At 40.0% G+C, this 57,671-nt stretch carries 48 protein-coding genes and 1 riboswitch (1 of these 49 only partly in view); of the genes, 29 read left to right on the top strand and 19 right to left on the bottom strand.

The features are described 5' to 3' along the window. The 14 genes from QCD85_RS13970 to QCD85_RS14035 form a co-directional block, all read left to right on the top strand. On the top strand, window positions 1-1,450 hold the 3' portion of the coding sequence (locus QCD85_RS13970) for a transcription initiation factor TFIID (protein WP_301262987.1). Its footprint begins 977 nt before the window's first position; 1,450 of the gene's 2,427 nt are visible here — the last part of the coding sequence; its start codon lies beyond the left edge, outside the window; its stop codon occupies window positions 1,448-1,450. A gap of 683 nt (window positions 1,451-2,133) precedes the next feature. Next, window positions 2,134-3,411, top strand: coding sequence for a vWA domain-containing protein (locus tag QCD85_RS13975; RefSeq protein ID WP_301262988.1), 1,278 nt, complete (start codon window positions 2,134-2,136; stop codon window positions 3,409-3,411). A gap of 78 nt (window positions 3,412-3,489) precedes the next feature. Continuing rightward, window positions 3,490-4,146, top strand: coding sequence for a beta-mannanase (locus QCD85_RS13980; protein ID WP_301262989.1), 657 nt, complete (start codon window positions 3,490-3,492; stop codon window positions 4,144-4,146). A 16-nt stretch (window positions 4,147-4,162) separates the two neighbouring features. Beyond that, window positions 4,163-5,425, top strand: coding sequence for a TRAFAC clade GTPase domain-containing protein (locus QCD85_RS13985; RefSeq protein ID WP_273614576.1), 1,263 nt, complete (start codon window positions 4,163-4,165; stop codon window positions 5,423-5,425). Beyond that, window positions 5,422-8,649: a GAP1-N2 domain-containing protein gene (locus QCD85_RS13990; protein ID WP_301262990.1), complete on the top strand. Its 3,228-nt coding sequence runs from the start codon at window positions 5,422-5,424 to the stop codon at window positions 8,647-8,649. The genes QCD85_RS13985 and QCD85_RS13990 overlap by 4 nt, the downstream gene beginning before the upstream one ends. A gap of 106 nt (window positions 8,650-8,755) precedes the next feature. Beyond that, complete coding sequence (locus tag QCD85_RS13995) at window positions 8,756-9,796, top strand: YheC/YheD family protein (RefSeq protein ID WP_274171178.1); 1,041 nt, start codon at window positions 8,756-8,758, stop codon at window positions 9,794-9,796. Between the two features lie 58 nt (window positions 9,797-9,854). Further along, window positions 9,855-10,895: a YheC/YheD family protein gene (locus tag QCD85_RS14000; RefSeq protein WP_301262991.1), complete on the top strand. Its 1,041-nt coding sequence runs from the start codon at window positions 9,855-9,857 to the stop codon at window positions 10,893-10,895. A gap of 38 nt (window positions 10,896-10,933) precedes the next feature. After that, window positions 10,934-12,640: an FAD-dependent monooxygenase gene (locus QCD85_RS14005; protein WP_301262992.1), complete on the top strand. Its 1,707-nt coding sequence runs from the start codon at window positions 10,934-10,936 to the stop codon at window positions 12,638-12,640. A 141-nt stretch (window positions 12,641-12,781) separates the two neighbouring features. Beyond that, the gene (locus tag QCD85_RS14010; RefSeq protein WP_301262993.1) at window positions 12,782-16,369 is read left to right on the top strand and encodes a TerB N-terminal domain-containing protein; all 3,588 of its coding nucleotides are present in this window, start codon (window positions 12,782-12,784) and stop codon (window positions 16,367-16,369) included. A 7-nt stretch (window positions 16,370-16,376) separates the two neighbouring features. After that, the gene (locus QCD85_RS14015) at window positions 16,377-17,792 is read left to right on the top strand and encodes an ATP-binding protein (RefSeq protein ID WP_301262994.1); all 1,416 of its coding nucleotides are present in this window, start codon (window positions 16,377-16,379) and stop codon (window positions 17,790-17,792) included. Then, window positions 17,789-19,996 (top strand): DEAD/DEAH box helicase, encoded by a 2,208-nt coding sequence (locus QCD85_RS14020; protein ID WP_274171173.1) that lies wholly within the window; start codon window positions 17,789-17,791, stop codon window positions 19,994-19,996. Before QCD85_RS14015 ends, QCD85_RS14020 begins: the two co-directional genes overlap by 4 nt. Window positions 19,997-20,201: 205 nt before the next feature. Continuing rightward, on the top strand, window positions 20,202-21,311 hold the full coding sequence (locus tag QCD85_RS14025; protein WP_273614584.1) for an FAD-dependent monooxygenase: 1,110 nt from the start codon (window positions 20,202-20,204) through the stop codon (window positions 21,309-21,311). 73 nt (window positions 21,312-21,384) lie between these two features. Then, window positions 21,385-22,131, top strand: coding sequence for a GTP cyclohydrolase II (locus QCD85_RS14030; RefSeq protein ID WP_273614585.1), 747 nt, complete (start codon window positions 21,385-21,387; stop codon window positions 22,129-22,131). A gap of 211 nt (window positions 22,132-22,342) precedes the next feature. Next, entirely contained in the window at window positions 22,343-22,531 is a 189-nt protein-coding gene (locus QCD85_RS14035; RefSeq protein WP_273614586.1) for an aspartyl-phosphate phosphatase Spo0E family protein, read from the top strand. A gap of 146 nt (window positions 22,532-22,677) precedes the next feature. Here the strand turns inward: QCD85_RS14035 and QCD85_RS14040 are convergent, their stop codons facing one another. From QCD85_RS14040 to QCD85_RS14050, 3 genes are all read right to left on the bottom strand, one after another. Next, entirely contained in the window at window positions 22,678-23,508 is an 831-nt protein-coding gene (locus QCD85_RS14040; RefSeq protein WP_301262995.1) for an aldo/keto reductase, read from the bottom strand. 77 nt (window positions 23,509-23,585) lie between these two features. Next, entirely contained in the window at window positions 23,586-24,821 is a 1,236-nt protein-coding gene (locus QCD85_RS14045) for a CynX/NimT family MFS transporter (protein WP_274171171.1), read from the bottom strand. A 66-nt stretch (window positions 24,822-24,887) separates the two neighbouring features. After that, the gene (locus QCD85_RS14050; RefSeq protein ID WP_273616216.1) at window positions 24,888-25,571 is read right to left on the bottom strand and encodes a FadR/GntR family transcriptional regulator; all 684 of its coding nucleotides are present in this window, start codon (window positions 25,569-25,571) and stop codon (window positions 24,888-24,890) included. Window positions 25,572-25,834: 263 nt separating this feature from the next. On the opposite strand from QCD85_RS14050, the gene QCD85_RS14055 reads away from it, so the two are divergent. The 3 genes from QCD85_RS14055 (at window position 25,835) to QCD85_RS14065 (ending at window position 29,869) form a co-directional block, all read left to right on the top strand. Continuing rightward, window positions 25,835-26,905 (top strand): GGDEF domain-containing protein, encoded by a 1,071-nt coding sequence (locus tag QCD85_RS14055; RefSeq protein ID WP_301262996.1) that lies wholly within the window; start codon window positions 25,835-25,837, stop codon window positions 26,903-26,905. 160 nt (window positions 26,906-27,065) lie between these two features. Beyond that, entirely contained in the window at window positions 27,066-28,070 is a 1,005-nt protein-coding gene (locus QCD85_RS14060) for a GGDEF domain-containing protein (protein ID WP_301262997.1), read from the top strand. Between the two features lie 236 nt (window positions 28,071-28,306). After that, window positions 28,307-29,869 carry a DUF6359 domain-containing protein gene (locus QCD85_RS14065; RefSeq protein ID WP_301262998.1) on the top strand — a complete coding sequence of 521 codons (1,563 nt, stop codon included), beginning with the start codon at window positions 28,307-28,309 and terminating at the stop codon, window positions 29,867-29,869. A gap of 111 nt (window positions 29,870-29,980) precedes the next feature. On the opposite strand, the gene QCD85_RS14070 is transcribed toward QCD85_RS14065, so the two are convergent. The 4 genes from QCD85_RS14070 to QCD85_RS14085 are packed head-to-tail and all read right to left on the bottom strand — an operon-like array spanning window position 29,981 to window position 32,487. Next, a complete protein-coding gene (locus tag QCD85_RS14070; protein WP_273614592.1) occupies window positions 29,981-30,385 on the bottom strand; it encodes a DUF350 domain-containing protein in 405 nt (134 codons plus the stop codon). A gap of 41 nt (window positions 30,386-30,426) precedes the next feature. Then, window positions 30,427-31,770, bottom strand: a complete 1,344-nt coding sequence (locus tag QCD85_RS14075) for a glutathionylspermidine synthase family protein (protein WP_301262999.1) — start codon at window positions 31,768-31,770, stop codon at window positions 30,427-30,429. A 4-nt stretch (window positions 31,771-31,774) separates the two neighbouring features. After that, entirely contained in the window at window positions 31,775-32,008 is a 234-nt protein-coding gene (locus tag QCD85_RS14080) for a hypothetical protein (protein WP_301263000.1), read from the bottom strand. Then, a complete protein-coding gene (locus QCD85_RS14085; RefSeq protein ID WP_301263001.1) occupies window positions 32,005-32,487 on the bottom strand; it encodes a hypothetical protein in 483 nt (160 codons plus the stop codon). Before QCD85_RS14085 ends, QCD85_RS14080 begins: the two co-directional genes overlap by 4 nt. A gap of 340 nt (window positions 32,488-32,827) precedes the next feature. Between QCD85_RS14085 and QCD85_RS14090 the strand changes: the two genes are divergently transcribed. Both QCD85_RS14090 and QCD85_RS14095 read left to right on the top strand, forming a co-directional pair. Next, window positions 32,828-34,072: a hypothetical protein gene (locus QCD85_RS14090; RefSeq protein ID WP_301263002.1), complete on the top strand. Its 1,245-nt coding sequence runs from the start codon at window positions 32,828-32,830 to the stop codon at window positions 34,070-34,072. Continuing rightward, window positions 34,072-34,581 carry a GrpB family protein gene (locus QCD85_RS14095; RefSeq protein ID WP_301263003.1) on the top strand — a complete coding sequence of 170 codons (510 nt, stop codon included), beginning with the start codon at window positions 34,072-34,074 and terminating at the stop codon, window positions 34,579-34,581. The genes QCD85_RS14090 and QCD85_RS14095 overlap by 1 nt, the downstream gene beginning before the upstream one ends. Before the next feature lie 61 nt (window positions 34,582-34,642). Here QCD85_RS14095 and QCD85_RS14100 read toward each other — a convergent pair whose 3' ends face one another. After that, entirely contained in the window at window positions 34,643-35,215 is a 573-nt protein-coding gene (locus QCD85_RS14100; protein ID WP_273614598.1) for a thymidine kinase, read from the bottom strand. Between the two features lie 139 nt (window positions 35,216-35,354). Further along, window positions 35,355-35,708 carry an Hpt domain-containing protein gene (locus tag QCD85_RS14105; RefSeq protein WP_273614599.1) on the bottom strand — a complete coding sequence of 118 codons (354 nt, stop codon included), beginning with the start codon at window positions 35,706-35,708 and terminating at the stop codon, window positions 35,355-35,357. A 46-nt stretch (window positions 35,709-35,754) separates the two neighbouring features. Here QCD85_RS14105 and QCD85_RS14110 point away from each other — a divergent pair, with 46 nt between their 5' ends. The 5 genes from QCD85_RS14110 (at window position 35,755) to nfsA (ending at window position 40,523) form a co-directional block, all read left to right on the top strand. Next, window positions 35,755-36,138 (top strand): response regulator, encoded by a 384-nt coding sequence (locus tag QCD85_RS14110; RefSeq protein WP_204826426.1) that lies wholly within the window; start codon window positions 35,755-35,757, stop codon window positions 36,136-36,138. Between the two features lie 288 nt (window positions 36,139-36,426). Then, a complete protein-coding gene (locus QCD85_RS14115) occupies window positions 36,427-36,783 on the top strand; it encodes a metal-sensitive transcriptional regulator (RefSeq protein WP_274171162.1) in 357 nt (118 codons plus the stop codon). Between the two features lie 32 nt (window positions 36,784-36,815). Next, window positions 36,816-37,028 carry a copper ion binding protein gene (locus QCD85_RS14120; RefSeq protein ID WP_204826427.1) on the top strand — a complete coding sequence of 71 codons (213 nt, stop codon included), beginning with the start codon at window positions 36,816-36,818 and terminating at the stop codon, window positions 37,026-37,028. Window positions 37,029-37,212: 184 nt separating this feature from the next. Next, entirely contained in the window at window positions 37,213-39,690 is a 2,478-nt protein-coding gene (locus QCD85_RS14125; protein WP_301263004.1) for a heavy metal translocating P-type ATPase, read from the top strand. An 89-nt stretch (window positions 39,691-39,779) separates the two neighbouring features. Further along, window positions 39,780-40,523, top strand: a complete 744-nt coding sequence (nfsA, locus tag QCD85_RS14130) for an oxygen-insensitive NADPH nitroreductase (RefSeq protein ID WP_301263005.1) — start codon at window positions 39,780-39,782, stop codon at window positions 40,521-40,523. Window positions 40,524-40,618: 95 nt separating this feature from the next. Here the strand turns inward: nfsA and QCD85_RS14135 are convergent, their stop codons facing one another. Together QCD85_RS14135 and QCD85_RS14140 are read right to left on the bottom strand one after the other, a co-directional pair. Further along, window positions 40,619-40,765 (bottom strand): hypothetical protein, encoded by a 147-nt coding sequence (locus QCD85_RS14135; protein ID WP_274171161.1) that lies wholly within the window; start codon window positions 40,763-40,765, stop codon window positions 40,619-40,621. A 60-nt stretch (window positions 40,766-40,825) separates the two neighbouring features. Beyond that, on the bottom strand, window positions 40,826-42,280 hold the full coding sequence (locus QCD85_RS14140; protein ID WP_274171160.1) for an MDR family MFS transporter: 1,455 nt from the start codon (window positions 42,278-42,280) through the stop codon (window positions 40,826-40,828). Window positions 42,281-42,546: 266 nt separating this feature from the next. On the opposite strand from QCD85_RS14140, the gene QCD85_RS14145 reads away from it, so the two are divergent. Next, window positions 42,547-44,856 carry a response regulator gene (locus tag QCD85_RS14145; protein ID WP_301263006.1) on the top strand — a complete coding sequence of 770 codons (2,310 nt, stop codon included), beginning with the start codon at window positions 42,547-42,549 and terminating at the stop codon, window positions 44,854-44,856. A 48-nt stretch (window positions 44,857-44,904) separates the two neighbouring features. Here QCD85_RS14145 and QCD85_RS14150 read toward each other — a convergent pair whose 3' ends face one another. The 5 genes from QCD85_RS14150 to QCD85_RS14170 are packed head-to-tail and all read right to left on the bottom strand — an operon-like array spanning window position 44,905 to window position 48,686. Then, window positions 44,905-45,723 carry a TatD family hydrolase gene (locus QCD85_RS14150; RefSeq protein WP_301263007.1) on the bottom strand — a complete coding sequence of 273 codons (819 nt, stop codon included), beginning with the start codon at window positions 45,721-45,723 and terminating at the stop codon, window positions 44,905-44,907. Continuing rightward, complete coding sequence (locus QCD85_RS14155) at window positions 45,720-46,541, bottom strand: ABC transporter ATP-binding protein (protein ID WP_301263008.1); 822 nt, start codon at window positions 46,539-46,541, stop codon at window positions 45,720-45,722. Before QCD85_RS14155 ends, QCD85_RS14150 begins: the two co-directional genes overlap by 4 nt. Beyond that, window positions 46,528-47,325 carry an ABC transporter permease gene (locus QCD85_RS14160; protein WP_301263022.1) on the bottom strand — a complete coding sequence of 266 codons (798 nt, stop codon included), beginning with the start codon at window positions 47,323-47,325 and terminating at the stop codon, window positions 46,528-46,530. The genes QCD85_RS14155 and QCD85_RS14160 overlap by 14 nt, the downstream gene beginning before the upstream one ends. 8 nt (window positions 47,326-47,333) lie before the next feature. After that, window positions 47,334-47,624: an MTH1187 family thiamine-binding protein gene (locus QCD85_RS14165; RefSeq protein ID WP_273614607.1), complete on the bottom strand. Its 291-nt coding sequence runs from the start codon at window positions 47,622-47,624 to the stop codon at window positions 47,334-47,336. A 24-nt stretch (window positions 47,625-47,648) separates the two neighbouring features. Then, entirely contained in the window at window positions 47,649-48,686 is a 1,038-nt protein-coding gene (locus tag QCD85_RS14170) for an ABC transporter substrate-binding protein (protein ID WP_441005623.1), read from the bottom strand. Window positions 48,687-48,803: 117 nt separating this feature from the next. Beyond that, a riboswitch (TPP riboswitch) is annotated at window positions 48,804-48,915 on the bottom strand. 240 nt (window positions 48,916-49,155) lie between these two features. Between QCD85_RS14170 and QCD85_RS14175 the strand changes: the two genes are divergently transcribed. The 4 genes from QCD85_RS14175 (at window position 49,156) to QCD85_RS14190 (ending at window position 53,928) form a co-directional block, all read left to right on the top strand. Next, a complete protein-coding gene (locus QCD85_RS14175; RefSeq protein WP_204826436.1) occupies window positions 49,156-49,572 on the top strand; it encodes a pyridoxamine 5'-phosphate oxidase family protein in 417 nt (138 codons plus the stop codon). A gap of 294 nt (window positions 49,573-49,866) precedes the next feature. Further along, on the top strand, window positions 49,867-50,043 hold the full coding sequence (locus QCD85_RS14180) for an aspartyl-phosphate phosphatase Spo0E family protein (protein ID WP_204826437.1): 177 nt from the start codon (window positions 49,867-49,869) through the stop codon (window positions 50,041-50,043). A gap of 331 nt (window positions 50,044-50,374) precedes the next feature. Beyond that, window positions 50,375-52,660 (top strand): bifunctional 2',3'-cyclic-nucleotide 2'-phosphodiesterase/3'-nucleotidase, encoded by a 2,286-nt coding sequence (locus tag QCD85_RS14185; protein WP_441005624.1) that lies wholly within the window; start codon window positions 50,375-50,377, stop codon window positions 52,658-52,660. A 239-nt stretch (window positions 52,661-52,899) separates the two neighbouring features. Then, on the top strand, window positions 52,900-53,928 hold the full coding sequence (locus QCD85_RS14190) for an EAL domain-containing protein (protein WP_273614609.1): 1,029 nt from the start codon (window positions 52,900-52,902) through the stop codon (window positions 53,926-53,928). A 112-nt stretch (window positions 53,929-54,040) separates the two neighbouring features. Here the strand turns inward: QCD85_RS14190 and QCD85_RS14195 are convergent, their stop codons facing one another. The 3 genes from QCD85_RS14195 to QCD85_RS14205 form a co-directional block, all read right to left on the bottom strand. Continuing rightward, the gene (locus QCD85_RS14195) at window positions 54,041-55,327 is read right to left on the bottom strand and encodes an MFS transporter (RefSeq protein ID WP_273614610.1); all 1,287 of its coding nucleotides are present in this window, start codon (window positions 55,325-55,327) and stop codon (window positions 54,041-54,043) included. Window positions 55,328-55,355: 28 nt separating this feature from the next. Further along, window positions 55,356-56,666 carry a CapA family protein gene (locus tag QCD85_RS14200; RefSeq protein ID WP_273614611.1) on the bottom strand — a complete coding sequence of 437 codons (1,311 nt, stop codon included), beginning with the start codon at window positions 56,664-56,666 and terminating at the stop codon, window positions 55,356-55,358. Window positions 56,667-56,842: 176 nt separating this feature from the next. After that, window positions 56,843-57,604, bottom strand: coding sequence for a class I SAM-dependent methyltransferase (locus QCD85_RS14205; protein WP_301263010.1), 762 nt, complete (start codon window positions 57,602-57,604; stop codon window positions 56,843-56,845). Between the last annotated feature and the right edge of the window lie 67 nt (window positions 57,605-57,671).

Here is a 57,671-nt window from a genome sequence, read left to right on the forward strand (position 1 = left end):
TAATGTTCGTAATGGGGAAGGCAATCAAGGCTTAGTCTCTGCTGGATTTGCTAGAGTCAGACGACCAGATCGAGCGATTGCATTAACTGTTTTGGAGCAATTTTTCTATGGAATAATGAAACGAATGAAACATACAACGATTCTAGGCAGTCGTGAAAAGTTCGAGTTGTTAGGTCTGGATGAACAACGTATCGACGAACGAGTTGATATTTTAGTGCCTAATAGTAGTCGTTTGGAAGATATGAATGGTCTTATGACCCGTACAACAAGCTTTAGTCATCTGAAATCACTAAGTCTACGTGAAGCAGAACATGCATTGTTCGAATATGGTGGAGAACGCTTTTTCCATGATAATTATGAACAAGAAATGATCAAGCGGATCGAGCAATGGGATGCAGGGCGTGAACTTCAAGCTAATATTGCAGAGATGCTTCGTCAACATCCTCATCTTCATTTTTACCAGCTTGCAGAGTGGACAGATGAATCTGGCGAACAGAGTATGTGGAATGATTATCATGCACGTACTCGTGATCTAATGAATACGCTTGAAAGTGCACAGGCTGAATTAGATGAATGGTATGAAAGCCGTGCAGACGATTTATCTTTTCAACGATTACCTTTTATGGAAAAGCATAATATTCGCGGTTTGACGCGCGCGTTGATTGATACGATTTATCCACGCAAATTGCATATTTTAAGATTGCAAACTAGATTGCGTCTATATCGTCGGTTTGAAGAGCATCTTACTGCTATTCATCGTGATAGTATGCAACAGGTAAAAAGTATGGATACGATCGGTTCTAATCTACAAGCGGCGGCCACAGACAGTATCCGTACAGCAGATGATTATATCGGGCAAAATATCCATGATTACTATAGTCGTCTTACGGCTGAAGTGATGGAGGAGATTGAGGAAAAACGTGGTGATGGTGCTTTTTTTGAAGAGCGCAGTGTAGGCGATGTGACATTGCTGCTGCAACAAGGAGCTTCGACGCTGGTGGAACGTCTAATGGAGGTGTGTCGTAAAGAACTATTAGCATCGCGTTCATTTACACAGACATTCGAACAGGAACTGCTGAATCGCGCTAATGTTACGATTGAGTATGAGAACAAGCAAGCTTTATCGCAAGAAGATTTGTTCAAAGAACTGTATCGTACACTGGAAGATCGAGCGGTTATCCATATTCGTCTGCTAGATTATACGCATAAACATCGTTATGAAGAAAAATATATGTTTGGTAATGCTAATGGTGAATTTGTCCGTTATGCCGCAGGTGTAGATAATACGACTCGCATTTACAAAACAGGATTCGTCCATGAAGATCGCACCAGTGGTGTAGAAAAGCTGAATCTGATGGGTGGATTTACGATTGAAGATTTAATTTATTATCGTAATGGTAAAACGTACTATGATACGTATATTGCAAACGGGTATGATTTTCACGTCTAGCTTTTACTCTTGAGTTTGACCGCTTCGGGAAAAGAATCACTCTTGTCGTCGCTGTTCCAAATCTATACCTTGAATAACCGCTTTGCGGTCGGTATCGATTTGAAAATGCGATCGCTTCGCTCTTTCAGAGTGATTCCTTTCCCTCCGCTCAGAGCGGGGAGTAAATGCTAAAAGTTCAAAATAGGAGCGTTTGCCTGGCAGGGTGAGGCAAGGGGTAAAGGATAAGAGCAAGTTACTTTTAAAAACTTTAAGTGGCTCCTCCATTTCTTGTATACACTTATTTGAAAAATTATTCGTTGTAAAAAGTCATTCAATAGATTAAAAGAAAAATCTCTTCAAAGCTTTTCAAAATTCTTTAAAAACTATGTAGCCACTTACCGCGTAACGAAGGTGCAAAGATTGATCCGAAAGCAGCGTAGCGTTCGCATTACAAGTTTTCTTTAGAAAACTACTTCGTAAGCATATGCTAGATTCGGATATCGACCGTCTAGCGGTCATTCAAGATATCCGATCTTAACAGCGAGCGAAAGGATAATCTTTTCCTCGAAGTGGTCAAACTTACACTCATTCCCTACATATCTTTTTCATCTACTTCATTAAAATTTAGATGTAAGGATACACTTCAATCGCTCAAATGTATAAACGAAATGTCACATATTCATATGAAAGGGGAGATGCCACGTATGCAACGCAAAGTGAATTGGCTTATGGTATTGTTCAGCCTTATTGGAGGCGCGATCGGATTTATCGTAGGAGAATGGTTGATTCATTCTTATTTTGATCGGATGCCACGAGTGCTTCTTATTGGATTGTATTTTGGAATTATCAGTCTATTTATTGGTGGATTTTGTTTGTTAGCTGAAACGATTTCACCGAAATTAAATGGAGCATCTTGGCGTCAACGTTATGCAGGGCTTTCGTGGAAATTATTTGTACCGGCTACTTTGGTGCTTATGTTTTTAGGAGGACTTGGTGGAGAAGCGATTTACCAGATCGGATTCAATGGAGTCAAATCGATTCGCGACGTTGTCGTGGTGATCGATAACTCCGGTAGTATGCTAGAAACCGATGCACAGAACCAGCGTTTTCAAGCAGTGAAAAATATGGTCAATTCGATGGATGATGACAAGCGCGTTGGGATTATCGGATTCAGCGACCAAGCAAATGTAGTATTGCCTTTGACCGAAATCAATGATGCTTCCAAACAGCAGATTACAGCTACGATGGATGCGATGACGACTACTACAGGTGGTACTAACTTTACAGGTGCTTTGGATACTGCAATGCAACAGATCACTGCTCAAAATGATGATACTCGTGGTACAGTCGTCATTATGTTGTCTGATGGATATAGTGAACTGGATATGTCTGCACTTGCTCCTTATCAAGCCAAATCGATCTCGATCAATACGGTTGGTTTGAATTTGACAGATGCAGGCGGCACAAATCTACTTACAGATATCGCGAGTCAAACAGGCGGTAACTATTACAATGTAGCTGATGCTTCGCAATTGCCACAGACGTTCCAACAGATTTACGATACATTAGACAAACGTACACTGGTTACAGAACGCAGTGAACCTTTTTATAGCAATCTGTATTATGTGATTCTGCATGTGATACTGGTGATGTTATTAGGCGCATTGATGGGTGTGGGTATGGGATTAATGTTCGACAATCGCTTTTTGGCACGTAGCTTCGGAATCGGGGGCGGTGTAGCTGGATTACTGGCTGGTTGGTTATTGGAGTGGGGGATCGGTAAAACCGATTGGACAGACGGAGTGATACGCTTTTTAGCAGTTATGATTCTGGCATTTATTATTGCACTGTTCACATTGGTGGTTCCGATTGGTGAAAATAGTAAACGTATGATCAAACGCAGTTCTACACCACCGCCACCTACACCTTCAGAAGGCCCACGTCGACGTCGTGGAACAAGTAGTGGTACATTTCAACGTTAATTACGTTTTGTTTCATTACAGATACATTTAATTACAGTCAAACATAGATAGAAGTAGACTCAGAAGGGGGATCTTTATATGCTGTACACCGAACTGAAAACCAATCAAGGAATCCATGGTTTAACCGGACAAGCGCAAGATGGATTGTGTACATTGCGTTGGTTATGGCCACGCGATACAGAAGCGGTCTATATTGAAAAAGTAACGCAGATGTCCGCAGTTGGCGAAGAAGGTAGTTCATCAGATCAGCCAGATTCTTCTCCTGCGAGTCTGCGTCTATATACCAAAGAAGAATATAAAGCGAACAATGGATATATTGAAAGAGTCGATCATTTTGGTAGGATGACATATACCGTATATATGACGTATGAAGAACAAGGAGAAACTGTACTTGTGCGTCAACCGGATGGTCAAAATACGATTGAACTTAGTGCAGGCAAAGCCAAAATTTATTACTCGATTAAGCAACAAGGAGTATGGTTTGGCAAACGTAAAACGGTGCGAATCGAAGTTCATGCAGAAGTGCCTATTCCTAAAGAAGTATTATGTTATGTGAAAAAAGAAGGCGGGTATGCTGTCAATAAAGATGATGGGATTTTATATCCATTTGCAGCTCCTTTTCAAGCAGGACGTAATGAATTGCCCGCGATTGAGGTAGGCAAAAATGAATATGTAAGACTCTTTTTTACCGATGGACGTACATACGGACAGATGTACGAATTGATTTTGGAGTAGGGGGAAGATCGTTGAGATGAATATCTTCGATTGGTTTAAAAAGAAACCGGAAGCCGCGCCTAGACCGTTATTTTACGATATCGTTTGCCCGTATTGTTTTAATAAATTTTCACCGGAAGAAGTAGAATTTCGTGCTTCACATCACCGTGAAGATGATGAAGATTATGGACTCGGTGAAGATGCAAAGTTAAACAAATACCGTTCTCGCTTTGGGCTGGATACGGTTCATGATATGGAAGCGGTATTGCTACCAACAGATGTTCCTGAAGAACAGCGTATTTATTCGGATCATGTATTGGTGGGACTCAATGACCGCTATGGTGAAGTCACACGTCGTCGTCTGTGTCCGCATTGTCATAATGAATTACCGGTTACTTCAGGCAAAGTACCTAGCAATATTATTTCGATTGTGGGTGCTTCGCAGGTAGGTAAGTCTGTCTATATGACAGCACTAATCCATACGTTGCAAAATACTACAGCAGAAAATTTTGATGCCGCCTGTATGCCACTGACCACAGAGATTAGTCGCAAGTTCCGTATCAATTACGAAGAGCCTTTATTTGAACGTGGTGATCTACTGGGTTCTACGCAAAAAGAACGGATGCAAGAACCGTTTATTTTCCAATTTGTTTTTAAAGATGAAGAGAAGCCACCGTTAACACTGGTGTTTTTTGATGTAGCTGGTGAAGGTATGGTTGATCAGGATTATTTGGGACTGCATGGTCAGCATATTAAAAACTCTGCGGGGATTTTGTTTATGGTCGATCCGCTTCAGATTCGCTCGATTCGAGATCGTATTCGGATTAAGCTTGGTGATGATAAAGGAGAATGGGTGTCTCGTTATGATGAGCCGCGTGATGTGGTGCTGACTTTGTTTAGCGATTTTATAGCTCATCAAGAAGATAGCAAAACCAATATTCCAACAGCTGTTGTGCTTACCAAAAGCGATATGCTGGAATCATTGCGTGGAGATGAAGGCGAATATATCAAATCCAACAGTAATGTGTTCCATAATGTAATTCATCGTGATTATTTTGATTTGAATGAATTTGAAAATATAGATGGTGAAATTCGCCGCTTTATTGAGCGTGTCGATCGTCCATTTAAAGGAACGATGGATGTATATTTCAAAGACACTGCTTATTTTGCTGTCTCGGCATTAGGAAGTAATCCTATCGACCAGAAGCTACAAAGTGTCGTTAGTCCGATTCGTGTCGATGAGCCATTTATCTGGTTATTGTACAAACTGAATTATATCGAGGGGAGAGGAAACGCTTGAGTTTATTCTCGAATGCCCTGATCGATCAACAGATGTATACCCGGGAGAAAAGTGGTATTTTTCGCTCTACCGAGGGGTACGATACGATTGCCAAATCGTCTGGACTTGATAACTCGTTTATCAAAAAGTATATTCATCCATTATGCGTATATGATGCGCCAGCAGAGTTGTTAGCCAAAGGTGAAAAAGAAGATGCTTTATTTCCGTCTGCCTTACAATTGGTACGACTGGAAAATGGTGATATTGTACTGGGAAATAGCCATTACGTAAATGCTGATTTTACAGGGCTAAGAAGTACATTCTTTTCTCACAATTATGTGATTCCTGCGGTGCGTGCTGAAGAATGGGTACATCACTATGATCGCTGGTTACAAGCGGATTTTGAGGAAAAGTATGATGTAGAGCAAGGGCAAGACTTACCACAATTGCAAGATATTCCGTCTACACCATCTGCTTCAAATAGTATGGCTGTATTAGAGGAATTAGGAATAGATGGAGCTACTTTTCGGCAATTGATCGGTGCAGTGATGTCTGCGATTCATAAGCGTCGTAAAGTATATATTTCGCTGAATGTACCGATTACTGAATTGTCTGTATATGCGAAGCGATTAACAGCGGTTATTACAGAAGCTCTTCCTTATGCTTTCCGTCGTCGTCTAGGATTTACCACTTACGCGAAAGAACCCGAAAGTCGTAAAGGGATTCAATTGATGTTCGTTGAAAGTGGTTCGATTCGTGCGGGTGATCGCAATATTGAGCGTGATTATCATTTTGATTGGAGTACAGGTCGTATCCATCCAACTCAACCGGAAAAAGCAGGTCAAGTATACACCGAATGGGTCTGGGAGCATATTACACAACCGGATCAATTGCGTGCATTACAAGAATTTGCTGATAGCGGGCAAGCAGGAATCGATGCTTCGACAGAAGAGTTACCTGACCCTGCACATTATGATGAGTGGACAACGTTGTTTCGTGTAGAAGCGGGAGACGAACAATTGTATAGCGAGCATCCTGCGGCTATTTTGCAGTCTTTGCTTACACATTTACGACCAGCAGGCGCGCTGGATTCTGCAATGCGTGTAAATGATTTATTTTTATCACGTTTTGATCGTGAATTTGATGAAGTACGGACAGGTGTTGTGCCGGATATTGCGATTGCAGAATGTTTTGCAGAGTATTACGGTATCGATGAAGTACATACCGGACGCAAAATTGTAGAGTATTTTATCTGGGCGATTCGTAATGCTGTTGCGGCAGGACAGACAGCAGCAAGTCAGGCATTCTATGTAATGATGGAGAAACATCCTGCTTTAAATGATGCATTTATCAAAATGGCAGGTAGTCAGCCTAGTCTTGCAGTTATGTTATTAAATCCGTTAATAGAACGTAAATTCCATCAAGCACAGACTGTTGAAGAAGTGATTCAATTGGCTGTAGAATGGGGCACGACCTATCCAGATTTACTAGAGATGGACGATTATTGTAATCGTGCAGGTCAATCTTTTATGGAAGCATTACGGCATAGCTCTGACTTGATGATCGCTACAGGCAAAGTATTTACTTTATTAGATGAAGTAGATACAGGTTCATTACATGGAAAAGTGATTCCACCCGAAGCTTGGAGACAATCCGGTCTAGGAGACGATATGCGAGCTTCTGCAGAACGATTGTTATTGAATGATCTGGAATGGTCAACACTGACTCGTGAAAAGTTGTTGCAAGCAGATTTCCTATCTCTTCCGTTACCAAGTGATGAATATCCTGAACGTGCTGATCGCCGTCTCAATGCCAAAAAATTAGCACTACAATTATTATATATTTGGTTTACTGAAAAAGAATTATCCGCAGATTTAATGAATTTATTGCATCAATTGCAACCGAATGAGAAAGATCAAGTACAGCAACTAGGACGCTTATGGCTAGCCGATGATATTCGAAAAGGAAAATTCGGACGGTTGGCAGCAGCTTTTAGCTATAGTGCTGAACCGAATGATCTGGATTATTCAGCAATGGTAGAAGCGGTTCGCCAACATGCGAGTACTCCTGAACAAATTTATACTTTTTTCCATTGGTCAGAAGGACGTGCAGAATTTATGCTACCTGACCCTACTTCATCAACTAGCGATCATTTGTTAGATAAAGATCGAACCCGTACAGTCGATAATCCCAAAAAAACATCGGGTCGTAAGTCGCAAAGTCCACGATTTGTACCTGCTTATGAGACTGCTATTCTGGCGTATTTTCGCAGACATGATCCAGAAGCATTTCGTAGAGGAGAACTTGCTTCGCAAGCGAAAGCTGATTTTCCCAAAGAAGGACCAGCATTGCGAGCAGTATACCTTAAAGCAAGAGATGAATTAGCTACACCATTATCAAAATGGTTTAAACGTAATCGTAAACGTATGCCCTTATTAGCGCTACTAGCGGTTGTCTTACTGGTAGCGATCGGTGGATTATCTGTATATGCATTAAAAGTATTTGGCGTGATTACTGTCGAGCAAGCGGCACCTGCGGTTGATCCGATACCAGAAGTGACCGAACCGCCGACAGAAACCGTTCAATTGCCCAAAGTAGTAGTCACATTATTGACTCCAGATGCAGATACCAGTGCAACGCCAACAACAGGGACAGATAGCAGTAGTATCAGTACCAATACCAGTAATAGTAATGCGACAGGTCTTGCTTTTCACTTTGCAGATCTAGCTACTTGTGAAGCATTCAAACCTACCAAAGCAACATTGCTGATGGGGAACGGGCAAAAAGTAGATTATACTCAATTGAATGCCAAGTCGCTTTGCAAGACGTCCACGAGTAGTGGGAATACTTCGTCTGATTCTTCAGCAGAAGATTCTACAACCAACCGTACCGATGATACATCCAGTACTACAGGTATGAGCGATAATCCTACGATAGCTACTGTATCAGCAACTTCTGAATCGACTACAGATTCAGATACAACCGATACGATAGATAGTAAAGGCTCAACCAATGCTACAACCGACACAGGAACAACCGATTCTTCTACATCAAGTACATTACCAACAGAAGAAACAGAACCTGTATCTGAAGCTCAATTGACTGAAAGTAATCCATATACAGTCACGATTGATTTGCCAGCCAAAACAGATAGTCATAATATCAACAAAATCAAAATTGATAGCACTGAATATGCTATAACATCTATTAGTGCAGATTCAGCAACAACTGATTCCTCTAGCTAAACGTTTGAATGTGCAAAAGCTCGCTTTTCTGTTTTTAAGAAAGCGAGCTTTTGCTATATGTTGTACTATGAAATCACAACAAGAGTAGAAAGCAAAGGAGATCATTATGGAAAAACGACTGTCGATTGGCATGATGATTGGCTGGAAAATACGATTAGATTTACCTCTGGCTTGTGCATTAATAGCACATAGTCAAGAAGTTGATTTTTTCTACTTTTATCCTGCGGGTGTAGATGAACAGACGCGTACGATTGAAGGGCAAGCATGGGACGGCACACAATGGATCACCGGAACATTTGCATATCCTGATGTGATCTATGATCGGATGCGTCGCAAAGGGTCAGATCAATTCGGTAATATCTATGAAAAATTAGCAGGTATTCCTATCACTCATACGCTGAGAGGACGTTCTATTGTCAAAACGAAAGTCTATAATGTGCTTCGTGGGGATGCGAATTTGAAAAAGTCACTGATCCCTTTTATGACGATGAGAGATCCTGAAAAAGTCATCGAATTTGTTCATAAACATCAACGTGTGATTTTCAAAGCAGATGGTGGGGCATCTGCTCAAAATATGTTTACAGTAGAAGTGAAAGATGATGGATATGAAGTGTTCGATCAGACTTATTTGCATACGATGAATCAGGAACAAATGCTTGAGGTGGTTACGGTATTGATTGAACGTAGATATTGTGCACAGAAATTAATTCAAAGTACAACAGTGCAAGAGTTTCCATTTTTTATTCGTGTTCATGTATCGAAAGACGGTCAAGGGCAATGGATGGTTGCGTTCTGTTCAGTCTCTTTGTCGCTTAATCCGATGATCAAAGTAACGAATAGCGAAAGTACATTTCGTGTGACCACCACATGGACTCGCTTTCTCAATCATCAATTCGGAGAACAACCGGGTGGTTCAATGGATCGCAAAATTCAAGCATATGCGATTGAAATCTCGCAATATCTTGAACAGCAATGGGGTACAGGATTTCACGAAATAGGATTAGACCTCGGAATTGATAAGCAAAATAAAATTCGTTTGTTTGAAGCAGGTCTGGGGATACCGGATACTTCTTTCCATAATATAGAGCTGGCTCAGCCTGCGATCGCTTACTGTCAATACTTAGTACGTCAGTCGCAATCTTCTTAAAAAGCGATTGTAGCTTGTCTATCTATAAATACATTGGATAAAAGCAAAGGAGAATACGATGGAGAAGCGATTGTCAATTGGGATGCTTATCGGTTGGAAAATAGAGCCTGAATTGTGTCTAGCTAGTGCGATGGCAGCAAGCAGTCATGAAGCGGACTTTTTCTATTTCTACCCTGGCGATGTGAAGGAAGCAACACGTAAGATTCGTGGCAAAGAATGGAATGGTACAAAATGGGTCTACAACACTTTTGATTATCCTGATGTGATCTACGATCGGATGCGCCGTAGAGGATCAGATCAATTTGGAAATATTTATGAAAAGTTAGTGGGTATTCCAATAACACATACCCTTATAGGCAAGTCGATGTACAAAACAAAAGTGTACAATCTACTGTTAGGTCATCCTGAGCTTAAAAAAATCGTAATCCCTTTTATGACTATGCGAGAACCTCAGAAAGTGATTGAATTTATTCAGCAACATCAGCAAGTGGTACTCAAAGCCGATCGAGGCGCTAAAGGCGAGAATACATTTACAGCAGAAGTAAAAGGAGACATGCTGGAAGTATTCGATCAGACGTATATTCATCAGATGAACGCTGAGCAAACGATGGCTTTGGTAGAATTATTGACCGAACGGCGCTATTGTGTACAAAAATTAGTGCAGAGTACTACCGTTATACAAGGATTTCCTTTTTATATTCGAGTGCATATTGCCAAAAATGGCAAAAACGAATGGATTGTCGCTTTTTGTTCAGCAGGGATTTCTTTAAAATCCAATATTAAAATAGCCAACAGCAAAAAAACACTGACTGTATCTACCACATGGAATCGATTTTTGGAGCATCAATTTGGTGAAGAAGTGAACGGGCCGATGGATCAAAAAATACAAAAAACTGCCTTACAATTAGCACATTATTTGGAATCACAAATTGGATCAGGATTTCATGAAATCGGGTTGGATATTGGTGTAGATGAACATCGCAATATTTGCTTATTTGAAGCTGGAATCGGACTACCATCGACACTGTTTAACTACGTAGAATTGGCGCGCCCGGCTATCGAGTACAGTCTATATCTAGCACGTCAATCATTGAAATAGCATATATCATCATTTTGGAGATGAAAGGAAAGGTAGATATGGTTATCAACGCTGATATTCATCGGAATACTTCTGATTTTGATGTGTTGATTGTAGGCGCAGGCCCCACAGGACTTACGCTAGCAATTGAACTAGCAAGACGCGGTATATCGTATCGAATTATTGACAAGGCGCCGCATCCTTCCAAATATTCCAAAGCATTAGGTGTGATGGCACGTACATTAGAATTATTACATCAAGCAGAGGTAGCAGATACATTAATAGCTCAAGGGCATCAAGTCACAGGGATGCAAGCATCTAGCTATAACAAAGTATTAGCACAGGTAAACTTTACTTCATTAATTCAGAGCCCTTATCCCTACGTACTGATGGTTCCGCAAAATATCACCGAACAAGTATTGATTGATCGCTTAACATCACTCGGAGGTACTGTAGAGCGACAGGTTCAATTAACTGCTCTGCAACAGCTAGATCAGCCTCAGCAATATGTACAGGCAATTATTCAGCATACAGACAAATCTGCTCAGTCTGAAGAAAAGATATTGGCACGCTGGGTAGTCGGTTGCGATGGAGCTCATAGTACTGTGCGTCATCTCAGTGATATTGCTTTTGAAGGCGAAGTACTAGCTCAATCGTTTGCTCTAGCTGATGTACAGATCGATTGGAAGCAAGATCATAATAAGCTGTATGTCTATCTAAATAAAGGCTATCTGACAGCTCTTTTCCCGATGCTGAATCATCGACACCGGGTTATTATTGGTATGCCACCGGATCATGCTGTAACCTCTTCTGCTTCCGATCAATCTATTGAATTAGCAGATATTCAAGCGGTATTGGATATTTGTCTGCCGATCAAAGTCACTATTTCAGATCCGATCTGGTTAGCGAAATTTGCTGTACATCAACGGAAAGTGAAATTTTACCGTACAGGTCGCATTTTTCTAGCAGGAGATGCTGCTCATATTCATTCACCTATCGGCGGACAAGGAATGAATACAGGGATTCAAGATGCATTTAATCTAGGTTGGAAATTAGCACTAGTCTGTCAGGGGTATGCTTCCGATACTATACTGGATAGCTATCATGCTGAACGTGAACCGATTGGACGACAATTGCTACGTGGAACCTCTCTTTTTACCCGGTTAGCGACAACCCGATATTCTGTACCGATTGCGATTCGCAATACAGTCGCTCCATTACTATCTTCTCGTAAAGTAATCCAAAAGCGATTGTTCAGTCTAATCTCCGAAACAGGATTATCTTATCCCCACAGCCCTATTGTGCAACAAGGCAAAGGCTGGCAACGACCAATGTTGCATGCAGGAGAGCGAGCACCTGATGGAGGATACGGACAATCCTCTCGCCATACACTACTTTTATTTACAGGAGAACATCCTGTAGTCGCAAGCCCGAAGCCACCCACACTTGAAGATGAGATCGAAGAGCCAGATCACCGTTCATTGCTGACTCAAGTAGCTGTAAAATGGAAAGATATTATCAATATCCATATTTTATTACCGGATCAACCATTAATGACTCCTTTACCACTACCAACACATATTCATATCGATCCAGACAATAATCTGCATCAACAATATGGAATGGGCAAAGGTGGCTATGTGCTGATTCGTCCAGATGGATATATCAGTTATATTGGCAGTTTAACTGATGAAATGGACTTGATAGGCTGGGTACATCGTTCTTTTCAGATACCGGCTAGACCTTCCTCACCTATTCAATTGTAGAAAATCTGTAGAAAATAAAAAGAAATAAACGAAAATATGTTCGTAACCTATACCATTCTTCGGTCTGCTTCATGTATAATGGGATATTATGTTTACCAAACGGATGATCAATATTATTAAAGGAAAGGCAAGGAGTCTATTATGCATTCACCATCGCCACTATCCTATACAGACAGAACCTATACGGCATTATTAAGCTTCGAAGAAGATCGAGGCTTTTTCCTGCATATTTCGCGCGCCGATGGAGTCGTTGAAGAGGAACAAGCTGAGGAAGTACAGCAGATGGTTATGGGTAAAACGCTTCGTAATGCTGAACATAGATGGCAACACTCCTCTTACGGTCATAGCGAATGTCTGCTCAAACCGGAAGAAGCACACAAATTATATACACGATTGACCAGATTAGTACCGGGCACATTAGAGTTATTTGATGGTACACCGATTGAAGCAAGTTACGATGGTAGCGCTGAAGCTGTTCTTTCTGGCGGGAGTGAACCTGCTACGACTATCGCTATCTCTACATCTTCAGAATCAAGCTATACTGTAGATGATCTGGATCATTATCTTGAAGATGTTCCTGATGAAGAAATCGTCTATGGTATCGATCCTGCCTATGCACAAGATCAGTCTTTTCAAGTTGCTGAAGAATATATTCCTTATGCTGCTCCAGAAGAATTTACAGATAGTATTCATATGGATGCCAAATGGGTGCTTGAAGGCAGACGAGACGAGAAAAATGGTGTCGGACAAGTTACAGCTGTACCGATGATCGAGATCAGTGGGATTCGCTATCCTGCTGTAGAATTATCACGTCGTCTGGGTGCATCTGGAACGTATGTTGGATTACATGAGCATGGCCAGATCGAAGCAGATGTATTACGCGAATTAGGGTTAGGGCCTATGGGTAGAATGGCTGACGGTACATCACTTGATAAAAATAGTAAATTAACATCGCAAGAAATTATTCAGCGTGGTTCTGAACGACTCAGCGGCCCGTGGGAACAATTGCTGATTCCAGATTTGGCTTTGCCGGGTACAGAACGTGATCTGGCGCAACATTTTGATTTTCTAACACATTGGGGAATTTCTGGCGGGATTTTAGGCGGAGTGATGAAGCATAGTGAATCGCTACAGCATTTTCTGGAAGCTTATATTCGCAAATTTCCAGCATGTAAGATTGCGATTATTGGTAAAAAGCCTTTACTGACAGCATTGCAAAAGCTATGGCAACCGACACTCGAATCATACTGGCAAGAAGCATCTGAATTATCGAGCAAAACAAGCTCAACCAAAAACAAATCGACATTACCATTGATGGCTGTACCTGCTAGTCTATTGACTGGAAGAACAGCGCTGTTGCCAGGTGGAGTCGATATTGCGATTTATTTAGAACCTGATGAATTAACAGATAGTGTAACGAGCAAAGTATACAAAGCTATGAATAAGTTAACTACTCGCTTACGGTTGGCGATCTATGCAGAAGGTCAACATTTGGATGAACCTCATATGCGAACAGCTCAGACCAGTCTGCTCAAATTATTTCATTCGGTTGTACGTGAATATGCGATTGTTGATCCCGACCATCCATTAACCGAATTACCACCTGCTTTTCCGATGGTGGTCAAGCGTGCACTTCAATCGGGATTACCACAAGTAAGTGAGCGCAAAGGTGGATTTGCTGAATTTGAATGGGGAACAGAAGAACGGGGATTGCGGATTCCTGAACGTCCTGCTGACCTTTCTATTCCTACAATGGACACCACTGTAGACGAAGATTGGAAAAAAGATCATATTATCTATGACCATCAAGGCTGGTTACAGTCTTTTCAATATAAAAAAGAAGATAGTCCTTCTGTTACTTTGCCACCTGAATCTACAGCAGATCCACAATCTGCAAGCGAGAGAGAACAGGACGACATCAGTGGCTATGAAATGGATCTTAATCAACCACCTACTTACAAAGTAGTTCATTCTACTGGAAAAAGTACTTCTATTCCGGTCAATACTGCTTCGATGTCTGCATGGAAGATTCCGCCTATAGATGTTACAGAACATGAAAGCATTTATTCGCAGGATCAAACGAAAGGTGATATCGCAGAAGTCGATTCGTTGGTAGATCATCGTGTTGCTCATGATAATCATGCACAAGAGATCGTGCTAGATAGCGAACTTGCACCACGCTATGTATCGTATGAGGATTCATCGAAGTATGGTTCATCAGAGACCGATGAAGAATTGCGCTCTCAATCGTCAATTCAGACCGCAGAGCATGTTTTTGCGAAGCGTGCACATGAAATGATAGAACACCGGGAAGAAGAAGCTGAATTTGTTCCATTTATGAGTTATTGGCCAACTTATGAGAGTATGACATGGCGACAGAAAAAGTGGTATTTCTACTGGCGTCAAGAAGTACGTGAAGGTCGCTATCCAGCAACAGATTTATCTTATATTTTCTTAATGTGTTACGAAATTATCAATGGCGCAGGATGGACAGAACCGTTAGAAGGGCATCAATATCTAATGAATCTATGGCGTCAATATCGCAAAAAGTTTATCAAATTAGATCGATATATTCCGCAGTGGGTACTTGATTTTGGACAAGTTCATGATCTGCATGAACCGCTGAGTGAATTTATGATTGAAGCATCTGATCATTTGCCTACTGAATTAGCTGATCTGGAATGGGAACGTATCTGGTCAGCCCAACCAGCACAGATTCCTTTTGCACTGGTTCATCAATTACTTGATTATGATATGCAACGTAGCCGATTTTATGTGGAAAAAGGTAGCGAATGGATACAAGAATATGTGCCTAAAGTGTTGGCGGCGGTCGATGCTTTTCTAGATAAACAACAAGGAGCAAGGTTGATCCAGATTTTCCGTCCACCTGTATACCGTGAGACTGAACGTTATTTGTTCCGCAGTGCTGTCTATGATGCTACAATCTACGGGCGCACTGTTACTGTTAGACGATTGCCGTTATGTGAACATAAGCCACTACGAGAATTTTTGACAGGTATTATTAAATTAACAGAAAATGAATTTCGTCGTCATCTGGAATTTAGCGGTCGACTTCGTATCAATCCACCGGTTGAACCAGAGATCGCTCGCTTGATCGAACGGTATATCAAGCGTATATTTACAGTGCCAGAAGAATTACCTGCACCAAGACAAGTGCAGATTGATACATCGGTACTTGAACAATTACAAGCGGATTCTAATGTGGTACGTGATATGTTGACTTTGCGTGAAGAACAGAAGATTAGCAATGAAGAAGAATGGACAACATGGATCGCTGAACATGCATTAGCTGTAGATGCTGACCCACCATTGGTAGAAGAAGAGTCAGGGATAGACACACAACAAGATACCCTCCAATCAGTAGACGATGGAGAGCAGACCTTACCAGCTCAATCATCTCTTCCTCAGGATCAACCTACAGAAGAGATGAGGGTGAGCATTGCTCCGTTGCCTGCTGAACTGGATAACGAATGGCAAGAGTGGATTGATGGCTTACAGACGCATCATATTCAATTTTTGGGCGCATTGTTAGATGCAGCGGATGATTCAGTATTGCGTGATATCGCTAGTAAAGGTGGCACAATGCCAGCACTGCTAGTCGATGAAATTAATGATCTGGCGATGGATACAATCGGTGACCTTTTGCTTGAAGAAGGTACGATTATGGAAGAATATAGAACAGTGCTTGATGCAATCATCATGAGGTGAAAAGAAAATGAATGAAGTTAAAATTCCCAAACGGATCACCACTGCATTAGTGAACTCTTTTGCGGCAGGAGTTGTTCCCCGTATCGGTCTGGAACATGTAGCGGTTGGTCGTAAATATGAAGTAGAATCTATTTTGCGTGAACTGGATAATGTAGCTGATGGCGGAGCGGCTTTCAAATTAATCACAGGTCGATACGGTAGTGGTAAAAGCTTTTTACTACAAATGATCCGTAATTATGCAATGGATCGCGGATTTGTGGTCGCAGATGCCGATCTATCTCCTGAACGCCGTCTTACTGGTTCCAAAGGTCAGGGACTTGGCACATATCGTGAATTAATGACCAATCTATCGACTCGTACCCGTCCAGACGGTGGAGCGCTTGAATCGATGTTACAGAAATGGATATCGACCCTTCAACAACAAGTGATGGAAGAGAATAATGTATCTGCAGACGATCCATCTATAGGGATTGAAGTGCAACGCCGTATTCATTCAGTAACGTCTGAAATGGAAGGCTGGGTGCATGGATTTGATTTTGCCAAAGTGTTATCGGCGTACTGGCAAGGGATTCGCTTGGGTGAAGACACGCTCAAACAATCGGCACTACGCTGGTTGCGTGGCGAATATCCGACCCGTACCGAAGCTAGACGTGAATTAAATGTAGGTGTGATTATTGATGATGACGGTTGGTATGATTATATGAAATTATGGGCAGAATTTGCTGCTCGTATCGGTTATCAAGGATTGCTATTATTTGTCGATGAAGGTGTTAATTTATACAAAATTTCTAATAGTGTATCCCGTCAAAGTAATTATGAAAAGCTGTTAACGATCTTTAACGATACGATGCAAGGTAAAGCAGGGCATCTGGGTGTATTTATCGGTGGCACACCGCAGTTTGTCGAAGACCCGCGTCGTGGATTATATAGCTATGAAGCTTTACGTTCCCGTTTATCTGAAAGTCGGTTCGGTAGCAGTGGAACCAAAAACTTTGCAGGACCTGTGATTCGACTAGAAATGTTATCGCATGAAGAAATATTATTAATGCTACAAAAGTTACGTGATATTCATAGTCAGCATCACAAATATGGATCGACATTAGAGCAACATCAACTGGTCGCTTTTATGCAAATTGCTGTCTCACGCATGGGGGCAGAAGAATTGCTGACTCCGCGTGAAGTGGTACGTGATTTTGTTGATTTGCTTAATACGCTTCATTTTAATGAAGAATTATCGTTTGATGAATTGTTAGGGCAGTTAGCGACAGCGCCGACCAATCCGCATGGCGGTGGATATGCTGCTGATCCTGATGCATTGCCTAACTCAGCATCCAGTCAGCGTACACCAGCTGGAGGATCAGCTTCACCTACACCTGCGCCTAAAGATGAAGTCGATGATTTTTTGGCGGAGTTTGATCTATGAGTAGAAATCATCCATTTTATCGGTTGGCTCCATTTATTCAGGAATATATGTATCGTAGTGGTTGGAAAGAAATGCGTGAAGCACAGGTAGAAGCTTGTCGGGTGCTTTTGGATACATCCCATCATTTACTGATTGCGTCCGGTACAGCTTCTGGTAAAACAGAAGCTGCTTTTTTTCCAGCATTAACCGCATTACATGAGCATCCGTCCAAATCGGTCGGCATTTTATATATAGGGCCTCTCAAAGCATTGATCAATGATCAATTTGAACGGCTTAAAGGGGTTTTGCGTGATTCGGATATTCCGGTCTGGCACTGGCATGGCGATGTTCCTCAATCACAGAAAACCAAATTAATGAAAAACCCTTCTGGCATTTTACAAATTACACCGGAGTCACTGGAAGGATTGTTGATGAACCGTCCCAATTCGATTCCAGCGCTATTCGGTGATCTTCGTTATATTGTAGTCGATGAAGTGCATGCTTTTATGGGAGCCGATCGGGGAATTCAAGTACTCTCACAATTGTCCCGTATTGAGCGTATGGGTGGCTGTCGTCCACAACGAATCGGATTATCTGCGACCCTAAGCGATTACGAAAGTGCGACCCAGTGGTTAGCCGCAGGTACAGGTCAACCGGTTGAGATTGTATCACCGGAAGGCAATCGTAAATTGCGTTTGAGTATTGAACACTTTTCATTTCCCAATGCTCGAAATGAAGAACAAGCTCAACAATTAGAATATGCGCAACAAGCGTATCATAACTTTATCTATGACCAGACCCATCATAAAAAAGCACTGATCTTCACCAATAGTCGCTCAGATGCGGAGTATATGACGCTCGAAATGAGAGCTGTTGCTGCTAAGCGTCAAGAACCGGATATTTTTCATGTACATCATGGCAGTATCTCGGCATTGTTACGAGAAGAAGCCGAAGCAGCTCTACGTGAAGGGTACGGCCCTGCTGTAGCGGCGGCGACACTGACACTTGAACTGGGCATCGATCTGGGTGAATTAGAGCGTGTTATTCAATTAGGTGCGCCTTATTCATGCTCTAGCTTTGTTCAGCGATTAGGACGTTCAGGGCGACGTGAAGGGTCTGTATCAGAAATGATCTTTGTCTGTCCGGAAGAAGAAGATGAAGAAGCGCAATTACCTGCACGTATGCCCTGGATTATGTTACGAGCGATTGCAGTCATTGAATTGTATGTGAAGCAGAAATGGGTAGAGCCTTTCAGTGCACGCAAATTGCCTGTCGGCATTCTGTATCACCAGACGATGAGTATACTCAAAAGTATGGGCGAAGCAGAGCCTGCTGAATTGGCGCGTGCTATTTTAACATTACCGCCTTTTCGCCATTTTAGTGCAGAGCAATACCAATCGTTTCTTCAATACTTATTGCAATTGGATCATCTTCAATATACCGAAGAAGGCACATTAATTATCGGGTTAGCCGGAGAAAAAATCGTCAACAATTTCCGCTTCTATGCCGTATTCAAAGACGATGAAGAACATGCTGTCTATAATGGATCTGAAGAAATCGGTTCGATTACGACTGTTCCACCACCGGGCTATTGCTTTTCACTGGCAGGCAAGCTCTGGAAAGTCGAAGAGATCGACAGTCGCCATCGGGCAGTCTATGTCAAATCTTCGAAAGGGAAAGTGGATACGCTCTGGCTTGGTGCAGGTGGTGATATCGATACCATGATTATGCAGAAGATTCGCGAAATTTTAGCATCCAATGATCATTATCCTTATCTAGCCCCTCAAGCCAAAACTCGATTAGAACGAGCACGCCGATTAGCAAGAGAAACCGATTTGCTCAAAAAGATCGTGTTACCTGCTGGCGGAGATTCCTGTTTTGTTTTACCATGGGTCGGTAGCAAGTCATTCCGTACATTGGAACGATTGCTCAAGCATAATCTATCCGAGCGTCTAGGGCTACGAGCAGTAACACCGCTAGAGCCTTACTATTTTGTCGTATCCGGTCAAGCAGATGCTGCTGAGATCGAAGCTGAGATTATCGCAGAATGTGAACGGATCGAGAATCCTGAGCAATTACTGGCAGAAGAAGAAGCTCCTTATATGGGCAAATACGATGAATTTATTCAACCGTTGCTGGTACGGCAAGCATTTGCTACAGATGGATTAGATATCGAAGGTTTAAAAAGTGGATTAAATTCCCAGAAACCTCAAATTAATTTGTAATGTTCAACCGATAAAGAAGCTAGGGCATGCGTCGCTCTAGCTTTTTTCATATCGTAAAATGTATAGGTGATCGAGTATGATAAGCAAAAGTTGACAATGATTATTCTCTTAAATATAATTAACTTATTAAAAGTAACTAATAAATATTATTATTGAAGCTGTGATAAATAAAGCTACTGAAAAGCAAGGTAAGGAGAAGTACACAATGGAAAAAGTGGCAGATGTATGTATTGTTGGCGCAGGTCCTGGTGGTGCATTGTTAGGTTATTTGCTGGCTACACAAGGGATATCCGTCATACTGTTAGAACGGCATAACCATATTGATAAAGAGTTCCGTGGTGAACATTTAAATACACAGGGTGAGCAGATTCTGAAGCAATACGGGCTTTATGAAAAAGTGCGTGAAGCAGGGCTGTTGCTTATGGAACGTGTAGAATATTTTCAACATGGTCAAATCATCAAAACGATTCAACCTGCACCTGGAGAACAACATACAGGGATTCATGTTCCTCAAAAACATCTGTTACAGGTTCTGTTAGACCAATCTTCTGTATACCCTAACTACGAATTAATGATGAATACCACTGTTATTGATCTGATCAAAGACGAGCAGTATGGTAATGTTAACGGTGTTAAAGTACGACATGATGGACAAGAATTAGTGATCCATAGTGATATCGTTATAGGTACCGATGGACGCTATTCTTCTGTACGTAAGCTTGCCGGGATTCATGCAGATATCGTAAAACACGGATTCGATCTATTATGGGCACGTATTCCTGCACCTGAACAATGGCCGCCTACAGTACGTATGGCACTGGCACAAGATGCGCAATTGTCGCTGTTCAGCCAAGAAGGCGGTTATATCCAAATCGGTTGGAATATTCCGCAGGATACGTATCCTCAACTACGCAAAACACCGTTTCAACCATTTGTGCGTTCATTGACAGAAGCTTTTCCTGAATTACAATCTATCGTAGAACAGCATATCGTATCGTGGGAAGATTTTGTATTACTCAAAGTACAAAGCTGTGTCTGCGATACATGGGTACAAGATGGACTGGTGATTATGGGCGATGCTGCTCATACCTTTAGCCCGACCGGAGCGATTGGTGTGAACAGTGCGATGCAAGATGCTCATATTTTAACACCGATTATTATAGATGCACTGGCTACACGCAATTGGAGTGCTAACCGGTTAAAAGAATTCGAACAAGCTCGTCGTGCGGAGACTAGAGCTGAACTGGATAGTCAATTTGTCAAAGAAGCTGCTTTTCGTGCGCAATTTGCATCTTTCCAGCATGAAGGCATATAATCCATATCATTCAATACAACGTATCTTACAATAATATCTATGATCCAACATACGGACTTTGGAGGTAATAACCATGATTAATCCTAAAATTACAGCTGCTTTGCAAGATCATATTAAGATTGTACCAAGCGCTGATAAATCTATATATTTGGTCGGCCCGATTCGTTTACCTGTCAATTTGGATAATGAAACAGTTGTATTCCAGTGGTATTGCTGGTTGCGCTGTGACAGTATGCCAGGTAATCTCTGTGGCGAAGGTGAATATGATCAAGCAGCAATTATTGAAATGTTATCTTCCTCTAATTTAGCAGAAGCGCAACAGTCCAGTGTATTGGTGTATGGTGATTTCAAAGAATCTCCTGACGCTTTGATTCGTATGCATAGCATTTGCCATACAGGGGATATCTTTGGCAGCAAACGGTGCGATTGTGGATTCCAATTGAAGCAGTCGATGAAAATGATTGCCGCTCATGGATCAGGTGCTTTATTTTATCTAGCTAATCACGAAGGTCGCGGTATCGGTCTGTTCAGTAAAGCAATGGCTTATGTATTGCAAGAACAAGGATTAGACACAGTAGAAGCGAATTTGGAACTTGGCTTTGAAGATGATATGCGTAATTATGATGATGCTATTGCAGTTCTGAATCATTTACGTACATTGCCTGTGACATTGATTACTAACAATCCTCGCAAATTAGAAGCATTGCAACGCTCTGGTGCTGAAGTGAAAGAACGTGTGCCGTTATGGGGAGACATTTCAGAATTTAATGAAAAATATTTAAAAACAAAAGTAGCTCGTTCAGGACATTTCGGTTCATAAGGCAATCTGGTGACAATCGTTCACTTTATAATCTAAAGTACGTGTAAATCTGATATGGTAGAATTAGGAATCGTTTGGTAAAATTCTTAGAAAGTACTCTATTTGCATCTAGTACTATAATAGTGAAGACCATGATTGTAGAAGATTCAGAGAAAAGAATGGTTTTCACTATCACGCTTTATATAAGATACCGCGGTAGGAGGTGAGTTTCTTGGAACATCTAAAAAAGATTGAGGAATCGATAGAACTAGAGCGCCGGGAACTTAATGAAATGGTGCAGTTTTACGACCTTCACGATCGCCGCGTATTGGACCAGTCTAGAAGAGTAGATTCCATACTTAATCAATACAACCATCTCAAGCAAGCTTTACTAGGCACTCGTAGTTCAATTGTAGGTTGATCACTTATACTGAAAAAGTCATTTAAGTAGTAAGTAGCTACTTCGCTCTTCTTATGCTTCCGGCACTCGTCGGAAGCTTTTTTGTATCAAAAAAAAGCTTGAATGTACCGCTGTAATAGCAGTACATTCAAGCTTTTATCAGTGATTTAGAAATCAAAGTTGTCTGGATCTGGACCGGTACGCTCGTTTTTGTTCAGCGCACTGATACGATCAATTTCTTCGACAGTCAATTTGAAATCAAAGATTTCAGCATTAGACGCAATCCGTTTTTCTTTAACAGAACGCGTAATCACGACTACACCTTTATCCAGTACCCAGCGCAAGATAACTTGAGCAGGCTCTTTACCGTATTTATCAGCGATCTCTTTGATCACTTCGTTATCAAATAATTTACCGCGTGCGAGTGGAGACCATGCTTCCAATTGGATTCCTTTTTCTTCACTATATGCAAGCAATTCAGATTGCGTTAATAGCGGGTGGAATTCAACTTGATTGACCGCAGGAACCACTTCAGCATCTGCTAACAAATCATCCAAATGATGAGTTTGGAAATTACTTACGCCGATCGCACGAATACGTCCGTCTTTGTATAGTTTTTCCATAGCACGCCAAGTGTCTTTATATTTACCTGCAACAGGCCAGTGAATCAAATATAGATCCAATACGTCTAGATCTAATTTTTTCATCGTTTGTTCAAAAGCAGCAAGGGTAGATTCATAACCTTGATCTTTATTCCATACTTTAGAAGTAATAAATAGTTCATCACGAGCAATCCCTGATTCTTTGATTGCTTTGCCGACGCTTTCTTCATTACCGTAAGCAGCAGCTGTATCTATTGCACGATAACCGCTTTTAAGTGCAGCTTTTACCGAATCAATTGCTTCATTACCATCTTCAACCTGCCATACACCTAGACCAAACCAGGGCATATTTACACCATTGTTCAACTTCTTCACTGAAATTAAATCAGTAGTCATTATTTAGCTCCTCCTTTAAATCTGATCTCTTATTAAACATACCCGAATTTGAGGATAATCACACAGGTTATGCTTAATTAGCTGGCAGAAGCCGGTTTTTCTTCAGGATGGATAAAGCCTTTACCGCCTGCCATCATTCCGGTATACAAAATAATAAAGGTAGCAATGACCAGCAGACTGAGCGGTAATTTCCAGTTGCCAGTGATATCATGCAATATCCCGAAAAGCGTTGGGCCACAAGCCGCAAGCAAGTAACCGATAGATTGGGACATACCGGATAGATCAGCCGCTTGGGTAGCCGTATGTGTGCGTAGACTAAAGAACATCATAGATAGACTGAATGAAGAAGCACCTGCAATCCCTAGCAAAATCAAACAAATAGCCGTCCACCATAAGTGCCCATCAACAAAAATAATACCAAGCAGTGAAATCAAGTACAGCATGACTGTAAATAAAACAAGAGGACGCTGTGTTTTGAGCTTCGCGGCTAGAATAGGAATAATAAAGTTAAATGGCAACATCGAAAATTGCATTAAAGATAACATATATCCAGATTGGATATTGGTCAGCCCTTGTTCTTGCAAAATATCAGGTAACCAAGCGATAGATACATAGAATATCATCGATTGCATACCCATAAAGATCGTGATTTTCCATGCCAAAGGCGAACGCCATACACTGCGAGTAGCATGAGCGGTATGTTTTAGCAATTTGGCGGGTTGATTATAACGTTGTTGCGGAATCCATAAGATCAAAGCGACCATTGCAAGCATAGTCCAGATCAAGATCGAACCTTTCCAACCGAGCCCTGCATTGGCTAAAGGCAAGCTAACCGCAGAAGCAGTAGCGGCAAATACATTCATACAGATTGAATAGATACTGGTCATAATACCGACACGAAAAGGAAATTCACGTTTGATCATTCCAGGCAAAATAACATTGACGATTGCAATCGCAAGACCGGTCAAAAAGGTACCGATTAAGAGCATAGTTAATCCACCAAATGGACGTAACCAGCCACCAAGAGTTAATACCATCAGCGATACGATAATAATGCGTTCCATTCCGTATTTGCCTGCCATTTTTGCGACAAAAGGAGATAAAATCGCAAAAGCGACTAACGGGATCGTTGTTAAAAATCCAGCCATTGCATTAGATACAGGGAAGTCCTGTCGGATAAGATCCAACAATGGACTAATAGCTGTAATTGGACTACGCATATTAAGAGCTGTTAACAAAATACAAATCAATAAAAAAAGCGGATTACGCAGGGATAACCCTGATTCCGCAGTCTCCAACGAATGACGATTCATTTCTATAGTCCTTTCTACAACGCCTGGTAATTCATAAGCGTTGACCTTTCTAATATGCGCTTGATACTACGAAGAGTGATCTAGCGACTGAAGTCGATCTGTAAAATAAGTAATATAATCATCAACGATCAACATCGCTTGTTCACTATGTTGTTCACGAATCGCTTGAATTAAATTACGATGCCCTGTGCAATAAGAATCATTGAGCACAGTAGTACTGGTAATCGACATTTGAATTTGTTCAAAAAGATGAGCATACAGATCGATCAGCAATTGATTATATGAAGCCGCAGTAATAGCTTGATGTAGCTTAAAGTCTGCTTCTACAAATTGTGGAATCTCTCCAGCATCCATATGTTGCTGACACAAATTAGCATAATGATCCATTTGTTGTAGATCATCATCGGTTCGTCTGCGGCAAGCTAGAGCTACAGCTTCTCGGTCTAGAGCATGACGTACTTCTAGAATTTCAACAACAGTGGAGTGCTGTACCCGCTTTTGCAATACCGAATGAAGTTCACTATTTGCTATTACAAAGGTTCCATCGCCTTGTCTTGTTGATAATAGACCGACATGTACAAGCGCACGAATCGCTTCTCGCAACGTATTGCGACTAACGCCAAATTGCTCCATCAGTTCAGCTTCTTTGGGAATTCGTGTTCCGATCGCCCAACTATTATTTTTGATTCGTTGTTCAATCTGAGCATAGACTTGATCTACCAACGACTGCTTTTCCAATTTATTAAAAATAATGTTCACTCCTAAAGGTAGGATGATTGGTCTATTGGACATTTTATCGAAAACCTTTTAGATTGTAAAGTAAAAAAAGACAAATTTGAAGTGATTTTCATGTCAGATTGTCTTATGCTTAACAAAAGTAAAAAAGACAGTAACTTAATTGAATGGGCAATCTTAGTTTGAATAGAGCTGAATACAGCGATCAAGCCTTTTGCTCTCAAGAATAGATAACCTATTGATCAATCGTGATTTAGAGTAAAAGGGGTACTGTATTTATGATCATAAAAGACTTGTTTATTAATTTTTGTATCATTTCTACTTTTTTATTTTTTGGTAATGCTCTTTTTCGCAATGTGCGTAGTAATCCACGTATCAGTCCATTTGCGTTTAAGATGTTAACAGGGGTTTTTCTAGGGGTATTTGGTATCGTCCAAATGCAGTTCACATTCAAATTAGATAATGGAACATTGCTTGATCTGAGACAAATTCCTATTATTGTAGCTACTGTATTAAGCGGTGGCATGGCTGGCATTATTACGACTATTCTGATTTCAATAGCTCGCTTATGGTTTTCTGCTTCGATTACTGGTGTTTCTTTTCTAGGAATAGCTAATGCCTGTATTACATTTGTAATTGCCTATTTCGTATTTCGAACTAAGCCTTCTTTTCGTTACAAATGGTTTATGACTGCACTGTTATCGACATTGAATTCATTGCTTATTTTTCTGTTATGGACTGGCTTTTCAAAAAAGACGACACTGATTTTATTTATTGTGGTGCTCTTTTCGTCGTTTATATTTACTTATTTGCTGATCGAACGGTTACGACGATATAACAAGATTTATGATGCGATGAGTAAAGAAGTTCAATTTGATTTTTTGACAGGGTTATACAACTATCGTGGATTTACATATAAATACAATCAATTAAGTCAGCAAAAGAAAATTCCTTTTTCATTACTATTGTTAGATATCGATTATTTCAAAGTGATTAATGATCAATACGGTCATTCTGCTGGTGATGCGGTGCTGGCTCAATTTGCTGAAGTGCTATGTAGCAGTGTGCGCTCATTTGATTATTGTTTTCGCAAAGGTGGAGAAGAATTCGCAATTATTCTTGAACATGTAGAAGAGCATGCAGAAGCGATCAGATGGGCAGAGACGATCCGCCAAAATATCCAAGAGCACAAGTTTGTGATTCCTGACGGCAGAACGGTATCAATGACAGTGTCGCTTGGAATAGGGTTTTATCCTTTATATGCTGATGACGAGTTGTTAGAAAAAACCGATCGTGCTTTGTATGAAGCTAAAAAAGGCGGAAGAAATCAGTTTTGTATTGCACACTAAAATAATAAATTTAGCCTATTTAATAAATTCTTCAGACTGACGATGTATATAGATATACTTATTATTTCCGTAGTCAGAGGGACGTGAACAAATGTTGTTCAAAGATTTATTTATGAATTTTTGTATTTTAGCTACATTTTCTTTTTTTGGAAGTATGTTATTGAATTATTTGAATGCTCATTTCAAAACAAGTACGTATATAAAGCGCCAATGGATCGGATTATTTTTTGGTTTGTTAGGAGCTACACTAATGCAATTTACATTTCCAGTAGGAGATAATGTACTACTGGATTTGCGCCAGATATCGATCGTTCTGTCGATTAGTATGGGTGGCAGTATAGCAGGAATTATTACAACGATTATTATTATGATTACCAGAATTATATTAAGTCCGACGATTGGATTAAGTGCAATATTGGGCTTGGCCAATGCGGCAACTCTCTGTATCGCAGCTTCATGGATTTTTTCACGTAAAATTAGTTTTTATAGAAAATGGTTATACTCAGGAATTGCTTTGACGATTATTGCTATGATCTCGCTCAGTATTGTATTAGGCAAAAATGAAATTGATAAAGTGTTTGTATTTATTATCGTGGAATCCGCAGCGACTTTATTTATTTTTATGCTTACTCGATCTTTACGAAAAAATAATGAATTATTTGAAAAAGTAAGCAAAGAAGCTCAATTCGACTTTTTGACAGGCTTATATAATCCAAGAGCATTTGAGCACAAGTTCGAGCAATTACAACATCAAGAAACAGATATGGCACATTCTTTGCTATTTATCGATATCGATCATTTCAAAAAAGTAAATGATGAATACGGTCATCCGGCAGGAGATGCAGTGCTATTTCAGTTGGCTAACGTGATTCAACAAAGTATTCGCAGTACAGATTATGGAGCTCGCAAAGGTGGAGAAGAATTTGCTGTCTGGCTAGAATACTGCCAATTAACTGAAGCCAAAATTATTGCCGAGACGTTACGCACCAATGTGGAAAAGAAAAAGTTTGTACTACCGGATGGTAAAATCATTCATATTACAATCTCGATAGGCATTGGCATGTACCCGGCGTTATTGTGGGATGAATTGTTAGAAAAAACCGATCAAGCGTTATATGAAGCCAAACAGCAAGGACGCAACCGCTCCTGCCTTGCTCAGTTTTGAGCTTTTTAGACCTTTTTAGATCCAGATAATATTTTTATAAGTAAAAAAAATAGAAATACGACCTTAGTATATGGAGGTCGTATTTTTTGCTTTATATACAGCATTCTCTCTTGCTTAATTTACTTTTAATTAAAAATTTACATAAAAGAGGAATTAGATAGACAAAATAGAATTATGATAATAAGAGAATCAGAATAGTCATTCTGTCTCTACCTATTCAAAGGAGGAATTGTTATATGCATAAGGTAGTCACGAAGCGGTTAACAGTAGTGCTTTTAACAGCATTATTGATGTTCATTTCTTTATTGGGTGGGTATCGTCCGGTAGCTGAAGCGGCAACAACATTAACGGTTGCACAAGCGATTCAAGCTCAAAGTGGTGGCTCTACGATTACAGTTAAAGGGATTGTGGTTGGACATGCTTCAGGAGCTTCTACAGGTGATTTTGCAAGCCCGTTTGCTAACGATTTTAACGTGCTAATCGCAGATAGCAGCAGTGAACGTACAACTAGTAAATTAGTAGATGTGCAATTAAGCAGCTCTTTCCGCTCGCAGTTCGGTTTACAGAGCAATCCAAGTCTAATTGGCAAAACGATTGTTGTTACCGGTACAGCTGGTGCATATAACAATTTTGCAGGTGTTAAAAATCCAACGTCTGTGACTTTAGATGGTGGTACAACGACACCTCCTACTGAACCAGGAACAGATACGCCTCTTCCTAATGGAACAGGTAAAAAAGTATTGTTCGATAATACGCATGCTCAAACTGCCGGTGCAGCAGATTGGGTAATCGATGGTGGATTCTCTGACTTTGCCAATGGACTCAAAGCAGACGGATTTACAGTAGATGCGCTTACTCGTCCAATACCGTATACATTTGGAGAGCAAGCGATCACGTATGATAAGCTCAAAGGATACGATGTATTCGTTATCGCTGAGCCTAACGTTCCTTTCAAATCAACAGAACAAGCAGCTATGCTTCAATATGTAAAAGGCGGCGGTAGTATTTTCTTTATTGCCGATCACTATAATGCAGACCGCAACAAAAATCGCTGGGATGGATCAGAAGCAATCAACGGATACCGTCGTGGTGCTTACAGTAACCCGGCAAAAGGAATGAGTGCAGAAGAAGCAGCTTCACCAGCGATGCAAGGTGTGAGTGGTTCCGACTGGTTGGGTACGAACTTTGGTATTCGTTTCCGTTACAACGCTCTAGGTGATGTGAATGCCAATGATATCGTTGCTTCATCACAAGCGTTCGGCATTACAGCTGGTGTAAATTCTGTAGCGATGCATGCAGGATCAACACTTGCTATTCTAGATCCGACCAAAGCAAAAGGTATCGTATATCTACCGTCTTCTGTATCCAAATGGAATAATGCTGTCGATCAAGGCGTATACAATGGCGGTGGACGTGCAGAAGGTCCTTATGCAGCGGTTTCTAAAGTAGGCGCAGGGAAAGCTGCCTTTATCGGTGATTCTTCGCCAGTAGAAGATGCTTCTCCTAAATATTTACGTGAAGAAACAGGCGCTAAAAAGACAACTTATGATGGATACAAAGAAGTCGATGATGCGAAGTTATTGGTACAGACGGTAAGATGGTTGGCTGTTAAAGAAAGCTATACCAGCTTAAATCAAGTATCAGGGTTGACGTTAGATAGCCCAACATCATTGATCTCTATCGAGACACCTGCTACATCTACAGAGCCACAAGCTGAACCTTGGGCAGCTCCAGCAGCAGGTTACAAATGGTATGATCCAACGACATACAAAAACGGTTCTTATGGAGCAGCTTCCTAAAATGTAGTTACGAATAGATGTAGCCTATCATATCAAATAAAAACAGCTTTCTACCTGCCTATAAAGCAGAGAAGAAAGCTGTTTTTATGATTTAACCAGTTTATTGATTCATTACATCACAAATGTTCCAATCACAAATGAAATCCCGATAATCAAAGAACGTAACAATTGAGCAATCGCCATATTGCCTTTTTCAATCTGTTCACAGACTTTGGTACGAGGAGTTACCCAATCAAATACTAGATACACCAGACACAGAATCACAATACCAACGCCTGACCAGATCAATACATCTATCCATGCATCAGAATTAATCGATACCAGCCCAACGATAATACATAATCCTAACATTTTACTACCCATATACATACCCGCCGCTTGATTACCATCTGCAATCTGCTGATTATCGTTGTAGCGTGTCATAAGACTAAAAATATAATACCCTACAAACAGAACAGCAAATAAAATAACTAACCCTATTCCGATATGTAATAAGTCAGTTCCGAAGTTTTTCAACTGTATTTCCTCCTTCAAAATATAAACATATAATCAGTTGTTCAAAAGGATGATGAGGGAACAATTGCCGCCGCACAATAGCAAGCTAGATTGTCTGTCACTTTGCCTCCTATACGAGGGAGCAATCCAGCAAATTGACCACCTATCACAAAAGCCCCTGTTAACAGATAACCATCAAATGTTCCTTCAGAAGTCGTTACAGAGACAGGCTCCATCGGATGCAGTTGCTGATAGATTTTGGGCTGATTTTCATAATAAGCGGCAATCTCATCATCTTCTGTCTGTGGAGTAGAAGTATCACGATAAGTAGACTCAGGTTTATCTAATGAATGCGTGTCCGGTTGTTCGATCAGATGAGTTCCTAATCCTTCACGTCCAAAAAAGCCTTTGACTACATAAGGAATCTGCTGTTGCACAAACACTTGATCTGTAAAATACGTAGGTAACAAATACTGCTGAATCGCTTCACATTCTTCGTCTGTAAATAAAGTAAAGCCTGTATAGTCAGCCATCTGCGCATTGCGTTCGTATAATGACCAGATTGTCGCCATAAATCCTTTGCTCTGGGTCACGATATGTTGCACCGGATTCAGTAGACCAAGCTTACCGTCAGTTACCAGTTGCAATAAGTCTTCACCGACAGGACGTTCTGAATCTGCTTCTCGATCTTCTACCAGATACTCTAACGGGTATAAGCGATACAGAATATAGATACGTTCTTGCCCATAATATAGCCCTTCACCCGGTATAATCTGTAGTTGTTCTAAAGGTACATATGTAGCTTCAATACCAAGTGCTATACACTGTTCCATCATATATAACGTATTCGCACGATCTTCATCATGCCAGTCATAACTGGTAAAATAGATTACTTCGCCTAATCCCTGACCGTTATAATAATTAACCGCTTGCTTGAACATCTTCTGAATACAACTATTCATCAAAGCAGAAGCAGGCTCTAGATCAGAAGCATATCGCAATAATTCCTGTTCCAAAAAAGCCACTTCAGGCACGCCGCTTGGTGTATCTGTATTATTTTCGATACATTTCAGCTCACCTTGAGGGCTAATGATCCAATCTAATCTAGTCAGTCCATCTAACGGAATATCCTGACGGGCACCTTCTAGTAGCGCAGGATGAATTCCTAATTGCTGTAATAAATAATCGTCGGGTAAATGTTGTTGTACAAACCGCAACGTTTTGCGATATAGATGATCTACTTGTTCAGAGCCAATGCGTAGCTGTTCACATTCATGCGCCTGATAAAGAGTGAGCGCTGTTAAGCAGTAAGGCTTCTCATACATCATATGATAAGGAACCCGTTGTTCGATCTCCGGGGTGAATAGTTGTGCTCTTGTATATGGAAGAGCTCGTGTCTGTCGCATCTAATTAACCTCCAGAAAAGAAACCGCTAAAGCCACCACTACCAAATCCACTATGGGAGCTACTTTTTTTCGAATACGATGAGCCACTGTGATACCCACTACTGGTATTACAGTTATATGCATTCCCGTTCTGATCATACTGACAATCGTCATCATAATCATTGCCACAGCCGGAAAGAGTTGCAGGAACAGCGAGCATTAATGAGAAAGCAATCATTTTGGTACGATTATTTATCATTCATTCACCTCATTTAAAAAAATCATCACTTTCTGACGATCTGCATCCAGTACGGTATACAAAATATCATACGTAATATCTTGCTGTACCAAATAGTGATCCAATAAGCGAAGAGCCAGATGAATGGGTGACACGTACGAATCGATTGCATCACGACGTTGAAATTGTGTGCCATCCCAGAGCCAATATTCAGGAGCAAGTCCATTCGGATAATCTTTCTGCCCGCTGATCGTCGTGGCTAGACTACGCTGATAAGTCGCCGGTAATTCTTCTGCAAATGGACGTACATAAATCGTATGCTTTTCATGATCTATAGATTCATGAGACACATGAACCCATATACGATGATTAAGTTTTACTGCATCCACTAGCTTATGTACAAATAATTCTTCTTGCGACAGTGAATGAATCTGATACACTTCGCCAACTTCCATCTGCTTGGTCTCTGACCATTCTATATATCGCAGAGGATAATACATACTGTTCACTCCCTTTTGAATAATACATCGATAGACTATTCCTTTTTACGTCGTAATTTGTAAAAAGATGCACATTTTCCAGTATACCGATTTCTTTGTAAATAGGAACAAATATTTCATAAGATATTCGCTATAGTTTGCAAAATCAAAAATATGAATAACAAATTCGCAAACCGCAAAGAGTTGCTTGTATAATGAGCCTAACAACGTTTGTTAATAAGGCAGAGAAGAGCATAATCGCCTTATTTTCTTGGAACAACGTCTGCCACTTTTGTACAGATACAAGGAGGTATGACTTATTACAGATATAGTATCGAGAAGCACACGAAAGCAAAAACCTATGTATATTACACCGTTAACCGAATGGATCGCATTGTTGATATTATTGGCGATAGGGCTATGGATACGTGTATGGCTAGGAAGTCATTATGCAGGATTTATGAGCGATCAGAATTTGTTTGTCCAGTGGATGAATGAGATACGGCAGTATGGGCTGGGAACGGTCTATATCCATGATACCAATATTAATTATCCGCCCTTATTTTTACTTATTATGCAAGGCTATGCCGAACTTGTACATGGATTCGGAATTACGATACAAGCAGGTCAATTGTCTTTTAAATGGTTGCTGATCCTACTTGATCTATGTGCATGTATAATCGTCTTTTGCTGGTCGCGTAACATCAGATCCACACCTACACGCTGGTTATTATTCAGTTTATTTGTATTCAATCCAGCCTTGATCGTCAACAGTTCGATCTGGGGACAAGTTGATATATTAAATGGAATCCTGATGGCAGGTGCGCTACTGACTGTTGTCGCTTTTCCTCTGGTAGCAGGTTTACTATTTGCGATCGCTTTATTTACCAAATTACAAGCGATTGTGATTGCACCTGTGTTCGGATTTTATGTATTAAAATGTATATGGCAACGTCAGATAAAGCCTCTTATTCATATGGTAGTAGGGGCAATCATTCCTGTAGTGGTAGTCGCTATTTATTTTGCCTCGTATGGTGGATTACAAGCGATGTTCAAAGGTGCTTATATCAGCGCTGTAGGCTTATACACTCAAGTCACCTTGAATGCGTTAAATATCTGGTTTTATGTGATTGGAACTGTTCCTACCATGAACGATACAGAGAAGCTCTGGAACATGATTTCACTGCGTAATTTGGGATTTATATTATTGTTGATCGCTGTGATCTATACAGGGATCTATCTTTGGAAATGTCGCGCACTTCATACAGCCGTTTTGCTCAAAGCTGCTGCATGGATTTCATTTGCCTTTTTTATGTTACCGACCGAAATTCACGAGCGCTACAGTATTCCTGCGCTGATTCTACTGTTACTTGTCGCTATGATAGACCGGAAATGGATTGCAATCGCCTGCGTATTGAGTGTAACGATTACGTATAATCTATGGGGCGTGCTAACAAGCAACCTTCCGCGTATACCAGGCATGATCGTAGTATGGATTCATCTCTTCATTTTGCTGTGGATGGGCTGGTTAATGTATCGGGAAATGCGGGAAAATAGTAAAAACCATTTACGCAGAAGCACCATACATGCAGAGGAGGCTAGATGATGGATGTACGATTGAGTGATTTTCGTGAAGAATGGGCAGTACAGTTTGCAGAAGAAGCTGAGTTGCTTAGAGATATATTTACAGATCAAATCATAGAGATACATCACTTTGGAAGTACATCGGTTCCTTTTTTAAAAGCAAAACCGGTGATTGATATGCTGGTAATCGTTCAGAATATTGAAAAGATGGATGAGTGGAACAATCATATGCGTGATTTGGGATATGATGTAGCAGGTGAATGGGGAATAGCAGGCAGGCGGTTATTCCGAAAAGGTGGCGATCAGCGCACTCACCATATTCATTGTTATGAACAACATAATCCTCATATCCATCGTCATCTTGTTGTACGAGATTATTTACGTTGCCATCCTCAAGAAGTGACTCGATATAGCCAATTTAAAGAAGAACTTGCCCAGAAATTCACTACCACCAACGAGTACAGCCCAGCCAAAAAACAATTTGTCACTCAATTAGAACAGCGTGCTTTGCTCTGGTATGCTTTACAATAATAAATAAAGAACGCCTAGAAACATCATGTCTGTAGGCGTTCTGGAGTTTACAACCACCAATCTATTCAATCGGAGGATTATTGTAGCATTTGCGACACACAGGATAATAACTTTCATTACCACCAATTTGAATCTGTTCTCCTGTATACACAGGTTTTCCATCTTTTACGCGCAGGTTCATAATCGCTTTGCGTTCACAGAACCAGCAAATTGTTTTCATTTCTTCAATTTTATCTGCATACAGTAGCATATACTGACTACCTTCGAATAGATTATTTTGAAAATCGTTTTTGAGACCGAAGCCCATCACAGGAATGCTTAACTCATCCACGATGCGTACCAGTTGCAAAATCGCTTCTTTTTTCATAAATTGACACTCATCAATCAATACACATGAAGGCTTAGGCGCATAATTTTTGACAATACTATAGATGTCTGTATCATCATGAATTGCAATAGCCTGACGACGTACACCAATGCGAGAAGAGACATAGCCAGTCTCATCGCGATTATCTAGGGCAGACGTAAAAATCAGAACATGTTTCTCCTGTTCCTCATAGTTGTGGGCAACTTTTAAAATTTCAATCGATTTCCCACTGTTCATTGCACCGTACTTAAAAAATAACTGTGCCAATAGTCGTAATACCCCTTTCTGTAGATCGTTCTTTCTGTCAGCGTGATCTATTGTAGCAGGAATTAACGAGAGAGACCAATGGAAAATCTAACGAAAAAGCAACAAATGTACGTCATATCTGTACAGCATGGAAGCTACATTACACCTGTGCTGAAGAAGCTTGAGTTAACAATTGATCCAGTGTGATTACCATTTTACGCAAAGTATGGATATCTTCTGCTGTCCATACATGATCTGGTTGGTATAGAATGTAATTAAGAATTTCTTCACAGATGTGATCAATATCTTCATACGACAGTGTAAGGGCTAATCCTTTGATCGCATGAGCATGACGATGAATACAATCGGGTAATGTACGTTGATCTGCGGATAATCGACCGTGATCATAATCTTCAAAGCGATGTTGCAAATCTTGCATTTTGAGAGAAGCATCCGCCAAAAACCGAATTCTAGTTTGTTGGATGATCTGTTGATACCGATCTGCTTTTGACATGGATTTTTCCCTCCCTATTTTTCTGCAAAGGACGTGTAACCGTTTCATGAAAAAAATAGTCATTATTGATGATAGCGCTCCCTTTACATTGTTGATTAAACAATTATTGGAGACAGAAGATGTAATTGTAGAATCGTATGAGGATGCGGCAGATTTTCTGAAAATCCCTTCACGCATTACAGGGTATGATCTGATTATTCTGGATATTCATTTACCGGATGTGGACGGGCTACATGTACTAGAAAGTCTTAAAAACAAACCAGCTACCAAAGATATCCCTGTTTTACTATTGTCAGGTGATTCTCGTTCTGAAATGGTTATTCGTGGCATGCGTATGGGCGCTATTGATTTTATGACAAAACCAATTGATCCGGCACAATTGATCGAGCGAGTACTGGATCATTTAGACAGAGGAATAGAGGGATCATGAATTCGCTTTTACTGGGTACAATTTTAGCACAAATTTTAAGTAAATAAACAGGATGTTTTGTCTGCTTTGGGTATAATGGCTTACTGATTAATCGGCAAAATGAACGTAATATTTAAGATGATATGGAATGAATATTTACGAAACAACAGCCTATCGTTAGCAAATAGGCTGTTTGTGCTGTAGCTTGGAAGCCTGATCCATTAAATGCTATATACATATAAATTCAAACTTGAATACCCTATGGGGGTATGTTAAGATGTAATTATAAACGATCAAGGGGGATACTTTATGGAGAAGGTAGATCATCTGAATACAGAAGATTCACTTCATGAGCATCATCAATCTTGCGATCATAGCCCGGGAGAGGTTCGTCGTAGTCATCATTCAGATGAGATGAAAAGCAATATGATCCGTCGCCTTAATCGTGTTGAAGGACAGATTCGAGGAATCAAAGGCATGATTGAAAAAGACACTTATTGCGATGATGTGCTGAATCAGATTGCAGCCGCTCAATCTGCTCTGAACTCTGTCGGTAGATTGCTGTTAGAAGGCCATATGAAGAGTTGTGTGGTCGAGCGTATCGAAGCAGGGGAAAATGAAGTGATTGACGAGCTACTTATAACGATTAATAAATTATTGAAATAATATAACGATCATAATCAAAGGAGGATATAATCATGGCAAATATTAAATTAGAAGTAGAAGGTATGTCTTGCAACCACTGTGTTCAAGCGGTAGAAGGAGCACTTCAAGAGATCGGTGCAAAAGGTAAAGTGAATTTGGAAGCCAAATCTGTTGATATTGAATATGATGCAGATCAAGTCGATATTATGAAATTGACCGATGCTATCGAAGAGCAAGGGTATGATGTAGTTTCTACAGGCGGTTAATCGTTAAGATATCCTTATTTCGTATGATCATATCATTCGATTACTTCAACGGAACCGTAGAATTATTGTAAATAAAGTAAATGTGTTGCCCTTAGTGATGCTCAGGGCAACTTTTTTTGAAAATATAAATACCCTATAGGGGTATATAAGTGATACCAATATTATTCAAAAGGAGGTTATTGTGATGAGTGTATCGTCTAATAGTAATATCAGTGATCCCCAATCTTCAGCACCTACACCGGCTTCAGATCAGACCAAGCAATTAACGTTACAGATTGGTGGAATGACCTGTGCTGCTTGTGCTACACGTATCGAAAAAGGATTACGTCGTCTAGATGGTGTTGAAGAAGTGAATGTAAATCTAGCGCTTGAACGTGCTTCTGTCACTTATGAACCGTCTGCGATTAATAAAGAACAGGTTGAACAAAAAATCGAACAATTAGGTTACCAGTCGCTCAAAGAAACTGTTGACTTGGATATTTCAGGAATGACTTGCGCCGCTTGTGCTACTCGGATCGAAAAAGGGATTAAGCGTATGGATGGTGTGTCTGCGGTCAATGTGAATTTGGCATTGGAGACAGCTAGAGTACAATACACACCAGGTACGCTAGAAACGACAGATATTATCCGCAAAGTAGAAAAGCTAGGATACACCGCTTCACCGAAAAAAGAAGAAGGTATTCAACAACGCCGAGAACATGAGGCAACGATACGTAAATGGAAATTGATAGCGTCTGCGATTTTATCATTACCTTTATTATGGGCGATGGTAGGTCATTTTAGCGTCACTTCATGGATTGGTGTACCGATGTTGTTAATGAATCCGTGGGTACAGTTAATTCTGGCAACACCGGTTCAGTTTGTGATTGGTGGTGCTTTTTATGTAGGAGCCTACAAAGCATTGCGTAGTGGAAGCGCCAATATGGATGTACTGGTAGCACTAGGGACATCGGCTGCTTATTTTTATAGTTTATTTCTAATGATTCGTTCACTGATTGTACCGGGAACGAGTGTTGAATTGTATTTTGAAGTGAGTTCTATTTTAATTACATTAATTTTGTTAGGCAAATGGTTTGAATATCGTGCTAAAGGGCGTTCTTCTGAAGCGATACGGAGTCTTATGGGGTTGCGCGCATTAACAGCTCGAATCGATCGTGATGGGGAAGAAGTAGAGATTCCTGTAGATGATGTACAGGTGGGACATCTCCTTATCGTCAAACCGGGTGAAAAAATTCCGGTGGATGGCGAAGTGGTAGAAGGTCATTCTTCTATCGACGAATCGATGCTAACCGGAGAAAGTCTACCTGTTGAAAAAACAGTCGGCGATCAGGTCATTGGAGCAACTATTAATCAGAATGGACGACTTAAATTTCGAGCGGTGCATATCGGTAAAGAGACAGCACTATCGCAAATTATTCGTGTCGTTGAAGAAGCGCAAGTCTCCAAAGCACCGATCCAGCGTCTAGCAGATGTCATCTCAGGTATTTTTGTACCGATTGTGGTCGGGATCGCTTTAGTCACCTTTGCTATCTGGTTCTGGGGTGTGGCTCCAGGTGATTTTAGTGGGGCACTGGAAAAAGCGATTGCTGTTCTAGTGATTGCTTGTCCTTGTGCATTAGGGCTTGCGACACCGACATCGATTATGGCAGGCTCTGGTCGGGCTGCGGAATACGGTATTTTATTTAAAGGCGGAGAGCATTTAGAAGCCGCACATAAAGTAGATACGGTTGTATTAGACAAAACAGGTACGATTACACGCGGCGAACCAGTTGTGACTGATATTCAATTTGCGAACAATAGTCAAGAGATGTCTGAACAGCAATGGTTGCAATGGGTAGCAGGAGCAGAGTCGGCTTCTGAACATCCACTTGCCAAAGCTATCGTACAAGGTATCAAAGAACGCGGATTACAAGCAGAATTAGTAGATACTTTTGAAGCGATACCTGGTAAGGGTATCCATGCTACGATCGGCGCACAATCGTTATGGATCGGAACCCGTCAATTGTTACAATCTCAGCAGATTGATGTACATGATCTAGAAGCAGAGATTCAACAGGTAGAACAGCAGGGTAAAACAGTGATGTTAACTGCAATCAATGGACAATATGCAGGTTGGATTGCTGTAGCCGATACAGTCAAAGAAACATCACAAGCAGCGATTGCTCGTCTCAAACAGATGGGATTACATGTCATTATGATTACAGGTGATAATGAACGTACTGCTCAAGCGATCGCTGCGCAGACAGGTGTAGACCAAGTATTAGCAGGTGTACTTCCTGAAGGCAAAGCAACTGAAATTAGCCGTTTGCAACAACAAGGTCGAATCGTAGCTATGGTCGGTGACGGTATCAATGATGCGCCTGCTCTGGCTACAGCCAATACAGGGATTGCAATCGGTACAGGAGCAGATGTAGCGATAGAAGCCGCAGATATTACCTTAATGCGCGGTGATCTGAATGGAATTGCAGACGCGATTATGCTCAGTCGACGTACAATCCGTAATATTCGGCAAAATCTATTCTGGGCACTTGCTTACAATGTGATAGGGATTCCGATTGCAGCGATAGGTTTGTTAGCGCCATGGTTAGCAGGAGCAGCAATGGCATTTAGTTCGGTATCGGTTGTATTAAATGCTCTACGCTTACAACGAATTAAATTGTAATAGACTTGCATTAACGTATAATTAATATGATAATAGTTATATATAGTCAGTTAGTTATAAATGATTAGTAGACAGGAGTGTTCGTATTTATGAATGATACAATTTCTTTATTGATGAAACACCGTTCGATTCGTAGCTATAAACCTGATCCGGTAACCGAAGAACAGTTAGAAGCGATTATTGCTGCTGGACAAATGGCATCTAGTTCTAGCAATGTGCAAGCATACAGTGTGATTGCAGTTACAGATCCAGAGCGTAAGTCCAAATTGTCTGTATTAGCAGGCAACCAACCTTATATCGAGCAATGCCCTGTATTTTTAGTATGGTGTGCGGATATGTATCGTCTGGAAAATGCAGTTCAACAACATATGCCTGAAGCAGAATCTTATGGTGATGCCGCTGAGAACTTTATTGTCGCTACTGTTGATGTAACATTAGCTGCACAAAATGCTACAGTAGCCGCTGAATCTTTGGGTCTTGGCGTTGTGTATATCGGTGGAATTCGTAACCATATTGAAGAAGTCTCTGAATTCTTGAATTTGCCTGACCATGTGTATCCTGTATACGGTATGTGTCTTGGTTATCCGAATCAAGAGCCAGGTATTCGCCCACGTTTACCACAGAAAGCTGTTTTGCATCGTGAGTCGTATCAAGCAGATACTACATTAGAAGCGATGAAAGAATACGATGATACGATGGTTCGTTATTTGTCTGAGCGTACCGGCGGAGCCAAAACAGCACCATGGTCTGCACTGATGGCTGAAAAAATGACCGCTCCTTCACGTATGCAGTTAAAATCGTTCTTAGAACGCAAAGGCTTCAATAAACGTTAATTCAAAACCATCATCATAGCACTAAGAAATAGTATACAAAAAACCGTTATCCTATGATCTTCGTAAGAAGAGCTGATAACGGTTTTTTTTGTATATTATTCTGAAAAGATTTTGACCCAACCTAGAATAGAAATAATCACAAGAATCAACGGAATAATAGATATACGTAAAATACGCGGAATAGAAATCCAGAACTTGAATAGTTTCCATTCAAGCTCTTTCCATTTTTCCCAATCTATCATGATCAAGCTCACACTCCTATAGATAGTGTAGGGTGAGACTCTTCGATTATATTGTGTTGATTAGCTACGTTCCAGTGCAGGTGAAGTAGAAGTCTGACCTTGAGGTCTAGCACCTGTAGGTGCTTCATGTTCTCGAATCGCACTGAATAACTGCTGACTGGATGGTAAGAATAACGCAATAATTAGATTCAAAACAGATACCGCAAACATTAATATAAATACATAGTGAATCCCGGAAGCTAGTTGTGATGCAGTTCCTGTCGTCACAATCGCATTGAACACCATCCCGAATACAGCTACACTAATCGTCTGTCCCAGTGAGTTCATTAACGTATTGGTCGATGTAGCTACACTACGCATTTGGAAGCCAACAGCACCCTGGATCACAACAAGTGAAGGAGTCACGATAAAGCCCATACCTAGTCCGATCAGAATCAATGAACCTACAATCACTCCATAAGACGACTGAGCATGCATCAGAGCAAGCCATAGACTACCGCCTACTACAAATGCAGATCCAAGCACAATCAGTAGCTTGGCGCCTACTTTGTACATCCAGCGTCCGGCTAAAGTAGAAGCCACAGGCCAAGCAATAGACATCGGCATAAGAGCCAGTCCAGCACTGGTAGCACTATAGCCGAATACATCTTGAATCCAGAGCGCACAGTAAACTGTTACACCCATCACCATCCAACGGGTAGAGAATCCAAGCACATAGGGAATTGATAAAATGCGGGATTGAAATAACGATAAAGGTAACATCGGTTCAGCCGCACGTTTTTCTATTTGCAAAAATAAGACCATAAAAATAATTGTAACAACAAATAAACCGATAATCATAGGTGAACCCCAGGCGTATTCTTCTCCACCTGTCAAAAGAGCTAACAACAAAGCAGTCATTCCGATCGTAAACGTAATTGCACCTGCATAATCGATCGATTTTTGCTTTTTCTCAAACGATTCATGAAAGTAAATAAAGATAAACAAAATCGCTATAATCCCTACAGGCAGATTAATAAAGAAAATCCAGCGCCATGAGATATAATCGACAAAGTAACCGCCTACCAGTGGTCCAAACAGTCCGGCTACAGACCATACAGATGAGAAGAGTCCTTGTACTTTAGCACGTTCTTTGCCAGGATACAGATCGCCTACAATTGTAAATGTAACCGGTGTGAGCGCACCTGCTCCAATCCCTTGAATAGCCCGATACCAGATCAATTCGGTCATCGAGTTAGCAAATCCACACATAATAGAACCGAGCACAAATACACCCAGTCCAATAGCGAAAATCGATTTACGACCGAACAAATCGCCTAGCTTACCAAAGATTGGTGTAGCGATACAAGTCGTTAATGTATAGATAGAGAAGATCCAACTAATCAGGCTTAATCCTCCAAGTGAAGAGATAATCCGTGGTGATGCTGTACTGACTACAGTTGAATCGAGGGCACCGATAAATAAGGCTGCAAGCAAACCTATAGTGACCATAGAACGATTGGTTGCTTTGGACATATACGTTGTTCCTTCTTCCTGAATCAAGATGTTTATTATTAACGAAAAGAGGGTTATTTGAAGCACTGCACATCGTATATCAGAATAAAATGAACGTCAAGGTTATTTACAAAATACGAACACTTGTAACAAGTCAACCATTTTTTACAAAAAAAAATGTATTTAATCAAGACAATTGCTGGAATTTAGCGTATTCTTGATGTAGTACGAATATCTTTCTATACAAACATTAAGATGGCACAACAGAGAGGAAGATTGTCTAGCAAATGAATTACAAAAACCAACAAATCTTTGGGTTTAGCATTGTTTTAACGCTAGCTATTATATTCATGGTTACTGAATTTATTATATTTAAAAATGGTTCATTTACAGGTATAGGAATGGTTGTTGCTCTATTATCTATTCTGCTTATTGTCGTTGGAGTAGGGATTGCATTTTGGACGATCAAAAGAACGACCAACCAATTAAAGCAAGTCACAACCGTGATGGAACAGATCAATTTTGATACATCTGAATCTTTGCCACGCCTACATGTTACATCTAGTGGTGAAGTAGGTAATATTGCTACAGCTTTTAATAAAATGTCTGAAGCGTTAGAAGCGCATACTCATCAAGCAAGTGAATTTAATAAGCATATCGAAGAAAGCAATTGGATACAGACCCAATTGGCTCATATCGCAAATGTATATAGAAATGTAAATGCAATCGATGAATTGGCAGAACGTTTTATTCATGAATTAACCCCTGTTGTAGGATCAGCATACGGTATTTTTTATTTTTGCGAAGAACACAATGGAATTGAAATGTTAAAACGAAAAGCATCTTATGCTACGTATAGTGATAATCCTGATCTACTTCATGCATTTAAATTTGGTGAAGGTATTATTGGACAAACGGCCCTCGAAAAAAAGACTCATATTATCAAAGCTCCATCGGATTATCCGATACGTATTCAGACAGGTGCAACGGTAATTCCTATTCAAGAAATTATGATAGTGCCCATCTTATTTGAAAATCGCACTGTCGTTGTAATTGAATTAGGAACGATTGATGAATTTTCGCAAAGACAGCAACAACTGGTTGAACGTATTGCTAATACTTTCGGTGTTGTTGTGAACAATATTGATAATCGGATGCAAGTGGATCGGTTATTACGTGAGTCACAGACACTGACAGAAGAATTGCAATCACAACAAGAGGAATTGCAAGTACAACAAGAAGAACTTCAGGCAACGAACGAGCAACTTCGTGAACGCAATCACTATTCAGAGATCAAAACAGAAGAATTACAAATTGCGCAAAAAGAACTTCAATTGTATTCAGAAGAATTGAGCCGTAGCTCGCAGTACAAATCGGAGTTTTTGGCCAATATGTCACATGAATTGCGTACACCGCTCAATAGTATTTTAATTCTGTCTCAATTGATTAGCGAAAAAGACAAAACTCATGAAGAGGATGATACGCCTCATTTTGGCGAAGTGATTCATCATTCTGGTCAAGATTTGCTTAATTTAATAGATGATATTTTGGATTTATCTAAAGTGGAAGCAGGTATGGTTGAAGTACAACGTGATTCTGTATCCGTCTATGATCTACCTGAAGTGATGGGATATAGCTTTGACAAGATTGCCGAGCAAAAAGGGATTGCATTTTCTTCAAATATTGATGAAAATGTACCAGATGTATTCTATACCGATGAGAAAAGATTGCAACAAATTATGAAAAATCTACTCTCTAACGCGTTTAAGTTTACCAGTAAAGGTTCAGTCATGATTAATATTGCATTAGCAGATGAATCGATGGTTGCTAAAGGATACAATGTTCCAGAGCAGATGGATTACATGCTAGCGATCTCGGTTACAGATACAGGAATAGGAATCAAAGAAGATAAGCAAAATCTAATCTTTGAAGCTTTTCAGCAAGAAGATGGCACAACCGAACGTCAATATGGTGGAACAGGTCTAGGATTATCGATCTGTCGTGAGTTCTCCAAATTATTAGGAGGATATGTTACTGTTCAAAGTGAATTAGGTAAAGGCAGTACCTTTACGTTGTATCTACCTTCACTTGCTATCAATGAAGAAGGACAGCCTGTTACCAAGCCATTACCTTTAACATGGATGGATCAAGAAGAACAACAAGATTCGTTAGCACGATTGCAAGGTAAGTCTGTGCTTGTAGTGGATGATGATTTACGTAATATTTTTGCGTTAGAAGGTGTGCTCAAAGGTAAAGGTATGCATGTACGTAGTGCACAGAATGGGGAAGAAGCGATTGCTTTATTAAATGCTGAATCCGCAGATATTGTGTTGATGGATATGATGATGCCGATTATGGATGGGTATGAAGCGATGCGCTGGATTCGCATGGAAGAAAAGTGGAAAAACCTACCGATTATTGCACTCACCGCCAAAGCAATGAAAGATGATCGTGAATTATGTATAGAGGCAGGAGCATCTGATTATATCAGTAAACCGATGAATGTGGAGCAGTTGTTATCTGTTATTCTGGTATGGCTTTCCGATTGGGAACATCCCCAAACGCTATACAATCAAAATCAAAAGCAACAACAATAAACATCTATCATCGTAAAATAGCACACCAAATCAGGCACAGCGTTCGTATTAAAGACGCTGTGCCTGATTTGGTGTGTAAAATGATGATGTATTTTGATAGATCAAGTGGCGAGCTTCTTGCTCTGATATCTGCTGAATCTTAGCCCATTCAGAACAGACAGTAGCAGTCATAGACGGATGAGTCATTTGTCCGGCAAAAGAACCTTCAAATGGCCACGGGCCGTCCGTTTCAGCCATCACCAGATGAGCAGGATATAGTGTAGCCAATTGCTGAATTTCCGGTTCGTACTGAATATCTGGCGTGAACGAAATATAATAACCTTTGGCTATCATACGATCAATCGTAGCAGGATATCCTTTGAACCAGTGAAAATGAGCCTGAGTGATACCATATTGTTCTAAAAGATCACAGGCGATCTCTGCATCTTCATAGACAGCATGTAAAATAACAGGCTTGTCATAAGCAGCAGCAAGTTGTAGCAAAGCAGACAATACATCGATATATCCTTGTTCATCTAATTGGTCGCCACGTTCTTCTGCTTCTTGTCGCAAGTAATATGGCAATCCAATCTCACCAATCGCTACTATATTATTGATACGTTGCTTTATCCATACCAATAACGTCTCAAGCTCCTGCGAGCCCGTTAAAGGCTGTTCTGGATGATATCCATAAGCGGGACGAACGATAGACGGGTATTGTTGAGCCAGCTTCTCATTACGCTGACAGGAAGGTAGATTCATCGAGACTGTAATCAGCGACTGGATATGATGTTCTGGAAGCGATTGAATGATTCGCTCAATCTGTTGATCTTGATATTGATCCAGATGGATATGGCTATCGATAAGCGGAGCATTGACAGGCTTCATGATTGATCACCTTCATGGGTATCACGCATCGCATTCATCAATTGTCTGCGTAGAGCAATAAATTGCGGATCATCGGTAATCTCTTCTCGCCTTGGACGAGGAAAAGGAACTACAATATTATGCAGTACAGTAGCAGGACGACGAGATAGCACATAGATTCGATCTGAAAGTAGTAATGCTTCTTCAATATGATGAGTGACAAAAATAACCGAGCGTCTATTTTCTTCCCAAATGTTCAACAACCATGATTGCATCTCACTGCGTGTAAAAGCATCTAATGCACTAAAAGGCTCATCCAGACAGAGAAGATCACGAGGTCCTAGCAAAGCTCTTAAAAACGCAACCCGCTGTTGCATCCCGCCAGATAATGTATGAGGATAAGAGGATGCAAAACCACCCAGTCCAACTTTATCTAGCCATTGTCTGGCTAATTCTAATGATTCTTTGCGTGGTAATCCTGCTACTTCGCGCGCCAAAATAACATTATCTTCAATCGTACGCCAGGGCATCAAAGCAGGTTGCTGTGGCATATAACCGCTCAATCCTTTACGACCGGTTATATTTTGTCCGTCCAAAAGGACTTGTCCTTGATCGGGAAGCACCACGCCACCAATCATTTGCAAAAGCGTACTTTTACCGGAACCAGAAGGGCCGATAATGGATACAAATTCACCTTGCTCTACATGCAGCGAAATGTCTTGCAACACATGTAAAGATTGCTTGCCCTGTGTAAAAGATTTGCTGATTCCTTGTAATGCTAATAGTGGAGTAGAGTTGTTCACCGATAAAGTCGGATCTTGAGGTTTATTTAGCGACATCTTTAGAACCTCCTTTGACAGCACGATGTTGTGCAGGGTGATGCCAGCGAACAGACCATTTTTCAATTATATTAATTAGCATAAATAACATAAGACTGATCACTACAACTACCAGTATCGCTAAAAACATATGGTCGGTGCGAAAAGCTGATTTTTGCAACATCATATAATAGCCAATCCCTTCACTACTGCTAATCCATTCAGCGATAATAGCGCCCATCACACTATAGGTTGCAGCAATTTTAACTCCAGAAAAGATCGAAGGTAAGCTAAAAGGTAATTCTAATTTCCAAAAGATCTGATTTTTAGAAGCGCCGATCATTTGCATATAATTAAGCATTGTACGATCGGTAGTAGCCAGTCCGCTCAGCGCCGCAATGGTCACCGGGAAAAAGCATACCAGAATAATCACAATTAATTTGGACAATATCCCAAATCCGAACCAGATAACGAGTAGCGGTCCCAGAGCAATCGTAGGGATATTTTGACTCAAGATCAATAATGGATACAATGCTGAACGTAGAAAAGGAATATAATGAAGCACGCCAGCGACCAGTAATCCAAAAGCAACACCTATACTAAAGCCGGATAGTGTCAATTTTAACGTCGCCCATGTATGCAAGCCCAGTCGGTCTTTCTCACTCCATGCTTCATGTCCAATCAATGCAGGACTGGGAAGAATCCATGTCTCAATATGGAATAGACTGGTTGCCAGTTGCCAGATAATCAGTAATAAAACAACCGCCCCGAGGGGCGGCCATATGCTTTTCCACCATGTATTCATCGTAGCCATTAGCGGTACTTCTCGGTTAATCCATCCATACTGATTCCGGTTGGACTATGAGCAATTTTGATCTGAGAAATAATACTCGGGCTTCCTTTTTCCACTAACGCTTCGTGCATTTGACGAACCACTTCTAACAATTCGCTAAGTTCGCCTTCCATCGTGGTCTCAAGTGGATGCACTTCATATTTCACACCGGAGGCTTGAATCACTTCTATTGCCCGGTCGACATAATCGTAAGAGTTCTCACCAGCTTGAGTTTTGGGAATAACCTGAATACTTAAAAGGGTGTGTGCCATAGTAGTCATCTCCTTATGTTCTATTTATGATTTGGTGGCTTCAGGTAAATAATCGTTTGTATACGCTTTGGTTGCATCTAACGGTTTGTCTAACAACTTCTGCTTGAACATCCAATCGGCATAACCTTCCCAGACCGATTGTTTTTGCTCGCCCCAGCGTTTGGCATCATCTTGATAACGTGGAGATAACCATTTTTGGCTAGCTTTGACCAGTGCAGGATCAAGATCAGGTACTGCTTTGAGCAATATATCTGCCGATTCATCGGGATGAGCGATTGCATATTCATATCCTTTACTGGTTGCCGCCATAAATGATTTCACAAGTGCAGGATCGGTAGCGATCTGCTTCTCATTGGTTACGATAACAGGTGTATAATAATCTAATTTATCGGAATAATCTTTTACATATAACATATCTAATGGTTGTCCGCGAAGTTCTGCTTCAATTCCTGTCCATCCATAGAATATCCATGCAAAGTCGATTCCTTTTTGTACAGCTGTAAAATAATCGGCATTACCGATATTAACACTTTTGACTTTGCTAACATCGCCACCGTCGGTATCCATAATTGATTTCATAACCGCTTCTTCAACAGGAGATCCCCATGCACCGTAGGATTTGCCTTCCATATCTTTAGGGCTTTTGATTCCGCGATCTGTAGGAGCGGCAAAGCCAGATGTATTATGCTGGATAACTGCCGCAAGTGACACTAAAGGCACTCCTTGTACACGCGCTTGAGTCACACTTTCTTGATAACTGATTCCAAAAGGCACTTCACCAGAAGCGACCATCGTATCTGCTCCACCTTGACCGGGAGCAATAATTTCGACGTTTAATCCTGCTTCTTTATAATAGCCCAGTGCTTGGGCAACATATAAGCCAGTATGATTCGTATTTGGTGTCCAGTCGAGCACGACTTTTACATCTTTAAGGGCAGATGTTGATCCTGCCTGATTGGCTGTATTGCTTGTACTTGTTGCTGAACCACATGCAGTGGTGATCCACAATAAACCTACCATTAACCAAGGTAAGCTTTGACGCCACCTTTTTTGAGTTCTCATTACCGTCATCCTTCTTTCTTCTAGCTCAAATAGTCAATCCTGTAGTACTGGATAAAAGGCATAAAAAAAACGCCCCCATCGGGACGACATAGGTGCAATTATAAGCTAGCGTACAGCATATAACGACTTGTTACTTTCCTACGCTGGCATTATCCAGATCAGGTATAAGGGTCTGTATTTATCACAATACACTCTCAGCCAGTTGCAACTAGCTCCCCTGTACATATGCGGTTTTTTTACATTGTAATTATAGACCAGAGGGTATCAACTGTCCAGTAAAGAGAATGCGGTGTCATCAGCAAAAGACAGTGTATTTCGGTTCAGTCTCGCTGTCTAAGGGTATTTACATATACGGAAGTTTGTAACTAACAAAAGTTCCATTCAATATTCTTCTATACGTATCGAATAGATATACATAGACATAGATATTGAATACACCCATACGTTTATATACAGGAGGAGATTGATCATGAGTAAAACAGCTGAAGAACAAGCGATATTAACTGCATTAGAAGGTAATCCATTTTGTGCACTAGGTACAGTAGAAAATGACAAACCTAAAGTACGCTACATGGCGCTATATAACGAAGGCTTGAATATTCATCTCGCGACAAACCGCAAAACACATAAAGTCGAAGAGTTAGAAAAAAATCCGAACTGTTATGTATTGTTGGGTTATGAAAAAGGCGGCACTAATCAAGTCGTTGAAATCGAAGGCGTAAGTGCTGTATCTACAGACGACGAATTGAAAAAACGTGTCTGGAAAGAAGAATTTAAAGAATGGTTCTCCGGTCCAGAAGATCCTGATTATGTGATCCTAGATATCAAACCACAAACGATTGAATATACAGATCAAGATGGTAACAAAAAAACGTGGACTGCGTAATCTGATACAACTTTAATGGTTTAAGATAGCAGTTATCACATAAATGACTCGGAATTTGAAATTTGCGAAACAAGAGAAATGAATGCAAAATTCAAATTCCGAGTTTTTTCGTCTTTATTTTTCCATAAAAAGGATAAAATAGGTACTTGAGGAACTTGATAAGGTATACTCAAATAAGGTATAAAAAGGTATATAGAAATATTTTATAGACTAACCTGTAAAATGACGATGATGGAATAAAATGAAAGTCTCATTGATAGCAAGATATAAGGAAATATACTGGAGGTGGTTTCCTTGAACTTAAAACAAATAGAACAACAGATTGAGCAGGAACGCCGCATATTGAACCAGATGGCAGAAGAACATGGGATGCGCGATTATCGCGTGTTAGACCAATCAGAACAATTAGATCGAATTTTAGATATGTATTTTCAATATAAAGATCGAAATACTAATTTTTTAACTCCTTAATCTCAATGAGTTATTATTTATGAAAAGAAACATGACACAATCATGTAAATTATAGAACTTTTCGCAAAATAAATCTTATTTTCATAAAAAATAGAACTAATAACCCTTCAAATATATCAGCTGATAGTATACAATTCTATCATGCGTTTCTTTTGGTAGCCTTTTTACTATTTATCTGCCTACTCTAAATCATAATTTCCAATATGATTTTTTAAAATCAGCATGTAAAGTACATTATCACTGCTTGTTCATGCTGTTATACATATAGGGCATAGAGATAAATAGAAAAAGGTCAAGCGAATGCGAATATATTTGGGAGGGGTTTTTTATTTTGAACTTGGGAAACAAAACATTTAAAAAAGCAATTACTGTCATCGCAGCTCTGCAATTGTTTGCAGTGTCGGCAGTTCCTGCTTTTGCAGCCGAAGCCACTTCTTCTGAATCTACCGTAAAATTACGTTTGTTGGAGACAACAGATATTCATGTGAACGTAATGAACTATGATTATTATTCAGATGCAGCGACAGATCAATACGGATATGCCAAAACAGCGACATTGATCAAAAATGCGCGTGCAGAAGCCAAAAACAGTGTATTGATCGATAATGGTGATTTATTACAAGGTAATCCGCTGGGTGACTATGTAGCCAAAGTTGATCCTTTAAAAGCAGGCGAAGTTCACCCTGTCTACAAAGCGATGAACCAATTGGGTTATGATGCAGGAAATATCGGTAACCATGAATTTAACTATGGTCTGGATTTCTTGGGTAACGCTCTCAAAGGCGCTAACTTCCCTTATGTGAATGCTAATATTTATACAGATGATGGTACAGGTAAAGGCGAGAAAAATTACTTTACACCTTATCTAATCTTAGATAAAGAAGTCACTGATGAAAGTGGAGCTAAACATACGATTAAAGTAGGTGTTATCGGCTTCGTACCACCACAAGTAATGCAATGGGATAGCGCAAACTTGTCGGGGAAAGTGGTTGCTAAAGATATCGTTGAAACAGCGAACAAATTTATTCCACAAATGAAAGCAGAAGGCGCAGATATTATTATTGCAGTGCCACATTCTGGCTTTGAAGATATTCCTCAAACTGAATTGATGGAAAACTCCGTATTGTACTTGAGCAAAGTGCCAGGTATCGATGCGATTATGTTCGGACATGCACACAAAGTATTCCCTAGTGCTGATTTCGCTGGTAAAACAGGCGTAGATCTAGAAAAAGGAACAATCAATGGCGTTCCTTCAGTAGAGCCAGGTTTCTGGGGCGATCACCTGGGAATTATTGATCTTGAACTAAAACAACAAGGCGACAAATGGACAGTCTCTGATTCTAAAGTAGAAGCTCGTCCAATCTATGATACTGCTACCAAAAAAGCATTGGTTGATGCAGATCAAGGTGTAGTCGATTCTGTATACAAAGAACACGAAGAAACGTTAGGATATATTCGTGGACCTGTTGGTGAATCTACTGCTCGTATCACCAGTTACTTTGCACTGGTAGAAGATGATCCATCGATCCAAATCGTAACAAACGCTCAAAAATGGTACTTGGAGAAACAACTTCAAGGGACAGAATATGAGAACTTACCTATTCTTTCTGCAGGAGCTCCATTCAAAGCAGGTGGACGTTCAGGAGCAAGTTATTACACAGATATTCCAGCAGGCACGATAGCTATCAAAAATGTATCTGACCTTTATGTATATCCAAATACAGTTCATGCTGTGCTTGTCAATGGAGCAGAAGTGAAAAACTGGTTGGAATGGTCAGCAGGACAATTCAATCAAATCGATCCAGCTAAATCAGGCGAGCAAGCGTTAATTAATATGGACTTCCCAACGTATAACTTTGATGTTATCGATGGGGTTACTTACCAAATTGATGTCACACAACCACCGAAATACGATGCAAAAGGTGCTGTTCTAAACGCATCTTCTAACCGTATTGTGAACTTGCAATTTAACGGTAAAGCTATCGATCCAGAACAAAAATTTGTAGTAGCTACAAATAACTACCGCGCTTCTTCGTCCAAATTGGCGAATCCAGATGGCAAACGTATTATTCTGGCTGCACCAGACGAGAACCGTCAAGTAATTATCGATTATATTCGTGAAAACAAAACAATCAATCCGGCTGCTGATGGCAACTGGTCACTTGCACCAATCAAAGGCAACCCAACAGTAACATTCAACACTTCTCCAAAAGCAAAAGACGCATTGTCTAGTGCCAAAGCAGTTGCAGGAGCAGATCCAATTGCTTATGTAGGAGAAGCAGCAGATGGATTTGCTAAATATTCAATTAATCTTTCTAGCGCAGCAGCAGGAGGCAAGCCAGCAGTAACACCTGCCAAACCGTCCAAACCAGCAACACCAGCGAAGCCTACCAAACCAACAACGAAGCCGGTTCCAGCACCTAAGCCGACAAAACCAGCTGTTGATAAGCCAGCTAAACCTACAGATGAGAAAACCTATATTATCAAAAAAGGTGATAATCTGTATCGTATTAGTCTGAAATATGGCGTAACATGGGAAGAACTTGCTAAATACAATAAAATTACAGATCCAACGAAGCTTCAAGTTGGAGATTCGATCGAGATTCCTGCTAGCTAATAGCAACGTAACTAGAGTGAATGATGAACGTATCAACTTCAAAGACTGCAATAGTAATTATTGCAGTTTTTGTCGTATTCAAAAATATCAAAATAAAGCCGATAATATACTGAACGCCTAATGTGATCTTGGTTGAGGATGTTATAATATGAGAAATGAAAAGTAAAGCAACTCTATTTAAACCCGATTAATTTTCACGTTTATACTACGTTTTTGTTTTAATATTAAGGAGGATCTCTATGAATTGTAGCGGTTGCAGTTATGTTCAGCCGATAGAAGACCAAGGAACAGTGTCCTTGCGACCGCTTTCTTCTTCTCTTGAAAATCTAATTCGACAACAGTCTTATGATACGTATATCATGGAAGATATTTGCTCTATTTCATATCAATCAAGAGAACAGATGCTTGATATCATGCACTGGGTACGAAGTTTACCTGAAGAAATTACATCTTGTGTATCTGTAGGTTTGTTAGGTTCAGACGATATTGGCGGAGAGCCAGTATGGTTGCCATTGTCTGTATTTGTTAATCGACTACAGCATGATGATGTTGTTGAAATTATTCGACAAAAGCAATTTACAAGCCATATGCAACCGATTGTGAATCAACATGAGCAAGTCATTGCTTATGAATTTTTGCTTCGTCCGATTATAGACGGCCCTACATTTCAGCCGTATCGCTTATTCGATATTGCGCATCAGACAGGGTTACACTCATTTTTGGATCGGGCAGCTCGTATTTCAGCGATTGAGACGAGTGCGCAATATTTACAACCAGGTATCAAACGTTTTATTAACTTTTTACCATCTTCTATTTACAATCCGCAGTATTGTTTGAGTCATACGTTTGCTGCTATTGAGCGTCTACATTTGAATCCTAAAGACTTTGTATTTGAAGTGGTTGAAACCGAAAATATTGTTGAAATGCCTAAATTACAAAATATCTTTGATGTGTATCGTAGTAATGGCATTTCTGTAGCTCTCGATGATGTAGGTTCAGGATATTCCAAGCCCGAATTAATCGATCATCTGCAACCCGATTATGTCAAAATCGATCGTAGCTTAATCGATCATTGTGATATCTCTGCTGAGAAACAGCAAAAAATTATTCATATTTTGCAGCGTTCGCAAAACCATGGTTCTACTGTGTTAGCAGAAGGTATAGAACGCCGTGAAGAATACGACTTTTGCCGTAGTATCGGAATTGAGCTAGCACAGGGTTACTTATTCGGTAAGCCTGCCGAATACCCTCGTCAAATGCTAGGTTAAATGATTGGATGTATGACTAATAATCTTGATATTTCCAAAAAGACTTTTCTTCTCAAAGTACATGAACTTGTACTGAAAAGAAAAGTCTTTCTTAAATTATTCCTATCTTTATTTATGAAGATTCAGTAGCTTGCTTAGAAGTAGATGCTACGGTTGGTTCAGAACGAGACTCCTGTAATAAATGCTTGAATTTGGAGGTACAAGCGATAATCAGTATAAACACTATAAGAGCAATACCAGCAATCGTCGTTAGTGTAATCAGATTAAAGTAACGTGCTACAATTCCTCCGGATAATAAGCCTAAAATAATACCTAAAGTAGTTAATGTTTGTAGTATAGAAATCCCTCGACCTCGAAAAGGTTTGGGTGTGATTTTCAAAAAAATAGAAGTGATAGGCAGATTAATCAAAGCATTGATAATCCCGATCGCTAGGCTCCATACATAAATAGGAGAAAGATTTGTAGCATGGATATAATTAAGTGGAGTCACACAGCTCATTAGTATACCAAAAGCAATAATAGTACATAACAAGAGTAGACTAGAATTTAATTTACGTAATAAGAAAGGGCCTATAATTGCTCCTACGACAGCTCCAATTCCTTCTATACTTTGAATCTGACCATAATCGATAGCAGGTAAACGAAACACTTGAAGCAAAATAGAAGTATACGTTGTATCAAATATCCCGGCAACAAACATAAAAGGAATCAAAATCATAAGCAAAAAGAACAGCGAAGGGATACGGTAAACAGTTTTAAGACCGGAAATCATTGATGCCCAGATCGGTTCGTGAGTTACTTTTTCTTCTGGCGTAAGATCAAGTTTGGCTTTGGATACAATAAATGAATTAGCAATCATAATAAATATAATAGAAAAGAGATATGATAAAATATCGAGTACAAAAATCATAGATACTGAAGTAGTGGTTAATAATAATCCAGCAATCGCAGGGCCTATAATGTAGACAGTAAAATAAGTACTTTGACTAATCGACATAGCTTCATTAACATGATTCTCACCAACAATATCGGGAATAAAGGAAGTGCGGGCGGGGTAAAAAATAGTTGTACCGATTCCTTTCAAAAAAACCAGAACAATAAGAGCAAGTGGAGAAGCTATACATAGAATCATAATAATATTGATCACAATTCTGAATACATCCATATAAATCATTACCAGATGCTTAGGAAAACGGTCAGCAATGGATCCTGCAAACAAACCAAAAGCTGTCGTTGCAAACAACTCTGCAAAAATTACTAAACTAATAAAAATAGGATCTGACGAATTGGAACCTATTAGAAAAATGATGGCTGTAGTGGCTATCGCATCACCCAGTCTAGAAAAGACTTGTGCTAGCCAAAAATGAAGAAACGCAGGTATTCGAAATAAAGCTAGCATATTCCATCTCCTTTACGATGCAATATCTTTAGTATATTAACTTGCCTGTACCATCTGATTGAACCTCAAAATGAACGTCATATGAAGAAGATAATGTATTCAATTGCTCAATGATTGAGGTCTGATTACTAAAAGTTGGACAACCTCTACGATAACGTGGTAATTCATGTCCAAGTGAGATAGGATGAATCGCTAAATCTATTAATTTGCCATTATCCATTGTCCACGAAGGCACAAATGATTGCCAGAACTTGAGATTAGCACCAAAGCTAGAAGTACCGTTTTTACTTTTTTTATCCAGTAAGTCTGCAATATTATGGGTATGATTTAAATTTAAATGGTTATAAAAATCAGCTGGTGCTGATTCTACAGTTTCATTTTGAAAAATAAAGTTACCTAATCCATAAAAAATAGGGCGTTCTTGATAGATTTCAATACCACGAATATGATGAGGACCGTGACAGATCATAGCATGCGCTCCTTCATCAATACATCCTCTACAAAATTCTTTTAAAAAATCAGCCGGTTCATTCTCATTTTCGTCTTTCATTTCATGGGAATGTACACTTAAAATCACATAATCTGCTTGGCGTTTGGCTTCATGAATAGATTGGTAGATACGCTGGGTATCTATCGGATTGCAACTGGTAAAAGTACCTTCCTGAGAGGGATCATCTACTTCGACAAAATCATACTCACCAAACATAAAAAAAGAATCTGGAAGTTGATCGAGTAAATGTCCATGTTGCATCGCAATATTGATTTCTGCATTAATAGAAGTGACAGCTGTTAATTCTTTTAATTGTTGCATATGAGTAGAGCTGATCTGATGAACAGTGTTGTATCTTAAAGGATTGATACCGGGACGACCAGAACAATCTACACGGCTTTCTCCAGCAATAGCTGATTCATGAAAAGTAGAAGTGACACCAATGACTGCAATACGACCTTGAGGTGTTTCTAAGTATTTGGGTTTACTTGCGGTATGTAGAGTAGAGCCAGCACCGCAATATAATAGATTCAATGCACTGATATATTTTTCAGTAGCTGCCAAACCGCCATAAGAATAATCAAGCATATGATTGTTAGCGATCGATAATATATTAAATCCATATGATTGCAAATGTTGTAAAACCTCGGGAGTTGCTGATGCCCATGTTCCTCCACTTTGAGCAGCAGGGAATCCTTCTTCCATACGGATTGTTGTTTCTAAATTGGTTAATCGTACATCATGCTTTTGAATAAAAGGAACTAACTGTTCCAAAGATAAATGACCGGGAGAAATTCGAGTAATAAAGCTATCACCTGTAGCTACAAAAGATACGGTCGAATTAGACATGAATATACAAATCCTTTCTTTTGGATAAACCAAAGGCTACTGAGTATATCAGTAGCCTTTGTAGAGGTATCCGGTTGGCCGACAGACAAATTAGTCAATGATGATAATACGATCTCTTTTCATAAATTGTCACCTCCCTCACGTAGTATAGGTATATCTATAAATATAAATAGAGATTATATTTTTTCGCAGATATATAACATTTGTGGAGAGTTCATTCGGTATGGACTGCGGTCAAAATCACCAAAAATATCAAGTACTTTGAATCCGCTACTGGATAGCATGAGATTGATTTCAGTGGCGCTAAATAATCTCATATTCAGTCTGTAATTTTTTTCAGGGCCGTCTACAGTAAGTCTTTTTTCTTCAATATGAAGTACACTGGTTGTCGGATCGAAACGGCGCTTTTCTAACATATATTTACCTTCTCCATTGCCAAACCAGGCAAGAGAGTGAAAGTTACGTATCAGATAATCACGGTTAATCAATGTTAAAATAAATTTTCCACCCGAACGTAAGCAACTATGTATCGATTGGATAATTTTAAGATTGTCTTCATAGTCTTCGATATAACCGATAGAATTTTCTAAATTCAGTACAACATCGTAATTTTCCTGACCGACATATTCTCGTCCATCTGCAAGAATAGTTTGTACTTTTCCTTGAGAACGTTGCTGGATCAACTCTAAATATTGTTTGTTAATATCTAATCCTGTAGTGTGAAATCCCATATCAGACAGTTGTAAAATATGTCTGCCGTTACAGCAGAAGAAGTCTAATATATTCGATTCAGTATCAGGATCAATAATAGAAGTCAGAAAATCGATTTGTTCCTGCAAGCCATCTACTAATATTTTTTTATAGACATCTAAATACGATTGATCGAAATAATTCGTGTCATAATCTTCGATAGGTTTTTTGATATCTATGTTATTCATTGGAAGTTAACTCCTTTAGTTTGAATTAAATCCATTTGTTGTAAGTTATTATATCATGGTGAACTGT

This window comes from Paenibacillus sp. PsM32, from assembly GCF_030433815.1.
Taxonomy (GTDB): Bacteria; Bacillota; Bacilli; order Paenibacillales; family Paenibacillaceae; genus Saccharibacillus; species Saccharibacillus kyungheensis.

Excerpts from the sequence above, each read along its gene's own strand:
- QCD85_RS14015 (WP_301262994.1), top strand. The coding sequence starts at position 16,377 with ATGAATGAAGTTAAAATTCCCAAACGGATCACCACTGCATTAGTGAAC.
- QCD85_RS14055 (WP_301262996.1), top strand. The coding sequence starts at position 25,835 with ATGATCATAAAAGACTTGTTTATTAATTTTTGTATCATTTCTACTTTT.
- QCD85_RS14095 (WP_301263003.1), top strand. The coding sequence starts at position 34,072 with ATGGATGTACGATTGAGTGATTTTCGTGAAGAATGGGCAGTACAGTTT.
- QCD85_RS14080 (WP_301263000.1), bottom strand. The coding sequence starts at position 32,008 with ATGATAAATAATCGTACCAAAATGATTGCTTTCTCATTAATGCTCGCT.
- QCD85_RS13975 (WP_301262988.1), top strand. The coding sequence starts at position 2,134 with ATGCAACGCAAAGTGAATTGGCTTATGGTATTGTTCAGCCTTATTGGA.
- QCD85_RS14125 (WP_301263004.1), top strand. The coding sequence starts at position 37,213 with ATGAGTGTATCGTCTAATAGTAATATCAGTGATCCCCAATCTTCAGCA.
- QCD85_RS14005 (WP_301262992.1), top strand. The coding sequence starts at position 10,934 with ATGGTTATCAACGCTGATATTCATCGGAATACTTCTGATTTTGATGTG.
- QCD85_RS13985 (WP_273614576.1), top strand. The coding sequence starts at position 4,163 with ATGAATATCTTCGATTGGTTTAAAAAGAAACCGGAAGCCGCGCCTAGA.
- QCD85_RS14175 (WP_204826436.1), top strand. The coding sequence starts at position 49,156 with ATGAGTAAAACAGCTGAAGAACAAGCGATATTAACTGCATTAGAAGGT.
- QCD85_RS14145 (WP_301263006.1), top strand. The coding sequence starts at position 42,547 with ATGAATTACAAAAACCAACAAATCTTTGGGTTTAGCATTGTTTTAACG.
- QCD85_RS14140 (WP_274171160.1), bottom strand. The coding sequence starts at position 42,280 with ATGTCCAAAGCAACCAATCGTTCTATGGTCACTATAGGTTTGCTTGCA.
- QCD85_RS14085 (WP_301263001.1), bottom strand. The coding sequence starts at position 32,487 with ATGTATTATCCTCTGCGATATATAGAATGGTCAGAGACCAAGCAGATG.
- QCD85_RS14200 (WP_273614611.1), bottom strand. The coding sequence starts at position 56,666 with ATGTCTAATTCGACCGTATCTTTTGTAGCTACAGGTGATAGCTTTATT.
- QCD85_RS14090 (WP_301263002.1), top strand. The coding sequence starts at position 32,828 with ATGTATATTACACCGTTAACCGAATGGATCGCATTGTTGATATTATTG.
- QCD85_RS14065 (WP_301262998.1), top strand. The coding sequence starts at position 28,307 with ATGCATAAGGTAGTCACGAAGCGGTTAACAGTAGTGCTTTTAACAGCA.
- QCD85_RS14115 (WP_274171162.1), top strand. The coding sequence starts at position 36,427 with ATGGAGAAGGTAGATCATCTGAATACAGAAGATTCACTTCATGAGCAT.
- QCD85_RS14135 (WP_274171161.1), bottom strand. The coding sequence starts at position 40,765 with ATGATAGATTGGGAAAAATGGAAAGAGCTTGAATGGAAACTATTCAAG.
- QCD85_RS14045 (WP_274171171.1), bottom strand. The coding sequence starts at position 24,821 with ATGAATCGTCATTCGTTGGAGACTGCGGAATCAGGGTTATCCCTGCGT.
- QCD85_RS14155 (WP_301263008.1), bottom strand. The coding sequence starts at position 46,541 with ATGTCGCTAAATAAACCTCAAGATCCGACTTTATCGGTGAACAACTCT.
- QCD85_RS14030 (WP_273614585.1), top strand. The coding sequence starts at position 21,385 with ATGATTAATCCTAAAATTACAGCTGCTTTGCAAGATCATATTAAGATT.
- QCD85_RS14040 (WP_301262995.1), bottom strand. The coding sequence starts at position 23,508 with ATGACTACTGATTTAATTTCAGTGAAGAAGTTGAACAATGGTGTAAAT.
- QCD85_RS13980 (WP_301262989.1), top strand. The coding sequence starts at position 3,490 with ATGCTGTACACCGAACTGAAAACCAATCAAGGAATCCATGGTTTAACC.
- QCD85_RS14165 (WP_273614607.1), bottom strand. The coding sequence starts at position 47,624 with ATGGCACACACCCTTTTAAGTATTCAGGTTATTCCCAAAACTCAAGCT.
- QCD85_RS14110 (WP_204826426.1), top strand. The coding sequence starts at position 35,755 with ATGAAAAAAATAGTCATTATTGATGATAGCGCTCCCTTTACATTGTTG.
- QCD85_RS14150 (WP_301263007.1), bottom strand. The coding sequence starts at position 45,723 with ATGAAGCCTGTCAATGCTCCGCTTATCGATAGCCATATCCATCTGGAT.
- QCD85_RS14190 (WP_273614609.1), top strand. The coding sequence starts at position 52,900 with ATGAATTGTAGCGGTTGCAGTTATGTTCAGCCGATAGAAGACCAAGGA.
- QCD85_RS13995 (WP_274171178.1), top strand. The coding sequence starts at position 8,756 with ATGGAAAAACGACTGTCGATTGGCATGATGATTGGCTGGAAAATACGA.
- QCD85_RS14205 (WP_301263010.1), bottom strand. The coding sequence starts at position 57,604 with ATGAATAACATAGATATCAAAAAACCTATCGAAGATTATGACACGAAT.
- QCD85_RS14170 (WP_441005623.1), bottom strand. The coding sequence starts at position 48,686 with ATGAGAACTCAAAAAAGGTGGCGTCAAAGCTTACCTTGGTTAATGGTA.
- QCD85_RS14000 (WP_301262991.1), top strand. The coding sequence starts at position 9,855 with ATGGAGAAGCGATTGTCAATTGGGATGCTTATCGGTTGGAAAATAGAG.
- QCD85_RS14105 (WP_273614599.1), bottom strand. The coding sequence starts at position 35,708 with ATGTCAAAAGCAGATCGGTATCAACAGATCATCCAACAAACTAGAATT.
- QCD85_RS14010 (WP_301262993.1), top strand. The coding sequence starts at position 12,782 with ATGCATTCACCATCGCCACTATCCTATACAGACAGAACCTATACGGCA.
- QCD85_RS14195 (WP_273614610.1), bottom strand. The coding sequence starts at position 55,327 with ATGCTAGCTTTATTTCGAATACCTGCGTTTCTTCATTTTTGGCTAGCA.
- QCD85_RS14075 (WP_301262999.1), bottom strand. The coding sequence starts at position 31,770 with ATGCGACAGACACGAGCTCTTCCATATACAAGAGCACAACTATTCACC.
- QCD85_RS14160 (WP_301263022.1), bottom strand. The coding sequence starts at position 47,325 with ATGAATACATGGTGGAAAAGCATATGGCCGCCCCTCGGGGCGGTTGTT.
- nfsA (WP_301263005.1), top strand. The coding sequence starts at position 39,780 with ATGAATGATACAATTTCTTTATTGATGAAACACCGTTCGATTCGTAGC.
- QCD85_RS14025 (WP_273614584.1), top strand. The coding sequence starts at position 20,202 with ATGGAAAAAGTGGCAGATGTATGTATTGTTGGCGCAGGTCCTGGTGGT.
- QCD85_RS14020 (WP_274171173.1), top strand. The coding sequence starts at position 17,789 with ATGAGTAGAAATCATCCATTTTATCGGTTGGCTCCATTTATTCAGGAA.
- QCD85_RS14120 (WP_204826427.1), top strand. The coding sequence starts at position 36,816 with ATGGCAAATATTAAATTAGAAGTAGAAGGTATGTCTTGCAACCACTGT.